Annotated in this window: 52 protein-coding genes, 1 pseudogene and 1 riboswitch (1 of these 54 running past the window's edge); of the genes and pseudogenes, 38 read left to right on the top strand and 15 right to left on the bottom strand. The window is 65.5% G+C overall.

Features of this window, described 5'->3' with window-relative positions:
- On the bottom strand, positions 1-448 hold the 5' portion of the coding sequence (locus tag AC1RQC_RS21165) for a zinc-binding alcohol dehydrogenase family protein (protein ID WP_492884474.1). The gene continues 566 nt to the left of window position 1, outside the view; only the first 448 of its 1014 coding nucleotides appear in the window; it begins with the start codon at positions 446-448; its stop codon lies beyond the left edge, outside the window.
- Positions 449-545: 97 nt separating this feature from the next.
- Between AC1RQC_RS21165 and AC1RQC_RS21160 the strand changes: the two genes are divergently transcribed.
- Positions 546-1484 carry a LysR family transcriptional regulator gene (locus tag AC1RQC_RS21160; RefSeq protein ID WP_492373754.1) on the top strand — a complete coding sequence of 313 codons (939 nt, stop codon included), beginning with the start codon at positions 546-548 and terminating at the stop codon, positions 1482-1484.
- Between the two features lie 147 nt (positions 1485-1631).
- On the opposite strand, the gene AC1RQC_RS21155 is transcribed toward AC1RQC_RS21160, so the two are convergent.
- The gene (locus AC1RQC_RS21155; protein ID WP_492373709.1) at positions 1632-2540 is read right to left on the bottom strand and encodes a LysR family transcriptional regulator; all 909 of its coding nucleotides are present in this window, start codon (positions 2538-2540) and stop codon (positions 1632-1634) included.
- 174 nt (positions 2541-2714) lie between these two features.
- On the opposite strand from AC1RQC_RS21155, the gene AC1RQC_RS21150 reads away from it, so the two are divergent.
- The 3 genes from AC1RQC_RS21150 (at position 2715) to AC1RQC_RS21140 (ending at position 5973) form a co-directional block, all read left to right on the top strand.
- Positions 2715-3704 carry an SLAC1 anion channel family protein gene (locus AC1RQC_RS21150; RefSeq protein WP_492810068.1) on the top strand — a complete coding sequence of 330 codons (990 nt, stop codon included), beginning with the start codon at positions 2715-2717 and terminating at the stop codon, positions 3702-3704.
- A 13-nt stretch (positions 3705-3717) separates the two neighbouring features.
- Positions 3718-4311 (top strand): G/U mismatch-specific DNA glycosylase, encoded by a 594-nt coding sequence (gene mug, locus AC1RQC_RS21145; RefSeq protein ID WP_492810066.1) that lies wholly within the window; start codon positions 3718-3720, stop codon positions 4309-4311.
- 240 nt (positions 4312-4551) lie between these two features.
- Positions 4552-5973 carry a carotenoid oxygenase family protein gene (locus AC1RQC_RS21140; RefSeq protein WP_492884472.1) on the top strand — a complete coding sequence of 474 codons (1422 nt, stop codon included), beginning with the start codon at positions 4552-4554 and terminating at the stop codon, positions 5971-5973.
- Positions 5974-6039: 66 nt separating this feature from the next.
- Here AC1RQC_RS21140 and AC1RQC_RS21135 read toward each other — a convergent pair whose 3' ends face one another.
- Positions 6040-6738: a TetR/AcrR family transcriptional regulator gene (locus tag AC1RQC_RS21135; protein WP_477132673.1), complete on the bottom strand. Its 699-nt coding sequence runs from the start codon at positions 6736-6738 to the stop codon at positions 6040-6042.
- Positions 6739-7169: 431 nt separating this feature from the next.
- Here AC1RQC_RS21135 and AC1RQC_RS21130 point away from each other — a divergent pair, with 431 nt between their 5' ends.
- The 19 genes and pseudogenes from AC1RQC_RS21130 (at position 7170) to AC1RQC_RS21040 (ending at position 28234) form a co-directional block, all read left to right on the top strand.
- Positions 7170-8441 carry an MFS transporter gene (locus AC1RQC_RS21130; RefSeq protein ID WP_492884470.1) on the top strand — a complete coding sequence of 424 codons (1272 nt, stop codon included), beginning with the start codon at positions 7170-7172 and terminating at the stop codon, positions 8439-8441.
- 53 nt (positions 8442-8494) lie between these two features.
- Entirely contained in the window at positions 8495-9343 is an 849-nt protein-coding gene (locus AC1RQC_RS21125; RefSeq protein WP_492827298.1) for a dihydroorotate dehydrogenase electron transfer subunit, read from the top strand.
- Complete coding sequence (locus AC1RQC_RS21120) at positions 9336-10286, top strand: dihydroorotate dehydrogenase (RefSeq protein ID WP_492884468.1); 951 nt, start codon at positions 9336-9338, stop codon at positions 10284-10286. The genes AC1RQC_RS21125 and AC1RQC_RS21120 overlap by 8 nt, the downstream gene beginning before the upstream one ends.
- Positions 10287-10359: 73 nt before the next feature.
- A complete protein-coding gene (locus tag AC1RQC_RS21115) occupies positions 10360-11613 on the top strand; it encodes a hydantoinase/carbamoylase family amidase (RefSeq protein ID WP_492884466.1) in 1254 nt (417 codons plus the stop codon).
- 56 nt (positions 11614-11669) lie between these two features.
- Entirely contained in the window at positions 11670-12383 is a 714-nt protein-coding gene (locus AC1RQC_RS21110; protein ID WP_492373718.1) for an orotate phosphoribosyltransferase, read from the top strand.
- Between the two features lie 263 nt (positions 12384-12646).
- Positions 12647-14680 carry a sigma-54-dependent Fis family transcriptional regulator gene (locus tag AC1RQC_RS21105; RefSeq protein ID WP_492373719.1) on the top strand — a complete coding sequence of 678 codons (2034 nt, stop codon included), beginning with the start codon at positions 12647-12649 and terminating at the stop codon, positions 14678-14680.
- A gap of 344 nt (positions 14681-15024) precedes the next feature.
- On the top strand, positions 15025-16098 hold the full coding sequence (locus AC1RQC_RS21100; protein WP_416050472.1) for a 2,3-butanediol dehydrogenase: 1074 nt from the start codon (positions 15025-15027) through the stop codon (positions 16096-16098).
- Positions 16099-16282: 184 nt separating this feature from the next.
- The gene (locus AC1RQC_RS21095) at positions 16283-17431 is read left to right on the top strand and encodes a hypothetical protein (RefSeq protein WP_492827308.1); all 1149 of its coding nucleotides are present in this window, start codon (positions 16283-16285) and stop codon (positions 17429-17431) included.
- A 308-nt stretch (positions 17432-17739) separates the two neighbouring features.
- Entirely contained in the window at positions 17740-18768 is a 1029-nt protein-coding gene (locus AC1RQC_RS21090) for a thiamine pyrophosphate-dependent dehydrogenase E1 component subunit alpha (protein ID WP_492373721.1), read from the top strand.
- Between the two features lie 13 nt (positions 18769-18781).
- On the top strand, positions 18782-19855 hold the full coding sequence (locus AC1RQC_RS21085; RefSeq protein WP_492810046.1) for an alpha-ketoacid dehydrogenase subunit beta: 1074 nt from the start codon (positions 18782-18784) through the stop codon (positions 19853-19855).
- A complete protein-coding gene (locus AC1RQC_RS21080) occupies positions 19852-20103 on the top strand; it encodes a lipoyl domain-containing protein (protein ID WP_276264419.1) in 252 nt (83 codons plus the stop codon). The genes AC1RQC_RS21085 and AC1RQC_RS21080 overlap by 4 nt, the downstream gene beginning before the upstream one ends.
- Complete coding sequence (locus tag AC1RQC_RS21075; RefSeq protein WP_492884463.1) at positions 20100-20837, top strand: 2-oxo acid dehydrogenase subunit E2; 738 nt, start codon at positions 20100-20102, stop codon at positions 20835-20837. Before AC1RQC_RS21080 ends, AC1RQC_RS21075 begins: the two co-directional genes overlap by 4 nt.
- Positions 20834-21616, top strand: a complete 783-nt coding sequence (locus tag AC1RQC_RS21070) for a lipoyl protein ligase domain-containing protein (protein WP_492884461.1) — start codon at positions 20834-20836, stop codon at positions 21614-21616. The genes AC1RQC_RS21075 and AC1RQC_RS21070 overlap by 4 nt, the downstream gene beginning before the upstream one ends.
- A 134-nt stretch (positions 21617-21750) precedes the next feature.
- Positions 21751-22335, top strand: coding sequence for a gluconate 2-dehydrogenase subunit 3 family protein (locus AC1RQC_RS21065; RefSeq protein ID WP_492884460.1), 585 nt, complete (start codon positions 21751-21753; stop codon positions 22333-22335).
- Between the two features lie 79 nt (positions 22336-22414).
- A complete protein-coding gene (locus AC1RQC_RS21060; protein WP_492884458.1) occupies positions 22415-23989 on the top strand; it encodes a GMC family oxidoreductase in 1575 nt (524 codons plus the stop codon).
- Positions 23990-24114: 125 nt separating this feature from the next.
- Complete coding sequence (locus AC1RQC_RS21055) at positions 24115-26079, top strand: sigma-54-dependent Fis family transcriptional regulator (protein WP_492884456.1); 1965 nt, start codon at positions 24115-24117, stop codon at positions 26077-26079.
- 150 nt (positions 26080-26229) lie between these two features.
- Positions 26230-27642, top strand: coding sequence for an MATE family efflux transporter (locus tag AC1RQC_RS21050; RefSeq protein ID WP_492884454.1), 1413 nt, complete (start codon positions 26230-26232; stop codon positions 27640-27642).
- A gap of 66 nt (positions 27643-27708) precedes the next feature.
- Positions 27709-28026 (top strand): annotated as a pseudogene (locus AC1RQC_RS21045) (aldo/keto reductase); the annotation flags it as partial.
- Entirely contained in the window at positions 28001-28234 is a 234-nt protein-coding gene (locus tag AC1RQC_RS21040; RefSeq protein ID WP_492810330.1) for an aldo/keto reductase, read from the top strand. The pseudogene AC1RQC_RS21045 and the gene AC1RQC_RS21040, both read left to right, overlap by 26 nt.
- A gap of 149 nt (positions 28235-28383) precedes the next feature.
- Here AC1RQC_RS21040 and AC1RQC_RS21035 read toward each other — a convergent pair whose 3' ends face one another.
- A complete protein-coding gene (locus tag AC1RQC_RS21035; protein WP_492373730.1) occupies positions 28384-29415 on the bottom strand; it encodes an NAD(P)H-quinone oxidoreductase in 1032 nt (343 codons plus the stop codon).
- A gap of 151 nt (positions 29416-29566) precedes the next feature.
- On the opposite strand from AC1RQC_RS21035, the gene AC1RQC_RS21030 reads away from it, so the two are divergent.
- Together AC1RQC_RS21030 and AC1RQC_RS21025 are read left to right on the top strand one after the other, a co-directional pair.
- Positions 29567-30451 (top strand): LysR family transcriptional regulator, encoded by an 885-nt coding sequence (locus AC1RQC_RS21030; protein WP_492810031.1) that lies wholly within the window; start codon positions 29567-29569, stop codon positions 30449-30451.
- Positions 30452-30515: 64 nt separating this feature from the next.
- A complete protein-coding gene (locus tag AC1RQC_RS21025) occupies positions 30516-31013 on the top strand; it encodes a VOC family protein (protein WP_492373732.1) in 498 nt (165 codons plus the stop codon).
- 45 nt (positions 31014-31058) lie between these two features.
- On the opposite strand, the gene AC1RQC_RS21020 is transcribed toward AC1RQC_RS21025, so the two are convergent.
- Positions 31059-31454, bottom strand: coding sequence for a nuclear transport factor 2 family protein (locus AC1RQC_RS21020; RefSeq protein ID WP_492373733.1), 396 nt, complete (start codon positions 31452-31454; stop codon positions 31059-31061).
- Positions 31455-31774: 320 nt separating this feature from the next.
- Here AC1RQC_RS21020 and AC1RQC_RS21015 point away from each other — a divergent pair, with 320 nt between their 5' ends.
- Positions 31775-32728: a LysR family transcriptional regulator gene (locus AC1RQC_RS21015; RefSeq protein ID WP_492884665.1), complete on the top strand. Its 954-nt coding sequence runs from the start codon at positions 31775-31777 to the stop codon at positions 32726-32728.
- A gap of 129 nt (positions 32729-32857) precedes the next feature.
- Positions 32858-32941: riboswitch (ZMP/ZTP riboswitch) on the top strand.
- 20 nt (positions 32942-32961) lie between these two features.
- On the top strand, positions 32962-33594 hold the full coding sequence (locus AC1RQC_RS21010) for a LysE family translocator (RefSeq protein WP_492373734.1): 633 nt from the start codon (positions 32962-32964) through the stop codon (positions 33592-33594).
- A 123-nt stretch (positions 33595-33717) separates the two neighbouring features.
- Here AC1RQC_RS21010 and AC1RQC_RS21005 read toward each other — a convergent pair whose 3' ends face one another.
- On the bottom strand, positions 33718-34737 hold the full coding sequence (locus AC1RQC_RS21005; protein ID WP_492373735.1) for a LacI family DNA-binding transcriptional regulator: 1020 nt from the start codon (positions 34735-34737) through the stop codon (positions 33718-33720).
- 291 nt (positions 34738-35028) lie between these two features.
- Here AC1RQC_RS21005 and AC1RQC_RS21000 point away from each other — a divergent pair, with 291 nt between their 5' ends.
- From AC1RQC_RS21000 to AC1RQC_RS20955, 10 genes are all read left to right on the top strand, one after another.
- On the top strand, positions 35029-36036 hold the full coding sequence (locus tag AC1RQC_RS21000; protein WP_492373736.1) for a Bug family tripartite tricarboxylate transporter substrate binding protein: 1008 nt from the start codon (positions 35029-35031) through the stop codon (positions 36034-36036).
- A gap of 49 nt (positions 36037-36085) precedes the next feature.
- Positions 36086-37642 carry an AMP-binding protein gene (locus tag AC1RQC_RS20995; protein WP_492373737.1) on the top strand — a complete coding sequence of 519 codons (1557 nt, stop codon included), beginning with the start codon at positions 36086-36088 and terminating at the stop codon, positions 37640-37642.
- Positions 37639-38358, top strand: coding sequence for an SDR family NAD(P)-dependent oxidoreductase (locus AC1RQC_RS20990; RefSeq protein ID WP_492373738.1), 720 nt, complete (start codon positions 37639-37641; stop codon positions 38356-38358). Before AC1RQC_RS20995 ends, AC1RQC_RS20990 begins: the two co-directional genes overlap by 4 nt.
- Positions 38355-39131 carry a citryl-CoA lyase gene (locus AC1RQC_RS20985; RefSeq protein WP_492373739.1) on the top strand — a complete coding sequence of 259 codons (777 nt, stop codon included), beginning with the start codon at positions 38355-38357 and terminating at the stop codon, positions 39129-39131. The genes AC1RQC_RS20990 and AC1RQC_RS20985 overlap by 4 nt, the downstream gene beginning before the upstream one ends.
- Before the next feature lie 74 nt (positions 39132-39205).
- Positions 39206-39748, top strand: coding sequence for a carboxymuconolactone decarboxylase family protein (locus AC1RQC_RS20980; RefSeq protein WP_492373740.1), 543 nt, complete (start codon positions 39206-39208; stop codon positions 39746-39748).
- On the top strand, positions 39741-40598 hold the full coding sequence (locus AC1RQC_RS20975; protein WP_492373741.1) for an SDR family NAD(P)-dependent oxidoreductase: 858 nt from the start codon (positions 39741-39743) through the stop codon (positions 40596-40598). The genes AC1RQC_RS20980 and AC1RQC_RS20975 overlap by 8 nt, the downstream gene beginning before the upstream one ends.
- 86 nt (positions 40599-40684) lie before the next feature.
- Positions 40685-41695, top strand: a complete 1011-nt coding sequence (locus AC1RQC_RS20970; protein WP_492884451.1) for a Bug family tripartite tricarboxylate transporter substrate binding protein — start codon at positions 40685-40687, stop codon at positions 41693-41695.
- A 164-nt stretch (positions 41696-41859) separates the two neighbouring features.
- Positions 41860-42468, top strand: coding sequence for a TetR/AcrR family transcriptional regulator (locus tag AC1RQC_RS20965; RefSeq protein ID WP_492373756.1), 609 nt, complete (start codon positions 41860-41862; stop codon positions 42466-42468).
- Positions 42469-42589: 121 nt separating this feature from the next.
- Positions 42590-43399, top strand: coding sequence for an oxidoreductase (locus tag AC1RQC_RS20960; protein ID WP_492884449.1), 810 nt, complete (start codon positions 42590-42592; stop codon positions 43397-43399).
- Between the two features lie 57 nt (positions 43400-43456).
- A complete protein-coding gene (locus tag AC1RQC_RS20955; RefSeq protein WP_492884663.1) occupies positions 43457-44458 on the top strand; it encodes an NADP-dependent oxidoreductase in 1002 nt (333 codons plus the stop codon).
- Positions 44459-44467: 9 nt separating this feature from the next.
- Here AC1RQC_RS20955 and AC1RQC_RS20950 read toward each other — a convergent pair whose 3' ends face one another.
- From AC1RQC_RS20950 to AC1RQC_RS20925, 6 genes are all read right to left on the bottom strand, one after another.
- Positions 44468-46843 carry a DNA polymerase II gene (locus AC1RQC_RS20950; protein ID WP_492884447.1) on the bottom strand — a complete coding sequence of 792 codons (2376 nt, stop codon included), beginning with the start codon at positions 46841-46843 and terminating at the stop codon, positions 44468-44470.
- A 75-nt stretch (positions 46844-46918) separates the two neighbouring features.
- On the bottom strand, positions 46919-48493 hold the full coding sequence (locus AC1RQC_RS20945) for a methyl-accepting chemotaxis protein (RefSeq protein WP_492884445.1): 1575 nt from the start codon (positions 48491-48493) through the stop codon (positions 46919-46921).
- Between the two features lie 485 nt (positions 48494-48978).
- On the bottom strand, positions 48979-49833 hold the full coding sequence (locus tag AC1RQC_RS20940; RefSeq protein ID WP_492373746.1) for an SDR family NAD(P)-dependent oxidoreductase: 855 nt from the start codon (positions 49831-49833) through the stop codon (positions 48979-48981).
- A 1-nt stretch (position 49834) separates the two neighbouring features.
- The gene (locus AC1RQC_RS20935; protein WP_492373747.1) at positions 49835-50632 is read right to left on the bottom strand and encodes a citryl-CoA lyase; all 798 of its coding nucleotides are present in this window, start codon (positions 50630-50632) and stop codon (positions 49835-49837) included.
- Positions 50629-52218, bottom strand: coding sequence for a class I adenylate-forming enzyme family protein (locus AC1RQC_RS20930; RefSeq protein WP_492884442.1), 1590 nt, complete (start codon positions 52216-52218; stop codon positions 50629-50631). The genes AC1RQC_RS20935 and AC1RQC_RS20930 overlap by 4 nt, the downstream gene beginning before the upstream one ends.
- A gap of 22 nt (positions 52219-52240) precedes the next feature.
- Positions 52241-53236, bottom strand: coding sequence for a tripartite tricarboxylate transporter substrate binding protein (locus tag AC1RQC_RS20925; RefSeq protein ID WP_492373749.1), 996 nt, complete (start codon positions 53234-53236; stop codon positions 52241-52243).
- A 102-nt stretch (positions 53237-53338) separates the two neighbouring features.
- On the opposite strand from AC1RQC_RS20925, the gene AC1RQC_RS20920 reads away from it, so the two are divergent.
- A complete protein-coding gene (locus AC1RQC_RS20920; RefSeq protein WP_492373750.1) occupies positions 53339-54196 on the top strand; it encodes an IclR family transcriptional regulator in 858 nt (285 codons plus the stop codon).
- A gap of 38 nt (positions 54197-54234) precedes the next feature.
- Here AC1RQC_RS20920 and AC1RQC_RS20915 read toward each other — a convergent pair whose 3' ends face one another.
- From AC1RQC_RS20915 to AC1RQC_RS20905, 3 genes are all read right to left on the bottom strand, one after another.
- Positions 54235-55290, bottom strand: coding sequence for a branched-chain amino acid ABC transporter permease (locus tag AC1RQC_RS20915; RefSeq protein WP_492373751.1), 1056 nt, complete (start codon positions 55288-55290; stop codon positions 54235-54237).
- Positions 55290-56174, bottom strand: coding sequence for a branched-chain amino acid ABC transporter permease (locus AC1RQC_RS20910; protein WP_492373752.1), 885 nt, complete (start codon positions 56172-56174; stop codon positions 55290-55292). Before AC1RQC_RS20910 ends, AC1RQC_RS20915 begins: the two co-directional genes overlap by 1 nt.
- 10 nt (positions 56175-56184) lie before the next feature.
- On the bottom strand, positions 56185-56678 hold a 494-nt coding region (locus tag AC1RQC_RS20905; RefSeq protein WP_492373753.1), incomplete at its 5' end, for an ATP-binding cassette domain-containing protein.

Raw genomic sequence — 56678 nt, 5'->3', positions numbered from 1 at the left:
TGTCGGTCGGGTCTGCTGCGTGAACACGCAGACGGTCGAACAGCAGCTCCCACGCAGTGATCGTCGTCAGCGGCAACGACGCGGCCGCGGCGAAGTCCAGCGAGGTCGGCATAGGTCCGACGATACGCTCGTCCACGGCGTGCAGTTCGCTGTTGCTGCCGGGCCGCTTGATGTCACCCGCGTACCAGACACGGTCGCCTGCCTTGAAGCGGGTTGCCAGCGGACCGGTCGCGCGGACGATTCCCGCCGCGTCCCAGCCGGCGATGCGCGCACAGCCTTCCGGAATATCTCCACCGCGCCGGATTTTGGTATCGACCGGGTTGACCGATACCGCTTTCACTTCCACCAGCAGATCGTGGTCGCACAGCTCCGGCGTCGGCAGCTCGATATCCTGCAGCGCCTGCGGGTGGCTGATGGGATGGTTCTGATAGAAGCCAATTGCTTTCATACACGTGGTCTCCAAGGGTGATTGAGACCATGTTATCTTTCGTCGATACGCGGATAAATACCCGCTGAACCCAAACAATTTCGGCATTTCAATGAAAATGATTCGACTCGATGACGTTCAGATCTTCGTACACACGGTGGACTACGGCAGCTTCTCGGAGGCGGCGCGCCAGTTGAATATCGCGCCCGCACATGCGAGTGCGTCAGTGCAGCGACTCGAAAAGGCGCTGGACACCCGCCTGTTCACCCGTTCGACGCGAAGCATGCAACTTTCGGACGCCGGGGAGCGATACCTGCCGCATGCGCGGGTCATGATTGGCGCGCTGGAGCAAGGCCAGCAGGCCCTGGCCGGCGGCCGGGGCGCGCTGTCCGGCCCGCTGCGGCTGTCCGCTCCGTCTGACTTTGGTCGAAACCTGCTGTTACCGTGGCTGGATGAATTTCAGCACCGGCACCCTGGTTTGTCGCTGCACGTGAAAATAAGCGACCGTGCGGCCGACCTCATCCGCCAGCCGCTCGATGCGGTCGTGCGCTACGGAGCGCTGCCAGATTCGTCTCTTCTGGCCATGAAACTGGTCGACAACAATCGACGCGCATTGTGTGCCGCGCCGTCATACCTCGAACGGCATGGCGCACCGGCCAAAGTTGAGGATCTGCGGCGACACAACTGCCTTCGGTACGTCTGGAGCGAGCAGATACATGAACGCTGGCACTTTACCCCGCCTGGCGGCGAGCGCACCGTGGCCGTCACAGGCAATCGCATCAGCGACGATGCCGATGCAGTTCGTCGCTGGGCGATAGCCGGGGAAGGCCTCGTCTACAAGTCGCGGCTGGACCTCATTGAGGATCTGAAGGCAGGTCGGCTGGTGGAGTTATTTCCCCCGGAGTATTGCGAGCTCGCGCCGCTGCACTTGATTTGTGCTCACCGTGCGCAACTGTCGCCGGCGATTAACGCGTTGCATGCTTTCTTGCGGGAGCGCTGCACTGCATTGCTTGCCAGCCATCCATCCGGAGGCACTCAGGCTGCACTCGCGATTTAATTGGCCGCCTACAGGGCGCAACGGACGTCTGAATGTCCGAACCCCGTTGCCCGCGAAAGGTCGCCTGTTGGCTGGAAAGGGACCTCTCCGCTGCTACCCAGCCGTCTCTTCCCCACTAGCGACGCTCGCACCCTCGGCCTGCAAACGTCAGACTTCGACCTCCACCACCCGAGCCTTCAAGCGCGGCGCGGCGAAATCAAGGAAAGCGCGCAGCTTCAGCGGCAGGATGCCCTGTCCGGTGTGAACAAGGCTGATGGGCCACGGCGCCGGCTCGAACGGTGCGAGCACGATCTTGAGCGCGCCGGCGCGCAACGCGCTCGCCATCTGATAAGACACCACGCGCGTGATCCCGACGCCGGCCACTGCCGCATCGACCGCGGCTTCGGCAGTGCTGACGGCAAGCCGCGAACGGACTGGCACCGCGATCTCCGACTTGCCCGACATGAAGGTCCAAACCTGCCGGGATGTCATCCGTTCGAACGTGATGCATGCATGCGCGGTGAGCTCGATGGGGTTCGTCGGCATGCCGTGTTCGGCGAAGTAGGCCGGGCTTGCGCACACCACCCGGCGCACCGTGCCAATCCGTGCCGCGACGAAACTGCTGTCGGGCAGTTCGGCAACCCGCAATGCGACATCGACGTGCTCTTCAAGAAGCGGCACCACGCGGTCGGTCAGCACCATCCGCACATCGATGTCCGGATAAGTCTTAAGGAAATCCGCGACCACGGGCAAAACGTGCAGGCGTCCGAAGACCAGGGGTGCGGTGATGACGATCTCGCCTTTGGGCGCCGCATACTCCCCCGAAGCTGCACGCTCCGCCTCCCCCACTTCCTCGAGAATGCGCCGGCATGCGGCAACATATGCTTGCCCGGCTTCGGTGAGGGAAAGCTGTCGGGTGGAGCGATGCAGGAGTCGCGTATTCAGGTGCGACTCCAGGTCTGCGACCTTGCGGCTCACCGTTGCGAGCGGCATCTTGAGTTGGCGCGCCGCAGCAGAAAAACTGCCTGCTTCGACCACGGCCACCAGGATCGACATGGATTCGAAGCGATCGGCCATGTTCTCAGTTTTTGGGAGGATGATTCTCAATAATGGCAGATTATCTTTATGCGTGGAAGAGCATAGTATCGGCCGCACCTCCCCGACAAACGAGGCGGCGAACGATTTGAGGCTTCTCGATTGGCTGCTCTGGGCCGCCACGTCTCAGGTCCCCAAGAATCTGGAGAATGTGCTGTGTCAACGCTTTCGAGTCCCCATCCGCAGTCCTTGCGGACAACCGCTTCGATCAGAAATTTGCCCGTCAACCTGTTTGCGTCGGTCATGGGCATTGCCGGACTGTCCATTGCGTGGCGCCAGGCCAGCCACGAGTTCGGGGTGAGTCCGCTGATCTCCGATGCAGCCGGCATCCTCGCCTTGGTGGTGTTCGTCGTGCTCGGCGCGGGCTATCTCGTCAAGGCGCTCAAACATCCTGAGGCGGTCGTCGCCGAGTACCGGCATCCCGTCGCCGGCAATTTCTTCGGCACGATCACGATCGCTATCCTGCTGCTTTCCTCGGTCGTTGCGCCACTGAGCCAGACGCTTGCCGAAGTCATGTGGACGGTGGGTACCATTTTCACGCTTGCGCTCTGCTTCGCGATTGCGGGCCGGCTGCTGCGGGGAAAGATCGACGCTGCGCACGCCGTTCCCGCCTGGTTCATCCCGGGTGTGGCCACATTGGATATCGCCGTTGCCGGCGGGACCATGCCAATGCCGTGGGCGCATGAAGTCAACTTGTTCGCGCTGGCCGTGGGAACGATGATTGCCCTCTTGTTCTTTACGATGATCATGTCGCGCATGATTCACCACGAGCCGCTGCCCGCCAGCATGGTCCCTTCCCTGCTGATCCTGATGGCGCCGTTCGAAGTGGGCTTTCTTGCCTACACGAACTTTACGCAGCAGGTCGACACCTTCTCCGGGTTGCTGTTCTACTTCGGTCTCTTTGTATTCCTCACGCTCGCACCCAAGGTGTTTCGCAGGGGAATGCCGTTCGCTTCGGGTTGGTGGGCAATCAGCTTTCCAATGGCAGCGCTGGCGATTGCCTCGCTGAAATACGCGATGTTCGTCCAGGCCTGGCCCGTGAAGGCGATTGCCATCATCCTGCTCGCCATGCTGACCCTCGCGATTGGGGTTCTCTTTGTCAAAACGCTGCACATCCTCCTGAACGGTAAGCTGCTCGGCGGTTGAAACGGCAACCGACATGACCGAAGTTCAGGACCCGCGCATATTCTCCGACCCGACAGGCGGTGCGCCGTCGCCACCGCCACCGCCACCGCTACCGGACGTGATATCGGAAGGTTTGGCAGTCGTTTTTTGTGGCATCAATCCCGGCATGAGAGCGGCGGCAAGCGGCCACCACTTTGAAGGCCATGGCAACCGCTTTTGGCGAGTCTTGCATCTGGCGGGTTTCACGCCAGTGCTGATACGCCCCGAAAACGACCGGGACCTGCTCGCCCATCGATGCGGATTGACAACGGCCGTTGCCCGGCCTACCGCGCGGGCCGATCAGCTTTCACCGCATGAATTTCATGCATCGACATCGGCGTTGCTGAAGAAAATCGAACTTCACCGCCCCACCTGTATCGCCTTCCTGGGGAAGGCCGCATACGCAGCCATTTCAGGTCAGCGGCAGGTCTTATGGGGACGCCAGAATGCGATGTTGGGTGGGTCGACTGTGTGGATCCTTCCAAATCCGAGCGGGTTGAACCGCTCGTTCAGCCTCGATGACCTCGTTGGGGCTTATAGCGCGTTGTACCTTGCGCATGCCTCGCCGAAAGCCTTGTTTGCGCGATAGACCGCAAAACACAGGACAGCGGAAAACCTCGGGGTCGCGGTGGCCGTCTCGCCCCCTTGCTCCCCACCACGCGGCCGCCGCGTGCCGCCAACTGCCGTCCCCCTCCACTCGCGTAAAACCTCCTTGCAGCGTCATGGTTCGCCTGCTAGAGTCCACAACTGATCACTGCATAGTTAAAAAAGGATCGATCGCGCCGCCTGGCAGGCGCGACGCAAAACCAACAGATCGGAGACAGCACCCATGGCCATCGCCTTCCCCACCAACGAGCCCTATTTGTCCGGCTACTTCGCGCCGCTGCACGCCGAGTGCGACGCGCCCAACCTGCCGGTCACCGGCGAAGTGCCCGCCGGGCTGCGCGGCAGCTATTACCGCAACGGGCCGAATCCGCAGTTCGCGCCGCGCGGCAAATATCATTGGTTCTCGGGCGATGGCATGCTGCACGCGTTTCATTTCGAGAAGGGCCGCGTGTCCTACCGCAACCGCTGGATCCGCACACCGAAATGGGTCATGGAAAACGAGAACGGCGAAGGCTTGTCGGGCTCGCTGGCAAGCCGGCACCTGACGGACCCCAGGCTGCTTGAGCTGAACTCCACCGTGGCCAATACCAACGTGGTCTGGCATGGCGGACGCCTGCTGGCGCTGGAAGAAGCGCATATGCCATTCGAAGTGGACCCGGTATCACTGGCGCCGCGCGGCTACCAGACCTTCGATGAGAAATTTTCCGGGCCGATGACCGCGCACCCCAAGATCGACCCGGTCAACGGCGAAATGGTCTTCTTCGGCTATGGGGCCCGCGGCCCGTTCACACCGGACCTGATGCTGCATGTGGCAGACAGCCAGGGCAAGCTGCTGCGCTCCGTGCATATCGTCGCGCCGTTCCCGAGCATGGTCCATGACTTCGTGGTGACGCGCACCCACATCCTGTTTCCCATCTTCCCGCTGACGGGGTCGATGGAGCGCGCCACCAACGGCCAGCCGGCCTATGCGTGGGAGCCGGACAAAGGCACGCACATCGGCATCCTGCCGCGCGACGGCACCGCGGCGGACGTGCGCTGGTTCACCGGCGATCCGTGCTACGTCTTCCATCCGATGAACGCCTTCGACGCGCCGCACGGCGGCATCGTCTGCGACATGATGAAGTACGACGTGCCGCCGCTGTTCCCCGGGCCGGACGGACGCCCACTCTCCAACGGCGCACCCGTGGCCAGCCTGGTGCGCTGGACCTTCGACCTGGCGGGGAAATCCGGCGCGTATCGCGAGCAGCCGCTATGCGATACGCCGGGCGAGTTTCCGCGCCTGGACGAGCGCTTTGCCATGCTGCCCTACCGGCACGGCTATTACTGCAGCGGCGATATCTCCGCCTCCACCAAAGGCGACAGCCTGCGCAGCGGCCTGGCGCATATCGACTTGGCCACCGGGCAGGTCGCGCAGTACCAGCCGCCGGCCGGCGACAAATGCGGCGAACCCGTGTTTGTCCCGCGCCATGCGGATGCCGACGAGGGCGACGGCTGGCTGCTGTCCGTGATCTGGCGCGCCGCGGAGAACCGCAGCGATATGGCCATCTTCAACGCGCAGGCGCTGGCGCAGGGGCCGGTGGCGCTGGTGCACCTGTCGCATCGCGTGCCCGCCGGCTTCCATGGCAACTGGCGTCCCGCCGACTGAGGCGGATGCATGCTGCGATGCACGCAGCGCAAGGTGCTGGTGGACTGACCGGGCAAGGCCCCCGGCCTAGCGCGGCGTTGCCGATCCCCGCAACGCCGCCAGGCAGAACTGCACGACAACATCGGCCATCTGCTCGGCCGTGGGCTTGTGCGTGGAGGCCACAGGCAGGCGGCGGCGGTCGATGGTCAGCGTGGCCAGGCCGTGGGTGGCGGCCCACACGGAGAAAGCCAGTTGTTCCTCGCTGAGCTCGCCGACGCCTGGCGCCTGCAGTACGGGCCCGATGGCGCTGCGCAGCACCTGGAACGAGGCAGCGCCCGCCTCCGCCAGCTCCGGATACTGCTCCCGGTCCGCGATCTCCGGCCCGAACATCAGGTGAAACCGCGCGGGATGCGCCTGGGCGAACGCCACGTAGGCGAGCATGATCGCCCGCAGCCGCCCTGCCGCATCGGCAGGGTCGATGTTCTCCACGCTCTGTCGGCGATACGCCACCAGGTCGCGAAACGCCTGGGCCGCGATGGCGGCCAGCAGCCCGTTCCTGTCCTTGAAGTGATAGGCCGGCGCGCCCGGCGAGACCCCAGCCAGCTTGGCTGCCGTGCGCATGCTCATGCCCGCGATCCCCTCGGTATCGAGCAGATGGGTGCCCCACGCGATCAGCGAAGCGCGCAGGTCGCCATGGTGCCATTGCCCTTCCGGCTTGGTGGTTCCACCTTGGGACTGGCCCTGCTTTACCGGGGCGTCGCCGCGTGCTGTTGCTGGTTTTTTCATGGAAGCGGAGTTTATCAAATGCCTGCACCGCGGCATGGATGCCCACGGTTTTCTCAATAATTAGACAATTGTGCCGCCACGGCTGCTGCGGACCAGCGCGGGGTGCCCACTGGCCACAAATCTGCGTGCCGCCAGGCCCCTAAAAACCCCTTGCAAACACGATTTCTCACGTGTAATCTAAAAAATAAGATAGATGCCGAATGGCAAAGGATATTTGCAGCGTAGTGCCTGCAGCCCGATCCATCCGGTTATTTTTTCTCCATGCAGTCTACAAATTGAGACATATTTTGGCTTGCCTGCGGTGTCCCGCAACCCGGGCCAGCCGGCAGCAGCGCTAACCCGCGCAACAAGTGAACCAGAAGGCGCTACCCGTCGACGACACAGCCCGCCGGCCGGCGCACATGCTCAACAAAGGCACAGAGGAACGCCCCATGGAAGCCAACGCTCGCGCATCGGTCCCCACGTCCGACGCCCCGCCCCTACGAACCGACCGGGCCTCGCCCTACGCCTGGAAGGCGCTGGCCGGCTCGGCCATCGGTTACGCGATGGATGGGTTCGACCTGCTCATCCTCGGTTTCATGCTGCCCGCCATCAGCGTGGCCTTGAGCCTGAGCACCGGACAGTCCGGTGCCCTGGTGACGTGGACGCTGATCGGCGCGGTTGCCGGCGGCATCCTCTTCGGCGCGCTGAGCGATCGTTACGGGCGCGTGCGCGTGCTCACCTGGACCATTGTGCTGTTTGCGGTCTTCACCGGCCTGTGTGCGTTCGCACAGGGCTTCTGGGATTTGCTGGCCTACCGCACCATCGCCGGCATCGGCCTGGGTGGCGAGTTCGGCATCGGCATGGCGCTGGCCGCGGAAGCCTGGCCCGCCAGCAAGCGCGCGCGGGTGTCGTCGTACGTGGCGCTGGGCTGGCAGAGCGGCGTGCTGCTGGCGTCCTTGCTGACGCCGCTGCTGCTGCCGCATATCGGCTGGCGCGGCATGTTCCTGCTGGGCGTGGTGCCAGCGCTGGTGGCCTGGTTCGTGCGCAACCGGCTGCATGAGCCGGAAGTGTTCGTGCGCCATGCCGAGGCCCAGGACAAGGCCCAGGACAAGAACAAGCCGAGCGCATTCAAGCTGCTGGTGGCCGATGGCCGCACCACGCGGACCAGCCTCGGCATCGTGATCCTGTGCTCGGTCCAGAACTTTGGCTACTACGGCATCATGATCTGGCTGCCGACCTATTTGTCCAAAGCCCTGGGCTTCTCGCTGACCAAGTCCGCCATGTGGACCTCGGTCACCATCGTGGGGATGATGGTCGGCGTCTACGTGTTTGGCCAACTGGCCGACCGCATCGGGCGCAAGCCCAGCTTCCTGATCTTCCAGGCTGGCGCGGTGGCGATGGTGATCGCGTATGCGCAGATGTCCGACCCCGTCACCATGCTCTGGGCCGGCGCGGTCATGGGCCTGTTCGTCAACGGCATGATCGGCGGCTACGGCGCGCTGATCTCGGAAGCCTATCCCACCGCGGCGCGCGCCACCGCGCAAAACGTCCTGTTCAACATCGGGCGTGGCGTGGGCGGCTTCGGGCCCATCGTGGTCGGGGCCCTTGCCGCAGCCTATTCCTTCCAGGTGGCCATTGCCCTGTTGGCCAGCATCTACGTGCTGGACATGATCGCCACGATCTTCCTCATCCCCGAGCTCAAGGGCGTCGAGCTGGAATAAGCGGCGCGCATTGCATCGCCCCGTACCGCATTAGTCAGGACTCAGGAGTCATCATGCCTGCAACCTTGTGCAGCCCGGACAGCACCGCCGCGGTAGCGTCCTATCGCTGCCGCGTGGTCGAACATTCGTGGGTCAACCAGCGCTACAAGCACATCCGCCTCGAAGCGGATGCGCCCATTGCCAGGATCACGAAGCCCGGGCAGTTCTACCAGCTGCGCTGCCCCACCACCGACACGGAACAGCCGTTCCTGCTGCGCCCCATGAGCGTCTATGGCGCGGGGCCGGAAGCCGGCCGCATCGAGTTCCTCTACAACGTGACCGGCGTGGGCACGCGCGCCATGGCCAGCCTGCCGGTGGATGGCCACATGGAGATCGTCGGCCCGCTCGGCAACACCTTCACCTTCAGGCCGGATTTCAAGCGGATCCTGGTGGTGGCGCGCGGCGTGGGCCTGGCCACCATGGCGCCGCTGATCCAGCAGGCTGCCGAAGCTGGCGCCGCCATTACCGCGGTGATGTCGGCCCGCACCCGCGACGATCTGATGGAGCACGAATTCCTGCGCGGGGCCAACGCCCAAGTGCATAGCGTGTTCGATGCCGATGGCTCCTCGTCGGTGGAGGCCACGGAGGTACTCATGCGCGGCCTGATCGGGCAGCAGCGCCCGGATGCGGTCTACACCTGCGGCTCGCACCGCCTGCTGATGCTGCTGCAGCGCGTGCTGGCCGACCATCCCGAGGTGGTGGGCGAAGTCGCCATGGAGCAGCGCATGGCCTGCGGCATGGGCGTGTGCCTGTCCTGCGTGCGGCTGTTCGATTGCGATGGCGACAAGCAATTCCTGCGGGTCTGCCGGGAAGGCCCGGTGTTTTCCATTCGTGAAGTGGTCGGGGAGGTGGAGTTTGGCTGATCTCACCGCTCGGGTTGGCGACTTGACGCTGCGCAACCCGGTCATGCCCGCCTCCGGCTGCTTCGCCATCGAGTACCGCGAAGCGCTGGACCTCAACCAGCTTGGCGCGCTGGTGATCAAGAGCGTCTCCCCCAGCTCCCGGGCCGGCAACCCCACGCCACGGGTAGCCGAGGCCTATGGCGGCATGCTGAACGCCATCGGCATCCCGAGCAAGGGGCTCGACTATTACCGCGAATGCGTGCTGCCGCCTTACACGCGCTACAACACGCCGGTGGTGGTGTCGATCTCCGCCGATACCGCCGAGGCGTTCGCCCTGGCGTGCGAGCAGATGTCCTTGCCCGAGGTTGCCGCCATCGAGGCCAATATCTCGTGCCCCAACCTGGAAGCCGACGGCATGGCCTTCGCCATGCTGCCCGAGACCACCTACAAGGCGGTCTGCGCCATCCGCCGGCGCACGCGCCACCCCGTCTGGGTCAAGCTCACGCCCAACGCCAGCCACATCGCGGCCGTGGCCCGGGCGGCGGAAGACGCCGGCGCCGACGCCATCGTCATGGGCAACACGGTGCTGGGCATGGCCATCGACGTGCGTACCCGCAAGCCCAAGCTGGGCAATGTCATGGGCGGCCTGTCCGGCCCGGCCATCAAGCCGATTGCCCTGCGGCTGGTGCACCAGTGCCATCGCGCCGTGCGCATCCCCATCATCGGCTGCGGCGGCATCCAGAACGCCGAGGATGCCGTCGAGTTCATGCTCGCCGGCGCCGCCGCCGTCCAGGTCGGCACGGCGTCCTTCCGGGACCCCGGCGTCATGCAAAAGATCATCGACGGGCTGCAGGACTATTGCCAGGAAACCGGCACCGGGGCGCTGCGCGACCTGGTGGGCCAGGTCCGGCTCGACCCGCACTTAAGCGACCGCTGGCTGCGCTTCGCGCAGCAATCCGGCTGAGCGCCATCCGCAAAAGACCGCTCGCGCCGGCGCATGCCGCCGGCGCGTCACTGCAACGATCAACAAACGTGCCATGGAAATTCTGGAACTCAAGCCGGTCGCCGAACAGCTCTTCAAGGACATACGCGAGCTGTCGTCCGATGGCGTTGGCGTGACCCGCGACAGCTACGGCGCGGGCGAGACCGCGGCGGCGGCCTACCTGCGGGACTTCGCGCTGCGCCACGGCCTGCAAGCGCAGGCCGACCGCGCCGCCAATCTCGTCTTCCGCCTGCCGCAAGCCGACGCGGGAGTGCCCGCTACGTGGGTCGGCTCCCACCTGGACTCCGTCCCGCAAGGCGGCAACTTCGACGGGCTGGCGGGAATCGTCGCTGGCCTGCTCTGCCAGCTCCGGCAAAAGCAGTCCGGCCAGCACTCGCGCGTGCCGCTGCAGGTGGTGGGCTTCCGGGGCGAGGAAAGTGCCTGGTTCGGCAAGGCGTACATGGGTTCGGGCGCGCTGCTGGGCAAGCTCAGCGACGACGACCTGGCGCTGGCGCACCGGCATTCCGGCGAGTCGCTGGCGGCCTGCATGACAGCCGCCGGCGCCGATGTCGAGGCGATCCGCGCGCAGGCGCCGCTGCTCGACAAAGCCAAGGTCCATGCCTACCTGGAACTGCATATCGAGCAAGGCCCGGTGATGGTCGCGCGCGGCTTGCCGGTGGCGGTGGTGCCCGGCATCCGCGGCAATGTGCGGCACAACCGGATCCAGTGCATCGGCGAGGCAGGCCACTCCGGCGCGGTGCCACGGTGGCTGCGCAAGGACGCCATGTTTGCCGTGGCCGACCTGATCACGCGGCTGGACGAGCACTGGCGCGTGCTGCTGGAGCGCGGCATCGACCTGGTCGTCACCACTGGCGTGGTCAGCACCAGCCCGGAGGCGCATTCGATCTCCCGCATCCCCGGCATGGTGAATTTCAGCTTCGAGGCGCGCAGCAAGAGCGTGGAAACGCTGGAAGGCTTCTATCAACTGCTGCGCACGGAATGCAAGGCCATCTCGCGCGACCGCGGCGTGCGGTTCGAGTTCGACCGCCGCATCGAATCGGCCCCGGCCACCATGGACGGCAGGGTCTCCGAACGGCTCACGCAGGCATGCCGGCAACGTGACCTCCCGGTTGAGCAGGTGCCGAGCGGCGCCGGGCACGATGCATCGCTGTTCGCCAACGCCGGCATCCCCACCGGCATGCTCTTCGTGCGCAACGAGCACGGCTCGCACAACCCGCACGAGGCCATGGACATCGATGATTTCCTGCTTGGCGTGCAGGTGCTGGACGACACCATCGCGAGCCTCTGAGCCGCGGCCGAGCACAAACACTGAAGCACTGAAGCACAAAAGCACTGAAGCCCTGCATGTCTCAACTACGCCCTCAACCCGACCTGTCCTTGTCGGTAGGCCAGGCCCTGCTGGATGCCGGCTGCGTGAAATTCCGCACGGACGAGCCGTTCCGGCTGCCCTCCGGCTGGGCCAGCCCGGTCTATATCGACTGCCGCCGGCTGATCTCGTTTCCGGCACTGCGCAAGGCGCTGATCCAGCGCGGCTTGACGCTGCTGCGGGAACGCAACCGGATCGACGGCATCGATGCCGTGGTCGGCGCCGAATCGAGCGGCATCGCATTTGGCGCCTGGATGGCCGATGCCCTGGCGCTCCCGCTGCTCTATGTGCGCAAGGAAGCCAAGGGGCTGGGGCCCGCCTCGCAGATCGAGGGGGCCGTCAACGCCGGCGACCGCGTGCTGCTGGTGGACGACATGATGGCCGCCGCGCGCTCCAAGCGGATCTTTTGCGAGGCGCTGGCAGCCGCCGGCGCCGTGGTGACAGACATCTTCGTGGTGTTCGACTACGGCACGTTCCCCACCGAGCGCATCCTCGCCCCGTGGCAGGCCAGGATCCATTCCCTCGCGAACTGGCAGGACATCCTGCAAGCCGCGCGTGACAGCGGCAACGTGGACAGCCGCGGCATTGACGAACTGCAGCGCTTTCTGGCCGACCCGGCCCGATGGTCGCGGGACCACGGCGGCATCGGGCCGGGCGAGACGGCAACGACGACATTGCCCTGCAAGGCGTAACGCGCAAGCGGGATCTGGTTGCCGGATTCGTCGGCGCCAAGGAAGGCGCTGGGAGAGATTCGGGTCCCGCCTTGCGCAAGGTACGAATCGCGTCTGGCGCGCCTCCCGTGCTGCACTGCAATGTGAGCGCCGGTTCGGGATGTGCTAAAAAGACGCGGCACGCTGACCGGTGCCGCGAGATAGTGGCATACAACGCAGCCACGTCGACCTATCGAACGCTGACGCACCTTGCCATTGGAGTGACGCATGTTGAGGAAGCTGGCATGACGCAATCATATGCACTGCAACACGCACGACGCGTTTCATCCGTGGTCGACAATGCGTCATTCCATGAAGCGGCGGCGCAGGCGCGCCTGTTTCGCTCCTGGACCCGCTCGCTCAATACCTTTCAGCTGGATCCGGGAAATACGTCCGGCCCGCGCGTCATCAGTGCGACGGAGCTGAAAGACAGGCGCAATCGCGCCGAGGCCCTGCTGCGCTTCTCGAGCCCGGTGGTGGAGCGCTTGCACGGCGTCGTCGGCAAGGCGGGCTATTGCGTGCTGGTGGCCGACGCCGACGGCGCCCTGATCGATTTTCGTGGGCAGGAAGACCGCCGCAAGGAATACCGGCAGCACGGCCTGTATCACGGCCGCTATTTCACGGAGGACGCCGAGGGAACCAGCGGGGTGGCCTGCGTGCTGGCCGACAAGGAACCCATCACCGTCCACACCGAGGATCACTTCAGGGCAGCGTTCACCTGCCTGACCTGTACCGCCGCACCCATTATCTCGCCAGCCGGCGAACTCACCGGCGTGCTGGACGTATCGGCCGTGCGAAACAGTGAAAACCGGGATTCGCAGGAACTGATCTACGCCTGGGTATGCCAGGCGGCGGAGATGATCGAGAACGCTTACCTGCTCCACGATACCGGCCACCTGTGGACCCTGTACCTGCACCGCAGCCAGGACTACCTGAGCCTGCACCCCGAACTGCTGATTGCGTTCGACGATGCCGGAAACATTGCATCGATGAACCGGCAGACAAGGAGCATGCTGAGCACGCTATACACCGCGATTCCGGCGAACGTCCAGCATCTGTTCGATCTCAATGCCGGACAGGTCATCGACCTGAACAGCGGCCTGGAGATGTTCCCGTTGCGCCTGACCCGTGGCGGGGACCGCTTTTTCGCGAGACTTCGCCCGCCACGCCAAGCCTTGCGCACGCTATCGCTGTCGCCGGGACACCCGGCCACCGGCCACGCCGAGCCCGCGGCCCGTGCCATCGCCAGCGATCGTCTGGTCACCGGCGACCCACAGGTCTCGTCGCATCTCGCCCGCGCGCTCCAGATCATCGACCGGCGTATTCCCGTGCTGCTGCAAGGCGAGACGGGAACAGGCAAGGAGGCGTTCGCGCTCGCCGTGCATCGTGGTTCGCTGCGCGCGTCGCAGCCGTTTGTCGCCGTCAACTGTGCGGCCATCCCGGATACGCTGATCGAAAGCGAGCTGTTCGGCTACGCGGAAGGCGCGTTCACCGGCGCAAAGCGCAAGGGGCTCAAGGGAAAGATACTCCAGGCGCACGCAGGCACTTTGTTCCTGGACGAGATCGGCGACATGGCTTTGCCGCTGCAGACTCGGCTACTCCGCGTGCTGGCTGAGAACGAGCTGGTGCCGCTGGGCTCCGAGCAATCGGTGCGGGTCGATATCAACCTGATCTGCGCCACCCACAGGGACCTTGCGCGCATGGTCTCCGAAGGCACCTTCCGGGAAGACCTCTACTATCGCCTGACTGGCGCCGTGTTCCGGCTGCCTCCCCTGCGCGATCGCACCGACCTTGGCGAGCTCGTCGACTTCTTCCTGGCGGATGAAGCCCAGGCGCACGGCACCCGGTCCGCGCTGTCCGAGGAGGCAATGGCATGCATCCGCCGCTATCGCTGGCCCGGCAACGTACGGCAACTGCGCATGGCATTACGGTACGCATGCGCGCTGGCCGCGGCCCAAGGCGTCATTGTTGCCGAAGATCTTCCCGACTATCTGCGCTGCCCGGCCGATGCCGCACCAGCGGCGCCGCAGCCCGCGAGCCCGCCAGTCACCGCGCAGGCATCCGATAGTGCCGGCCTGCGCCCCGGCGAGCTTCTCGAACGGGAGCACATCGCGCAGATGCTCGCCTGCCACCACTGGCGCGTCAAGGAAACCGCCAAGGCACTGGGCATGAGCCGCGCGACCATCTACCGCAAGATGGCCAGATACGGCATTGTCTACCCGGGTTCGGCGTCCTTGCCGGCGTCGGTGCCCTGGTCTCAGGCGGACGAGGCGGACTGAGGCACGGTGTCTCACCGGATCGAGCCGGGCCGTCTCACGCGGGCCGCGCCGTAGCTTGCCGGGCCCTCGCCGGCGTCGTGCTGTATCGCAGCAATAACCCCGCGCGGCCCACGCTTCACCCTGCCTGCGCCTGCGCCCTGCCCACGCTGCGCCGCAGCGCGCGCAGCACCTTCGGCATCCGCCCTCGTCCGCCGTCCTCTCTGGCATGGTTCATGCGATTTCCTTCCTGCACGAAGGCCACGCCACACACTGATCCGCGGCACCCGCATGGTCCTTCGTCGATTCCCCACAACTACGATGGAGACACAACCGTGAGCAACGAAGGTTCGGTGCATCAGCCCAGCATGAAGGCCGCCGTATGGCGGGGTCGCCACGATGTCCGCGTCGAGGAGGTACGCGTTCCGGACAAGCCCGCCGAAGGATGGGTAAAGATCCGCGTGCATTGGTGCGGCATCTGCGGGTCGGACCTGCATGAATATGTCGCGGGCCCGGTCTTTATCCCGGTGGACCATCCCCACCCGCTCACCGGACTGAAGGGGCAGTGCATTCTGGGCCACGAGTTCAGTGGCGAGATCGCGGAACTGGGCGCAGGCGTGACCGGTTTCAAGGTCGGCGAACGCGTCACCGCGGATGCCTGCCAGCATTGCGGAAAATGCTATTACTGCACCCATGGCCTGTACAACATCTGCGAGAGTCTCGCATTCACCGGCCTGATGAACAACGGCGCATTCGCGGAATACGTCAACGTGCCGGCGGAGCTGCTCTACAAGCTGCCGGAGAACTTCCCCACCGAGGCGGGGGCACTGATCGAACCGCTGGCGGTAGGGCTGCATGCCGTGAAGAAAGCCGGCAACATCGTCGGCCAGACGGTTGTGGTGGTCGGCGCCGGCACCATCGGCCTGTGCACGATCATGTGTGCGAAGGCGGCGGGCGCAGGCCGCATCATCGCGCTCGAAATGTCGTCGGCGCGCAAGAAGAAGGCGCTGGAGGTTGGCGCCAACGTCGTCATCGATCCCAAGGAATGCGACGCGATCGCGGAGGTCAAGGCGCTGACCGGCGGCTATGGCGCGGATGTGTCCTTCGAGTGCATCGGCAACAAGGCCACGGCGAAGCTTGCCATCGACGTGATCCGCAAGGCCGGGAAATGCGTGATGGTGGGCATCTTCGAAGAGCCCAGCGCGTTCAATTTCTTCGAGATCGTATCGACGGAGAAGGAAATCATCGGATCGCTCGCCTATAACGGCGAATTCGCCGACGTGATCCGCTTTATCGCCGATGGCCGCATCGACGTGCAGCCGCTCATCACCGGGCGGATCTCCCTCGCCGACATTGTGTCGCACGGCTTCGAAGAACTCGTCAACAACAAGGATGGCAACGTCAAGATCATCGTCCAGCCGGTTGCCAGCCTGGCGGCCTGAGCGCCGGACAGCTTGACGACTTAACGGCTTGACGGCTTGACGGCCGCTCATTCCAACGCGCCGCGTTGACCAACGCGGCCACCCTCCCATCCCACCGGCATGCGGGCCTCGCGCGATGCAGCGTCGCGCAGCGGCCAGCGCGCGCCTCGCGTGCCGGGCCTTCATCGTACTGGACATGCCGGTCATGGAACCCCTCAGCCCCCATATCGAAGCTCAAGACACACCAGCGCTCGCGCCTGCCGGATTAGCGCTGCGGCCATTGGCATTCTCCGTGGCCGTCTTCCTGATCGTGCACGGCATCAGCCTTGGCGTATGGCGCCTGTTCGCCGACCCCGCCCAGGCCGTCTGGAAATACGCCCCCCAGCCATTTGGCATGTACCTCTTCTGGGGCATCCTGGTGCTGGTCTTCATCGGCTTCAACTTCGGCATGGCGGGATTCTCGGCGCTGAAGCAGCCCGTGCGCGGCTGCGCCGCCACGGTCGTGACGCTGGCGCTCTCCTTCGCCGTGCCCGCCGCGCTGGTCCATGGCTACGGCGCACTGGATCCGGCATTCAGCGCCATCAACGGCGCCGGCTACGGCGCGGCCGGCCTGATCGTGCTGATCGGCTTCTACGGCTTCGGCATACTGGCGACAGGCATGGCCGGATGGCCATGGTCCGACAGCGGCCTGAGCCCCGCGGCTAGCGGCCTTGCTCAAATCGCCGCCGGCTGTTGCCTCACGGGCCTGGGCTATTTCCTGCTTATCTATCCCAGCGTATCGGCCACCACCGCGCCGCATGCGACCCTGCTGCCGTTGCCGGTGGCGATCGGCTGGTTCTATTCCGTCATCGTGGCGTGGCTGACGACATTCCTGATCTTCGACAACTGGCCGTGGAACAGGCTGGCCCGGAAAAGCCATATGGCGCTCGCCGCGCTGGCCGGCAACTTCTTGCTGGGCACTGCGCTCTATGCCGTGCATCTGGCGTTGCTCAGATGGGTCCTCATCCCGCCCGGCGCCGTTGAAAAAATCGGCGCGATGCTTCCAAGCTGGCCCGCGCAGCTAGGCGTATGGATTGCCTTCTGGCTGATCTTCTGGGCCAACGTTGCCGGCAACTGGCCGACCCGGTTCGGTGCCGGCACGAACCGGGCCATACGCGCGGCATCCTGCTGGGGCCTTGGACTGATCTCCTTTTTTGCCTATACGCGATGGTTTGCCGGCGCCGTGCTGCATGAAGCGGAGATCGTCCCCGGCTTTGGCGGCGATCCGCTTACCTGGGTCGACCTGCTCAACTACGTCATGCTGATCTACGCCGTCTATTTCGAGTTCTACGGTCTTTCGAAGAAGAACGGCTGATCTGCCTGCCGCAAGGCTTGGCCGGCACTCCGCCCCCCTCGCGCGCCTTGCCTGCGGAAAAGCCGCCTCCGACGGCGACAGATGTCCCGCCCGATGCGACATCTGTCTCGCCGCCCGGCGCGACAGATGCCTGCCGCGGGCCTGGCGCCAGGCCGGCCCTCCCCACGCGTATCCGGCCTCCGGCAAGGCCTGGCGGGAAGCCGCGGGCCGGGCGCGGAGCTTCCCGCCCGCGCTGGCACCACTCTTGCAATTCAGGCTGGTCCGGCACCGCAGCCGGCCGCTGAAACGAAAGCAAGAGGAGACCCCGAATGGAACCCACCCCAAGCCATCTTCTGTGGATGTACGAGAAGATGATCGAGATCCGGCAATACGAAGAGACCATGGCCAAGGTCTACCTCGAAGGCAAGCTGCCGCCGAAGATCCAGAAAGGCCTGGCCTTCGACATCGGCGCCGGCCCCGTGCCCGGCGAGATGCATCTCGCAGCCGGGCAGGAGCCGGTGGCGGTGGGCGTATGCGCGCACTTGCGGCCGGAGGACACCGTGGTCGGCGCGCACCGCTCGCACCACTTCGCCATCGCCAAGGGCGTGCCGCTCGATGCCATGACCGCCGAGATGTTCGGCAAGGCCACCGGGCTCGGGCGCGGCAAGGGCGGCCATATGCACCTGTTCCATCCCGAAACCAAGTTCTCCTGCAGCGGCATCGTCGGCGCGAGTTCGCCGCAGGCCTGCGGCGCCGCGCTGGCGGCGCGCAAGCTGGGCAAGGACTGGGTAGCCGTGTCCTTCTTCGGCGAAGGCGCGGCCAACCAGGGCTCGTTCCATGAATCGCTCAACCTGGCAGCGCTGTGGAAGCTGCCGGTGGTGTTCGTCTGCGAGGACAACAAGTACGGCATCTCGGTGGAGAAGTCCGCCTCCACCTCGGTGCCTTCCAATGACGTGCGCGCCGCCGGCTATGGCATGCCGGGCGTGCTGGTGGATCACAACGACGCCGTCGCGGTGTACCACGCCGCCGGCGAGGCCGTGGCGCGGGCGCGGCGCGGCGAAGGCCCCACGCTGATCGAAGTCAAGACCGACCGCTATCTCGGCCACTTCCAGGGCGACCCGGAAACCTACCGCCCGCGCGACGAAGCCAAGACCCTGCGCAGCGCCGATCCGATCCACGCCCTGGGCGCCACGCTGCGCGCCAGCGGCCTGCTCGACGACGCCGCCGAAGCCGCCTTGCGCCAGACCATCTCGGCCCGCATCGAGGCCGCTTATGAATTTGGCCGCAACAGCCCCTACCCCGCGCCCGCAGAAGCGCTGCAACACGTCTTCGTCCAGCAAGACCTCGCACCAGCATAAACAGGAGACCCGCATGCAAACCGCACAAAGCGCGCCCCAGGGCACGCGCACGCTCACCATGGCCCAGGCCATCGCCGAAGCCATCGGCCAGGAAATGGAGCGCGACTCGCGCGTCTTCGTGATGGGCGAGGATATCGGCAAGTACGGCGGCATCTTCAGCGCCACCACCGGCTTGCTGGACCGCTTCGGGCCCGATCGCATCATGGATACGCCGATCTCGGAAACCGCCTTCATGGGCGCGGCCATCGGCGCCGCCGCGCAAGGGCTGCGCCCGATCGCGGAACTGATGTTCGTGGATTTCTTCGGGGTGTGCTTCGACCAGATCTACAACCATCTCGCCAAGAACACCTATATGTCCGGCGGGCGCGTGGGCCTGCCGGCGGTGGTGATGACCGGCATCGGCGGCGGCTACAACGATGCCGCCCAGCATTCGCAATGCCTGTACGCCAGCTTTGCCCACATGCCGGGCATGAAGGTGGTGGTGCCGTCCAACGCCTACGACGCCAAGGGCCTGATGATCCAGGCCATCCGCGACGACAACCCGGTGGTGTTCTGCTACCACAAGGGCATCATGGGCTTGTCGTGGATGTCCTACTTCGAGGGCAGCACCAACGCCGTCCCCGAGGAGGCCTACGCCATTCCCTTCGGCCAGGCGCGGGTGGCGCGCAGCGGCCGCGACGCGACCATCGTCACGCTCTCGCAGATGGTGCAGAAATCGCTGCTGGCCGCCGAGCAACTGGCGGCCGAGGGCATCGACGTGGAAGTGATCGACCTGCGCACCATCGTCCCGCTCGACCGCGAGACGGTACTGCGCTCGGTCGCCAAGACCGGCCGCCTGCTGGTGGCGGACGAGGATTACCTGAGCTTCGGCCTGTCCGGCGAGATCGCCGCGATCGTGGCGGAGAACCTCGATAGCGTGGCGCTGCGCGCGCCGGTGCGGCGCCTGGCCGTGCCCGACGTGCCCATCCCCTTCTCGCGCCCGCTCGAGCAATACGTGATTCCGCAGGTCGACACCATTGCCGCGCAGGTGCGCGCCCTGGTGCAGGACCGTCCTCTTTCCTATCAATTGAAGCGAGAAGCAGCATGACCGACGTAACGATGGCCGACACCGTCTGGCAGGACGTGGAAGACGGCACCGAAGCCCTGTTGCAGGAGTGGCTGGTCAAGCCCGGTGACGCGGTCAGCGCGGGCCAGCCGCTGGGCGTGGCCGAGCTGGTCAAGACCACGCATGAGATCGTCGCGCCCGCCGACGGCATCGTCGCCGCACTGGCAGTGGCGGCGCAGGACACCTTCGGGCGCGGCGCCGTGCTGGCCCGGCTGGAGCCGAGATCATGAGTCACAGCCTTGCTTGCGTCCTGAGCGGCCCGCCGGCTACGGCGGCGGCCTGCGCCGCCGAGCGTGTCACTGTGCCGCTGACGGGCATGCGTGGCGCCATCGCGCGCAATATGAGCGCGGGCTGGGCCGTGCCGCGCGTGGCGCACTCGGTCGAGGTGGACGTGACCCTGCTGGAACTGGCGCGCCACACCATGCAGCAGAACCTGGGGCCCGAATGCAAGATCACGCTCACAGCCTTCGTGCTGCGCGCCGTGGCGCTGACCCTGCGCCAGCACCCGCGCCTGAACGCGCGCGTGCTGGAGAAGGAGATCGAGCTGATGCCGAACATCAACCTCGGCCTCGCGGTCAGCCTTGACGAAGGCCTGATGGTGCCGGTGCTGCGCGACGTGGACACCAGGTCGGTGGCGCAGATCGCTGCCGAGAGCCGCGCCCTGGCCGCCGGCGCGCGCGCCGGCACGCTGCCGGCCGGCGCCTACCAGCGCGGCACCTTCACCGTGACCAACCTGGGCTCGACCGGCATCGACAGCTTCACCCCCATCCTCAATGTGCCGCAGGCCGCCATCCTCGGCGTGACGCGGGTGGCCAAGCGGGCCGTGGTCAAGGACGACTGGATCGCGGTGGCGCCAATGATGGGCCTGCACCTGGTCTTCGACCACCGCGCGGTGGACGGCTATCCGGCAGCGCGCTTCCTGACCGACCTCAAGACGCGGCTGGAAACCGTGGAAGGCCTATGATGCTCGCCCCCGCCTTCCTCGCCAGCGGCGCGAGCTGCGCCGAAGAGCAAGCCTGGAACCGGGCCCGCCTGGCGGAGCCGGTGCTGCGCCCGGCCGTGCGCCTGTGGACCTACGCCGCGCCGGGCATCGTGCTGGGCTGCGCGCAGGCGTCCCTGCGCGAGCGCCTGGCAGGCTGCACCACCCCGTTTGCGCAGCGGGATTCGGGCGGCGGCGCCGTGCTGACCGGCCCGTGGATGCTGTCAGCCTCGATCGTGCTGCCGGCGGGCCACGCCCTGGTCGGCACCGGTACGGTGTCGAGCTACCGCTGGCTGGGCGTGCTGCACGCCGGGCTGCTGCGGGACCTCGGCATCGCGGCCTATGCGGTGCCGCCGGAGGAAGCGCGGCTGGCCCCGCCGGCGGATGCGCTGAAGTGGGCCTGCTTCGGCGGGCTCTCGCCCTGGGAAGTCGTGGTGGGCCAGCGCAAGATCGTCGGCCTGGCACAGGTGCGACGGCGTACCGGCGTGCTGCTGACCTCGGGCACTCTGATTGCGCCGCCCGAATGGCCGCTGCTGTGCGGCGCGCTCGGCGGCGATCCCGCCGATGCCGACCGCCTGCGCGCCTGCACCACGTCCTGTGCAGAGCAACTGGGCGCGCCGCTCATGGCCACGGTGCTGGCCGAACGGCTGCACCACATGCTGATCGACGTGCTTGGCGAGCGCGCCGAACCCGGCCAACCCCTCCCCAGGGCGCGCCCGGCACCGGCCTGCGGCGCGCTGCGCGCCGTGCCCAGCCCGTGCTGAACGGGGCGCCGCCCCGACAAGCCGCGACAAAGCAGCGGGAGGCGGCGGCGACCGGCGACAAGCAATGCCATGCACCGAGCCGGGGGGCGGACAACGTCCGCACCGCGCTCCCACAACAACTGGAGACAAAACCCATGAAATCCACGCAGCCTGCCGGCCTTGGCGCCGGCACCACCATGCGTACCCTGCCCAAGCAGCCCACCGTTTCACGCCGGGGCTTCCTGCGCGGCGGCGGCCTTGCCGCCATCGGCGTGGCGGTGGTACCGGCGGCGCTGGCCCAGCCGCCGCGCGAAGCCATGACGGCCTCCTTGCGCGCGCTCGGCCCGGCCACCGCGCGCACGCTGGTGGCCATGTCACGCGATATCTTTCCCCACGACAAACTGTCCGACCGCTACTACGTCGACGCCATCGTCCCGCTGGAGAAGTCCGCCGCCGGCAACAAGGCAACGCGCACTCTGCTGCAGCAGGGCGTTGCCGCGCTGGATGCCTCGGCGCGCGAGCGCTTCGGCCGCCCTTATGGCGAAATCGCCAAGGAGACCGATCGCGTGGCACTGCTGCAGGCCATCGAGGCCACGCCCTTCTTCGAGAAAGTGCGCGGCGAACTGGTCACGGGCCTCTACAACAACAAAGCGGTCTGGCCCCTCCTGGGCTACGAGGGTTCGTCCTGGGAGAAAGGCGGCTACCTGCACCGCGGCTTCGACGATATCGACTGGCTCTGAGCCGCCGGCACCGGCATTCCCCCGACAAGAGGCCGCCCGGGCTACGGCAATCCCCCCGGAGCGGCGCATGGAGACAAGCATGGCAACGAAGTTCGACCTCAAAGACGACAGCGTGGTCGTCATCATCGGTTCCGGCGCGGGCGGCGGCACGCTCGCCAACGAACTGGCCCAGCGCGGCGTACGCAGCGTGATCCTCGAAGCCGGCAAGCACTTTACGCAAGCCGATTTCGAGAATGACGAGTGGGAAATGTTCAACAAGATCTCGTGGCTGGACAAGCGCATCTCGGCCGGCGGCTGGCATCACACCAAGACCTACCCCAACCTGCCGGCCTGGATCGTCAAGGGTGTGGGCGGCTCCACGGTGCACTGGTCCGGGGTGGCGCTGCGCTTCATGCCGCACGACTTCCACAACCGCAGCACCTATGGCGCCGTGAAGGACGCCAACCTGATCGACTGGCCCATCACCTACGACGAGCTCGCGCCGTTCTATGACCTCGCCGAAAAGAAGATGGGCGTGACCACCACCGCCGCCTCCGGCCTGCCGGCCCTGCCCGAGAACAACCACTACAAGGTGCTGGCGGCGGGCGCGCGCAAGATCGGCTACAAGGAAATCGTGCGGCCCATGGCGGTCAACTCGCAGCCCTACGATGGGCGCCCGGGTTGCATGCAGATCGGCTTCTGCATGCAGGGATGCAAGATCGGCGCCAAATGGTCCACGCTCTACACCGAGGTGCCGCGCGCCGTGGCCACCGGCAAAGCAGAATTGCGGCCGCAATCCATGGTGCTGCAGATCGAGCACGACGCCGCCGGCAAGGTCACCGGCGTGCTCTACGTGGACGAGCGCGGCCGGCGCCAGTTCCAGCGCGCGCGCATCGTCTGCGTGGCCGGCAACTCGATCGAGTCGCCGCGCCTGCTGCTGAATTCGGCCAGCAGCAAGTTCCCGCAGGGTCTCGCCAATTCCTCCGGCCAGGTTGGCCGCAACTACCTCAACCACACCACCGCGGCGGCCGTGGCGATCCACCGCAAGCCGGTCTATATGTACCGCGGCACCGCGCTGGCGGCGGTGGTCTCGGACGAAGCCCGGCTCAACACCCAACGCGGCTTCTTCGGCGGCTATCACCTGGAAGGGCTGGCGCTTGGCCTGCCCTTCACCGCCGCGTTCATGAAGCCGGGCGGCTGGGGCCGCGACGTCGCCTCGGCGCTGGAAATGTACGACCACATGAGCTGCGTCTGGGTCTGCGGCGAAGATCTGGCGCAGGAACGCAACAGCATTACCCTGCATGCCACGCAGAAGGACCAGTACGGCCTGCCGGTGCCGATCGTGAGCAAGACCGACCACGCCAACGACGCCGCCATCCGCGCCCACGGGCTAGCCCAGTTCCGCAAGATGTCGGAAGCGGTCGGCGCCACGCGCGTGATCGACATGCCGCCCTATCCCGCCAGCCACAACATGGGCACCAACCGCATGAGCGCCAAGGCCAGCGACGGCGTGGTCAACCGCTGGGGCCGGAGCCACGATATCCCCAACCTGTTCGTCTCCGACGGCAGCCAGTTCGCCTCCAGCTCGGCGTCCAACCCCACCCTGACCATCGTGGCGCTGGCGATCCGCCAGGCCGGGTACATTGCCGGCGCGCTGCAACGGCGCGAACTCTGAGCCGGCCGGATGGCCGCCCGCCGCGTTGCGGGGGGCGGCCAAATCGATTAGCGTAGAGCCAGCGCTGCGCCGGGCATCCGATCGCCCCGGCCAGCCCACCACATGAACCGGCCAAGGAGACAACCGTGCTGCAACAAGCACACCGGGCACATATCGAGCGCCTGCTTGCCTTTTCGCGGCAGCCCGGCGCGGCCGACGGCACCATCGAGCGCTCCTGGCTGCGCTGCTTCAATGACTATGGCCTCGACCCGAGCCGGCCGGTGCCCGCCTATATCGTGGAAGCGCAGCGCCTGCGCGAACACAAGGACCAGATCGAGGACTTTCTCGGCGTGGCGCGTACCGGCATGGAGCAGCTCTACAAGCGTGTGTCCGCCCTGGACTGCGTGCTGCTGCTCACCGACGCCCATGGCGTGACCGTGGACTTCATCGGCAACGACCACTGGGAGCAGGAGCTCAAGCACGCCGGGCTCTACCTCGGCGCGGACTGGAGCGAGCCGCGCGCCGGCACCTGCGCGGTCGGCACCTGCATCGTCGAGCAGGCGCCGGTGACCTGCCACCAGACCGACCACTTCGACGTGTCCCACATCTCGCTCACGTGCAACAGCGCACCGCTGTTCGATCCCACCGGCGGCTTCCTGGGCGTGCTCGACGTCTCCGCGCTAAGCGCCCCGGCACCGCGCGAGGGACAGCACCTGGCGCTGCAGATGACCACCATGTACGCGCAGATGATCGAGGATGCCAATTTCCTGCGCTACTTCCGCGACCAATGGATCCTGCGGCTGGGCTCGACCTGGTCGCTGGTGGACGTGGACAGCGAGATCATGGTCGCCTTCGACGCCGACGGCGTCATCCGGGGCATCAACAGCGGCGGCCGGCGCAGGCTGCGGCTGGCCGACGCCGCCGAAGGGCACTGCGGCGGCAAGCCCCAGGATGTGCGCGGCCACCTGCTGACCGAAGTCTTGCGCGAGGACATGAGCGAGCTCTGGCGCATCGCGCGCGCCGGCATGTCGTCCGAGCGCACCGCCGTGCGCACCCATGACCACGGCCTGTACTACGCCACCGCGATCGCCCCGCGCGGCGCACCGGGCCGGCCCTGCTCTCCCGGCGCCCAGCCCGCGCTGCCGAGCGCGCAAGCCAGCGCCGCGCTGGACGCGCTCGGCGCGGGCGACCCGCAGATGCAGCGCCTGATCCTGCAGGCCAAGCGCCTTGCCAACAAGCCGCTCAATATCCTGGTGCATGGCGAGACCGGCACCGGCAAGGAAGTCCTGGCCAAGGCGCTGCACGCCGCCAGCGAGCGCCGCGGCAAAGCCTTCGTCGCGGTCAACTGCGCGGCCATTCCCGAATCGCTGATCGAGAGCGAGCTGTTCGGCTACACGGCCGGCACCTTCACCGGCGCACGCAGCAAAGGCATGCGTGGCCTGATCGCGCAATCGGACGGCGGCACCCTCTTCCTCGACGAGATCGGCGACATGCCGCTGCACCTGCAAAGCCGGCTGCTGCGCGTGCTGTCCGAGCGCGAGGTGATGCCGCTGGGCGCGGAGAAACCCGTCCCGGTGGACCTGCGCGTCATCGCCGCCTCGCACCGCGACCTGCGCCAGTTGATCGCCGAGCAGTGCTTCCGCGAAGACCTCTACTACCGCCTGTGTGGAGCCACCTTGCACCTGCCGGCGCTGCGCGAGCGGCGCGACAAGGACTACCTGATCGCGCGCATCGCCGAGGAAGAGGGCCGGCAGCTGGATATGCAGGCCGTGCTGGCGCCCGCCGCGCTGGCCCTGCTGCGGGCCTATTCCTGGCAGGGCAATGTCCGGCAGCTGCGCAATGTGCTGCGCTTTGCGCTGGCCATGAGCGACCACGGATTGATCGACACTGAGGCGCTGCCGCCGGAGATCCTCGATAGCACGCAGGAAAACCGGCCGGATGCGCGCCCGGAGGCGGCGCCGCTGCCCGGCAACGAACGCGAGGCCTTGCTGGCTGCCCTGCGGCGTAACAAGTGGCGTATTACGCAGGTTGCCGTTGACCTGGGTATCGCGCGCGCCACGGTCTACCGTCAAATGGAGCGCTACGGCATTGTCTCCCCCAACCAGCAATAAGGCTTCGGCCGTGGAAGCACCGTGAACGCCTGATCCCCGGCACGTACGGCGTGGGTGAGCGGCATCGTTCCTGTTCACCGGCGAGGCAGCAAGGCAGTGGATCGACCATAATGTCGGTCGACCCCAAACACCCAGCCCTTGCTGCACAACGTGCCAGACGCCGATAGTCCCCTCTCAGCCGCTTCATCCGCTTTATCCGCTTCAGTCGCGTCACCCGCCAGCGGCAGCGCTTCCAGCGCACCGCCGGCCCTCCCCGCTTCGCACTGGCACCGCCGCGTGCTGGCGCTGGCGTTCCCGATCATCCTGGCCAACCTGACCCAGCCGATCCTGGGTGCGGTCGATACCGCCGTTGCCGGCCACCTGCCGGACCCGGCCTACCTGGGCGGCGTAGCCGCCGGGGGCCTGTTCTTCAGCTTTGTGTTCTGGGGCTTCGGCTTCCTGCGCATGGGTACCACCGGCCTCGTCGCGCAAGCGTACGGCGCCCAGGACGGTGCGGCATTGCGCGCCACCCTGGCACGCGCCCTGATGCTGGCCACCGTCATCGGGCTCGGCGTGCTGGCCGTGCAGATGCCCTTGATCCACGGCGCGCTGGGCCTGATCGGCGGCAGCGACACACTCCAGCATCACGCGCGGGTCTACAGCCATGCGCGGATCTGGGCGGCGCCTTTTGCCTTGTGCAATTACGTGGTGCTGGGCTACCTGCTGGGCTGCCAGCGCGTGCGGCTGGGGCTGCTCATCCAGCTCTTCATCAATGCGGTGAACATTGCCGCGGTGCTGCTCTACGTTTATGTGTTCGACTGGGGCATCGCGGGGATCGGCGCCGCCACCTCCACCGCCGATGCGTGCGGCTTCGTGCTGGGCGCCGCGCTGCTCTGGCGGCTGCGCCCGCACGGCTTGCCGCCCCTGCGCTGGGCGGTGGTCGCCGACGCGCACGAACTGAAGCGGCTGGTCGCCCTCAACCGCGACATCTTCATCCGCACGCTCTGCCTGGTGGCCAGCTTCGGCTGGTTCGCCCATGCGGGCGCCCGGCAAGGCGACGTGATCCTGGCGGCCAACGCCCTGCTGCTCAACTTCCAGACCTTCATGGCGTACGCGCTCGATGGCTTCGCGCATGCGGCCGAGGCACTGGTGGGCGCCGCCATCGGCACCCGGGACCGGCACGCCTTGCGCCGCGCGGTCCGGGTCACGATGATCTGGGGCGCGGTGGGGGCGCTGTGCTTCTCCCTGGTGTATGCCAGCGCCGGAGAATGGATCATCGCCCGCCTGACCGACCAGCGGACAGTCCACGACGCGGCGGTACGCTACCTGCCGTGGGCGGTTGCCCTGCCGCTGGTTTCCGTGTGGGGCTTCTTGCTTGATGGCGTGTTTATCGGCGCCACCAGCACGCGCGACCTGATGCACTCGATGGCCTTGTCGTTCGCGGCGTTCATGGTGGCGGCGCTTGCGCTGGCCGGCCCGTTCGGCAACGATGGCTTATGGGCGGCGCTGCTGCTGTTCATGGCCGCGCGTGGCGTCACGCTGGCGCGGGTGTTCCCGCGCATCGAGGCCAGCCGCCTGGCGTGATGTCGAACATCACCGGACTTCGGTGCCTGGCATCCCGCCTCGGGGTGGCTGCCGGCAGTTTGATCTTTGATCTCGCAGGCGTTGTATCCCTATCCTTCGGACCTGGTCATTGCCACGAAAGGCGGCTTGGTGCGGCCAGATCGCCGCTCCTGGGTTCGGGATGGCCGCCCCGACCATTTGCGGGCCGCGGTCGAAGGCAGTTTGCAGCGCTTGCGGCTGGAGCGCATCGATTTGTATCAACTCCATGCGCCTGACCCGAACGTGCCATTTGCCGAGTCGGTCGGAGCCCTGGCTGACTTGCAGCGCGTAGGAAAGATCCGCCATATCGGCATCTCGAACGTGACGGTCGCGCAGCTCGATCTGGCACGCAGCATCACGCCCATCGTGTCGGTGCGGCCTGCGGGCGCTCAAGGGGAAGCAGGTCGCCACGCGTCACGGCCTCACGCATGCGGCCCTGTCTATTGCATGGCTGCTCGCGAAGTCGCCTGTCATGCTGCCCATCCCCGGCACTCGATCCATCGATCACCTCGAGGAAAACGTGCGCGCAGCAGCCCTCACGCTGGCGCCAGGAGACTTCGACGATTTGCGATGAACAGGCGCTAGCGCTTGCAAGTGGCGCGACCCACCTCCGTGCGTTCTCGAACAGGCTCCGGCCGATCGCCGAGCAGATCGTGAGACGTCCGTGACCTTTAGAAGTGCTGCTTTTTCTTCACGTCGATCACGAAACCGGCAAGCCAGGCTTCAGCCAATGAGATCGGCACCTGTCGTAAGGACAATCTTTCCAAAGTGTGTGCCGGAATCGATCAGCTCGTGAGCGCCGCGAGCGTCGACAAGCGCAAAGGTCTTGTAGACAACCGGCTTGATCCTGCCGCTCTCGATGTGCGGCCAGACCTGCCGCTCGAGTTCATCGATGATGGCCGCCTTGTCCGCGGATGTGCGCGATCGCAATGTCGAACCCATATGCGTCAGACGTTTCGTCAACATCGGCAAGACGTTGAGATCCTTCGCCGGCCCCTTGATCACGCCCACCTGGAGGATCCGTCCGTCCATGGCTGCGGCGTCATAGTTTCTAGCCACGTAGTCGCCGGCAATGATGTCGAGGATCACGTCGACACCTCTTCCATCGGTAAACCGCTGCGCCTCGGCGACGAAATCGTCCTCGCGGTAATCTATCGCGAGGTCTGCGCCTAGCGCCAAGCTGGCCTCGCGATGTGCCTGCGAGCCAACCGTCGTGATGATTTTCGCAGCGCCGAATGCCTTCGCCAGCATGGTCGCCGTGGTACCGATACCTGACGCGCCGCCATGGATCAACACCGATTCGCCGGCAACCAGCTTGCCGCGCTGGAACAGGTTCAGCCATACCGTCATCAACGTTTCGGGCATGGCCCCCGCCTCCACCAACGTCAGGCCTTTGGGGATATGCATCGTGTTGCAGGCGTGCGCGACCGCATATTCTGCGTAGCCACCACCAGGAATCAATGCACACACCAGTTCGCCGATCCGGAATTGGGACACGTCGGCGCCAACGGCAACCACTTGACCTGCCACTTCCAGCCCCGGAATGTCCGAAGCGCCGGGGGGCGGATCATAGAGCCCTTTGCGCTGGAAAACGTCTGGACCGTTCACGGCAGCCGCGTGGATGCGGATCAGGACCTGATCGGTGGCCGGCACCGGCACCGCGCGCGTAGTCGGCACCAGCACCTCAGGACCGCCGGGCTGTTTGATCTCAATGGCCGTCATGGACGACGGCACACGATAAGTTGAAGCAGGCATGGATGGCACTCCTTGTATAGATGAGCCTCGATTGATCCGGGCGGATCATGGAACGAGGAACTCTGGCGTTTAGTCTAGGCCTCGACGCTGATGAATATGTGCAGCATTATTCGTGTTGTCAGATGCAAATTTGCATCAGGAGGGCGGCACGATGAACTGGGATGACGCGCGAGTGTTTCTCGCGGTGGAGCGCGAAAAAACGCTCCGTGGCGCGGCCAGGACGCTCAACCTTGATCAGGCGACGGTCGGCAGACGGATTGCGGCACTAGAGCACGCCTTACGTGCAACGCTCTTCCTGCGCACCTCTGACGGTTACGCGTTGACCGCCGCAGGCGAGGCCGCGCTGAGATCGGCGGAAAAAATGGAACACGCCGCACACGAACTCGTCAGACGAACGCAAGGCACGGATACACGGCTTGCGGGGGACGTAAGAGTCACCAGCACCGACTTGATTGCGCTCGAATTCCTGCTTCCGGCCATCGAACGCCTGCATGCTGCGCATCCCGAAGTGCGCGTCCTGCTGGACACGTCGACGCGCATGCTAAGTCTGGCAAAGCGTGAAGCGGATATCGCGGTCCGCTCAGTCAGGCCGGATAATCCCGATCTTGTCGCGCGGCGCCTGGCTCGCTGGCCCATGGCGCTCTTTGCATCGAAGGCATATCTCGACCAGCACGGCAAGCCCGCCGCGGGCTCCGCCTTCGCGGGCCACGATCTCGTTGCCTATCAGGGAAACTGGACCGGGAATCGATCACCGACGCTTGCTGGCGAACCGATACACGCGGGGCGCATCGTATCGACCTTCAATTCCAGCCTCATGCTGCGTACCGCGGTAAAGGCTGGCCTCGGCATCGGTGAGCTTCCGATCCATCTGGCTGAACACGACGGCCTCGTGCAGATAGGGCCGGAACCCGCACGTGGGGCGGTCTACGAAATCTGGCTCGTCACGCATCAAGACCTTCGGCATACCGCGCGCATCACAGCAATGATTGACGGCATCGTCGCCGCGTTCGAAGATCACACAACCCCCACAAAATAGTCACGCACGACGTAGCTGCGACTGCTGCGCGGATGCAGGTGGCCAACTTGTCAGGAGATGCGAAATGACCAGCAAGAACACGATCTGTCTGTGGTACGAAGGTGGCGCCGTTGACGCCGCAAACTTCTATGCGCAGACGTTCCCCGACAGCGCTGTCGGCGCCGTCCACCGCGCACCGGGCGACTATCCTGGCGGCAAGCAGGGCGATGTCCTGACGGTTGAGTTCACCGTCGCCGGCATCCCCTGCCTTGGGCTGAACGGCGGCCCGTATTTCAAGCACAACGAGGCATTCTCTTTTCAGATCGCGACGGACGACCAGGCCGAAACCGACCGCTTGTGGAACGCGATCATCGGCAACGGCGGCCAGGAAAGCGCATGCGGCTGGTGCAAGGACCGATGGGGCCTGTCATGGCAGATCACCCCGCGCGCCCTCACCGCGGCAATATCCGACCCCGATCCCGCTGCGGCCAGGCGCGCGTTTGACGCGATGATGACCATGAGAAAGATCAATATCGCCGCGATAGAAGCGGCACGGCTGGGCCAAAACCTATCCGCAAGTTGACGGAGCGTGTCCCCGGCGTCGCCCTTGTGGGCGACGCGAAAGCGATCATGGCACGGTTACCTCCGGAAGTGCCGGCACGTTGGGAACGGAATCGAGGAAGACATAGAGCGCCGCGATTTTCTCGTCACGAACGAGGATCACATCCCAGCCCGTGTAGTCGGGGGCTTCGCCGCGCGGGCCAGAACCCCAAGCCAGACGACCGGCGTTGTGGAGAGCCTGAGGCTTACCGTGCGGTGTGTAAGCATAGTGCGGGTGCGTCGCGCGAAGATCCCCCGCGAATTTGTCGAGAGCGTCGTGCCCAACGAATACACCCGTAGGCACGTAGAGCACGCAGTCCTCGGTATAGAGCGCCTCGATCGCCGCGCGACGACGCGCTGCGTCGCCTTCGCCGAAGACCTCCTGGAGGTTGCGATCAAGCAGTTCATGGGTACGGTCATTCATAACACACTCCTTAATCGATGACTGTGGACCTTTGCGGTCGCATGGGGTGGAAATCTCTTAAGTCTCTTGCATGTCCATTTCCTGTAGCAGCTGCTTCAGGAAGATGCGGGATGTGGTGCCGCGCTACTGAGCGAGGGCCAAGGTCTTCGTGACGGCGGTGATGACGGCTAACTGTCCTTCGAGTCTGCGTACCATGATCTATCTCCTGGGTGGCGTGGTGCGACGAGTAAGTGCGACGAGTGGTGCGACGAGACAAATCTATGACGTCATGCTAATTTTCGAAATAGAAATGAATGAAAACCATCGTTGCAGGATTGTCGATGTCAAAACTACCGGATTTCGAAGGGCTCGCGATGTTCGCGAAAGTTGCCGAAGAAGGCTCGTTCGCTGCGGCGGCAACTGCCATGGGGGTCTCGGTCGCCACGGTCTCCAGGGCCGTTACCCGTCTTGAAGAACGGCTGGGAGGTCGACTGTTCAACCGCACCTCCCGACGACTTGCACTCACGGACTATGGCCACACGCTTGCCGAGCGAGCGGCGAGAATCTACGCGGAGGCTGAGGAAGCGGAGGATTTCGCACGTGAGACGTCAAGCCGGCCACGTGGTCTCGTAAAGCTCGCGGCGCCGCTCTCCTTTGGTGCTCGCTGGGTGGCTCCGCTGTTGCCCGAGTTCTTTCGGACCTATCCGGATATTTCCGTCGAACTTCATCTCACGGACGCACAGACTGATCTGATTGGCGATGGCTTTGACGCCGCCCTGCGCATCGCCATCATGGAAGACTCGTCACTCGTCGCACGTCTCATTGCACCTGTGCGGCGATTTGTCGTGGCATCTCCAGCCTATCTGTCTCACCATGACCATCCTCAGCACCCGCAAGACCTTGGCGCCCACCAGTGCCTTACCTACACCAACAGGAGTAAGCGCGACGTCTGGCGATTTACCCATGAAAGTGGCGAGGAATGCACCGTCACACCAACCGGAGCGTTGCGAGGAACGAGCGTGGAGGCATTGCTGCCCACGGTCCTCGCTGGACTTGCCATCACCGAGCTTCCTGAGTTTGTCGCGACGCAGTATTTCCGGGACAAACAGCTCGAGCCCGTTTTGACCGATTGGCGCTTGCCTGAAGGTGGTTTGTATTTCGTCACGCCCACTGCCCGCGCGCGGCCCGCGAAGGTGAGTGCGTTGGCCGATTTCTTCATCTCCAGACTCACCGCGGCGCAGTGGAGCGCAGAGACGTCTATGGATGGGGAATCATCCGGGCACCGCAGAAGGTAATTTCCTCTTTCTTCGATGGCCGATCTCAGTCCGACGGACGCCAGTGATCGTCCCAGGTTGGCTGGTTGTCTGTCAGCGCAAGACCACGGCGCCTCCGAGCCTAAAGTATTTTCTCCTGTGCTATGATTTCTGCACTCATGTGACTGGCGCATACAGATAGGGCACTATCGGGGAGCGTGAGGTTGCTAGCCGCCGCGCGCCTGGGCATTACCTACTATCCTTGGAGATGGGTTATGCCTGATTTTGCACAGTTGCTCATGTTTGCTCTTGTGGCGTTGGGAATGGTTTTAACGCCGGGGCCGAACATGATTTATCTAATTTCCCGCTCAATTTGCCAAGGTAGACGCGCAGGCCTCATTTCATTGGGCGGCGTTGCTCTGGGCTTTGTGTTCTACATGCTCTGCGCGGCATTCGGAATTACGGCCTTCGTATTTGCGGTACCTTACGCCTACGATACGCTTCGCTTTGGCGGCGCTTTGTACCTTCTATATCTTGCCTGGCAAGCGGTCAAACCGGGCGGACGGTCCGCATTTGCAGTGCGCGACCTGCCGGTCGATACCCCAAGGAAGCTCTTCAGCATGGGGTTTATCACCAACCTGGCGAATCCAAAAATCGCCGTCATGTATCTGTCTCTGCTTCCCCAATTTATTACGGAAGGACACGGCAGCGTTCTTACCCAGTCGCTGGCGCTCGGCGGCGTTCAGATTTCGATCAGCCTCGCTGTGAATGCACTGATCATCGTGACGGCCGGATCGATATCTACCTTCCTGTCAGGACGCCCGCAGTGGCTATTGGTGCAGCGCTGGCTGATGGGAAGCGTTCTGACAGGTCTGGCGGTGCGGATGGCATACGAATCCAAGAAATAGCAACACCTTGCCAATACGCCGGCGCATCAGCCGGCGGCCAACGTCCGTGGCCCTGAGCAGGCCATCGTGAACCTGCAGGAAGGTGCCCCGAGCGTCGAACTGGCGCATGTGCAGCCCACTGGCCTACCTGGGCGCTGCCGGGGCGCACGACTCACCCAGAACCAGGTCAAGCGGCACATTCACGCTACGCGGTTGCCTCCCCCCCTCCCCGGCCAAGCGGTCAAGCATCAGATGTGCGGCGGCCTGCGCGGCACGCTCGATGTCAAAGCGTAGCGTGGTTAGCGGGGGATACATCAACTCTAGCGTCTCCGGCGTACCGATGCCGATCACCGAAAGGTCTCTGGGAATATCCAGCCCCGCCTTGCGCGCAACATAAATGGCTCCGGAGAGCAGGCGCGTTCCTAGGCCGATGATTGCAGTGGGGGGTGCGGAAAGAGCGAGCATGGTCGCCATTTGGGTGCGTGACGAATCGATCGCCGAGCGTGACATACAGACTAGTGCCGGGTCGAACACCAAACCTGCCTCCGCAAGGGCATCCCGGTAGCCGAGCAGCTTTTCGCGCCCTGGACGAATGTGCTCGCCGGGCCCGAACAACGCGATACGGCGGTGACCCAATGAAATCAGATACGCCATTGCCTGCTTCACACCGCTACGATGGTCCAAATAGACCGCGTCCATTGGTAGCGGCGTTTCCCGATCCAGAATCACCACCGGTAAGCTGCAGCCGCTGAACAGGCTGTCGGCGGGGTCCGCGCTCTCCAGGCTCGGCGCGGCAATGATGCCCTCTAGCCGGCGGGTCTCGAACAGCGCAACCAGTTCGCGGTCGCGCCGTGGCTGGTCCAGTGTATTGCCGACCAACATGGAGTACCCGGCGGCCTGCATATGCTTCTCGACTTCGCTGAAATGCGCCGCCAGCAGCGGGTTGCCGATGTTCGAAACCAGGTAGCCGACCGTCTTGCTACGCCCGGTGCGCAGGTGGCGGGCGGCAAAGCTGGGTTCATAGTTCAGTGCCTCCACAGCCGCATGCACCCGGGCTCGCAGCGCCTGGCTGGCATAGCCGGTGCCGTTCAGCACCCGCGACACGCTGCCAATGGAAACCCCCGCCGCCTCAGCCACATCCCTGACGGAAATCCTTTGCGTCATGGTCTTCCCTAATGAAAACGTTCCACAGTTGGACGCCAAATTTGTTGCCTGCTAAGTTAGCACAAACGGAAATCGTTTTCACATTTCCGCTCACCTAACCCAGACAGCGCCAAACTATCCCATGCAGCAAGACCGTCCTTCGCGCCCTCTCGCCGCCCCCCCCTGGCGCCGACTTTACGGGCGAGGCCACGTGTGGATCCCTGAGCGGCAGGCCAGGCGAAGCGCAGTAAGCCTGGCGCGGCTCCGTCCGGAGCATGCCGCTGGCAATCACAACGACAACGGAGACATCCCATGCTTCACAGACTGATCTGTGCGGTCGCGGCCGCGCTCGCCCTGCACACGGCGGGGCCGGTACTGGCCGAAACCTATCCCTCACGGCCAATTCGCCTGGTAGTGCCGTTCCCGCCCGGTGGCACTGCGGACATTTTCGGACGGCTGCTCAGCCAGCAGCTCACGCAAAGCCTCGGGCAGCCGGTGCTGGTGGAGAACCGCGCCGGTGCGGGCGGAAACATCGGCGCGGCCGCCGTCGCCAATGCACCGGCGGACGGCTACACCTTGCTGCTGGGCACGATCGGCACCCACGGCATCAACCCGACGCTATACGCCAACCTTCCCTACGACCCAAAGAAGGACTTCCAGCCTGTGGCCCTGGTCTCCTCCGGTGCCAATGTATTGGTCGTCAACCCGACGTTGCCGGCACGCAATGTGAAGGAGTTGATCGCGCTGGCCAAGCGCAACCCGGGCCAGTTGATGATGGGCTCGTCCGGCAATGGCAGCAGCATTCATATGTCCGGCGAACTCTTTGAGCATATGACCGGTACGCAACTGACGCACGTGCCCTACCGCGGCGGCTCGCCTGCACAGACCGACCTGATGGGCGGGCGGGTGCAGTTGATGTTCGACAACCTGCCCACCTCGTTGCCGTTGATCGCCAAGGGCCTGGTACGCCCGCTTGCCGTGACCTCGGCGCATCGCTCGCCCGCGCTCCCGGAGGTGCCGACTGTTGCCGAAGCCGGCGTGCCGGGCTACTTCGTGGGCAACTGGAGCGGCATCTTCGCGCCGGCGCATACGCCACCCGACATTGTGAACCGGCTCAATGCCGCGGTTGGCCAGGCTGTGACAAGCGCCACGCTGCGCAAGCGTTACGCCGAAATGGGCGCCGACACCAGCACCGACCTCGGCACCAACGGGAATGCAGGCAGCCGGCCGATGAGCGCGGCGGAATTTACCAGATTCGTCGATGAGGAGATGAGCAAATGGGCAAGGATCGTAAAGGTATCGGGAGCGCGGGCGGAATGAACGGAATGAACGGAATCAACGGAATCCACGAGACGCAACGGAAGAAAGCATGCAACCAATCGACCACCTGCTGAGGACCGCCAGCGCCACGCCGGCACGCATCGCCTTGCAGGCAGCCGGTGAATCGCTGACCTACGGCGAACTGACGCAGAAGGTACTGGCGCTCGCAGCGGCGTTCCAGGCGCTGGACCCCGTGTCCGGATCGCGCGTAGGCATTTGCGCCGGCAATAGCGTGCAGCATGTGTTGGCGCTGCTGGCTACGCTGGCCGCCGGCAAGTGCTGGGTGCCACTGAATCCACGCGCCTCGGTCCACGAACGGGCCCGCATCGTCGACTTCACCGAGCCGTCCATCCTGGTGGTGGAAGACAGCAGCCACGGCCAATCCGGCACGACCACACTTGGCACCCGCGTGATCACCTGCGGGCCGCAGGCATCCGGCCCGGACAGCATCGCCGCGCTACTGTGTGCCTGGCGCGGCCGCGTCCCGCTACGCACGCAGCGCGAGCTTGGCGAAACGCAGGCCATCAAGTTCACCGGCGGCACTACCGGCGCGCCCAAGGGGGTGATGCAGTCGCTGCGGTCCTGGAACACCACGGTGGTTTCCATCCTCACCGCGATGCAGCTGCGCGATGACGAGCGCTATCTCGCCGTGGCCTCCATCACCCACGGCACATCCACGTTCCTGCTACCCGTGTTCGCACGTGGCGGCACCATCGTGCTGGCGGATTCGACCAGGCCGCGCGCCCTGCTCGATCAGTTGGAGCGCGAGCGCATCACCGCGGTGTTCATGCCGCCCACGCTGATCTACGATTTACTGGACGAGCCCGGCGTGCGCGAACGGGACTGGTCCGCGCTGCGGCACCTGATCTATGCGGCAGCGCCGATGCGCGCAGACCGGATTGCCCAGGCCATTGATGTTTTTGGCACCCTGGAGACCTCGTTCGGGCAAACCGAGGCCCCCGGCATCATTGCCTTCCTGCCCGCTGGCGAATTGCGCGATCCCGCCCGCCACGGCAGCGTCGGCCGCGCCACCTGCCTGACCGAACTCGCCATCATGGGGCGCGACGGCAAGCTGCTGCCGGCTGGCGAATCCGGCGAGATCGTGGTGCGCGGCGACCTCGTCATGTCCGGCTACTGGCGCCAGCCCGGCAAGACCGCCGAAGCACTGGCCGATGGCTGGCTGCATACGGGCGACGGTGGCTACCTGGACGCGCAAGGCTACCTGTACCTGAAAGACCGGTTGCGCGACGTCATCATCACGGGTGGCTTCAACGTGTACCCCAGCGACGTGGAGAACGCGCTCGGCGCCCATCCCGCAGTGTGCCGCTGCGCCGTGCTCGGCATGGACGACCCGCGCTGGGGCGAGGCCGTGCATGCGGCCGTGCAACTGCATCCCGGCGCCACACCCAACGCTGCCGAGTTGCAAGCATTCGTCAAGGAACGCCTGGGTTCGGTGCAGGCACCAAAGCGCATTCATTTTGTGGAAACCCTTCCGCTCACGGCCAACGGCAAGGTCTCGAAGCTCGAGGTCAAGACCCGGCTCGCCGCCAGTGCAAGCAACCATGCCAGCAACAACCCTCAAGGCAAGGAGCCTCTCTCATCATGACACCAACAGATATCCTGGTAACCGGCGGATCCGGCGGCATCGGCTGGGCCCTGTGCAAGACGCTGCGCGCGCGCGGCCACACGGTAGTGAACTTCGATCGGGTGGCACCTCCCGAGGCCGGTGTGACGCATTTCGTCAAAGTCGACATGGCCGAGCCGGCGCAACTCGCCGCCGCGCTCGGGGAGGCATCGGCCCGCTATGCCTTCACTGCCCTCGTCAACAATGTGGCGACCCTGCGGGCGGCGAGCGTGGAGGAAACCGGCCTTGACGACTTCGACAGGCAAATCGCCGTCAATGTCCGCGCCGCGCTGCAATGCACCCAGGCGTTGGTGCCTGCCATGCGAAAGGCGCGCCACGGCCGCATCGTCAATATCTCCAGCCGTGCCGCGCTGGGCAAGGAACTGCGCACGGCGTATTCGGCCAGCAAGGGCGCCCTGAACGCCATGACGCGTACCTGGGCGCTGGAACTGGCGGCGCACGGCATCACCGTCAACGCCGTCGCGCCGGGGCCCATCGCCACGGCGGCGTTCGGCTCCGTCAACCCGGCCCAGGATGCGCTGACGCAGCGCATCGTGAACGGCGTGCCGGTCGGGCGGCTCGGCAAGCCGGAGGATATTGTTCACGCCGTCGAGTTCTTTCTCGACGAACGCGCGTCCTTCGTCACCGGACAGGTGCTGCACGTCTGCGGCGGCATCACCGTGGGGCTGAGCGCATGAATGGCATCCGCACCGAGATCGGCTACACCACACCCGATCGCATCACGCTGCGCGGGCGGGACCTTGCCACCGAGGTGATCGGCAAGCTGGATTTCGTTCAGACGCTCTGCCTGGTTGCGCTCGGGCGCCTCCCCGACGCCGCGCAGGCGCGGATGATTGACACACTGCTGGTGACCGCGGTCGATCACGGGCTGACGCCAAGCGCGATCAGTGCCCGCATGACCTGGCTGGGCGCGCCGGAATCCTTGCAAGGCGCGGTCGCAGCGGGCTTGCTTGGCGCCGGCGAACGCTTCCTCGGCACCGTGCAGAACATGGCGGAATTACTGCTGCAAGAAGGTGCGTCGCTGGCGGCCGATGCCGACGCAGCCACCATTGCAGAGCATGCCCGGCGCATCGTCGCCGCCTGCCGGTCAGCCGGCAGGCCGATACCTGGCGTCGGCCATCCAATACACGCGCAAGGTGATCCGCGCGTGCCGGTCCTGATGGAGACCGCGAGCGCGAATGGCTTCCACGGCAAGTACTGTCGTCTTGCCCTGGCGCTCGGCGACGCCTGCGGCGACGGCAAGCGCGGCGCCCTGCCGCTCAACGCCGCTGGCGCCATCGGCGCCATCCTCGCCGAGATGGGGCTGGACCCGCTGTTCGGCCGGGGACTGGCACTGATCGGACGCTGCGCGGGACTGGTCGCCCACCTGATCGAGGAACGCGAGCGGCCGGTCGGCCAACAGGTATGGAACCTGGTCTTGCGACAAGACCCGCGCAACGTATTGCCGTGAGCGGCCAACCCCTATTTGCACTATTCCCACCACGACCTCACCTGCCGCGCGGCAGGAAACGGAGACAACACAACATGGCCAGACTACCTTACTTCGATGTGGACAACGTGCCCGGCCGCCTTGGCGAGCAACTGCGCGGGCGTCCCGCCCTCAACCTGTACAGGATCCTGCCGCATGCGCCGGAGATCGCGCTCGGCTTCCTCGGTCTTGGCCGCGCGATTCTCACGCAGGCCTCGCTGCCGCCCACGCTGCGCGAGCTGGTCATCCTGCGGGTGGGCGCGCTCAGCGGCGCCAGTTACGAAGTGCATCAGCACCGGCGTGTGGCGCGCGCCGCCGGTGTGCCGGAAGAAAAAATCGATGCCGTGCTCAAGCCGGATGCCAACGGCGACTTCAGCGAACTCGAGCGCCTTGCCATCGCATTCACCGATGCCGTGGTGCATGACGTCAAGGCACCGGCGCAGCTCTACGCCAAGGTTGCGGCGGCCCTGGACGAACAGATGATGGTCGAGCTGCTGGCGACCATCGGCTTCTACATGCTGGTGTCGCGCCTGCTGGAAAACCTCGAAGTCGATATCGAAAACCCGCCGCTGGAAAAGCTGGAGCTGCGTCATGACTGAATGCTTGGAAAGCCGTCCGGACCAACAACTGTTTGCACCCGCGCTTGGCGTGCCGCGCCGTGACGGCCGGCTCGCCGGGCGCCGCATCCTGGTGGTAGGCGCGGGCCAGCGCCATACCGTCGATCCGGTGCCATCGGTAGGCAATGGCCGTGCCATGTCGATCCTGTTCGCCCGCGAGGGCGCCGCCGTGGCATGCGCCGATATGGATGCCGGCGCCGCGCAGGACACGGTCGACCTGATCCGGCGCGAGAACGGCCGCGCGATACCCGTCCAGGCCGACGTTTCGGACCCCGCGCAAATCTCGCGCATGGTGGCCCAGGCCGTGGCCGCGCTGGGCGGGCTCGATGGCCTGGTGGTCAACGTCGGGATCGGCAACCAGAATCGCTTCGGCGCGGAGACGCCCGACGACTGGGACCGGGTCCAGGACATCAACCTGCGCGCCCCGATGTTCTGCGCCCAGGAGGCCGCCGCCGTCATGCCCGCTGGCAGCGCCATTGTGTTCGTGGCCTCCACGGCGGCGATCTCTCCGCTGAGCGGCCTGCCGGCCTACGAGACGTCCAAGGCGGCCTTGACCGCGCTGGGCCGCGCGGTGGCATTCGCCGGCCAGCCCAGCGGCTTGCGTGCGAATGTGCTGGCACCAGGACTGATCGACACGCCGATGGGCCGCGACGCCTCGCGCGCCCGGCCCTCGCGCGCAGCCCGCCCGCTGCCGTTCGGCCGGCAGGGCACAGGCTGGGAGGTTGCGCACGCCGCGCTCTACCTGGTCAGCACCGAGTCCTCCTATGTCAACGGGCAGATGCTCATCGTCGATGGCGGCCTGTCGATCGGCGCCGTGCGCGCCGCAGCCTGACGGCTGGCGCGGCGTTGTACAGGTCAAGCGGGCCTGGGCCGTACCATGGCCAGGCCCGCCATCACAACAATATGCAGGAGACAAACATGATGCGGATTAGCTGGAACACGTTGGGACTCGGACGATTCCTGGCCCTGGCACCCACCCTCGGCATGGCGCTGGGCCTTGCGCTCGGCGCGGCGCCGGCGAGCGCGCAGCCGTGGCCAGTGCGACCGGTTCGCCTGATCCTGCCCAGCGCCGGCGGCAGTGGGCCCGACACCATTGCGCGGATCTTTGCCGAGCGCTTGTCGCGCACGCTGGGCCAGCCCGTCGTGGTCGACAACCGGCCTGGCGCCAATGGCGTCATCGGCGTCGACGCGGTGGCCAAGGCACCCGCTGACGGCTACACCTTGCTATTTGCCAGTTCGTCTTCCACCGTCATCAGCCAGGCCCTGCTGCACAAGCTGCCATTCGATGTGACGCGTGACCTTGTGGCCGTGGCACAAATTTTCTCAGGGGGCATCCATCTGGTCGCCTCGCCGGATTTTCCCGCGCGCAACCTGAAGGAGTTCGTTGCCCTCGTCAAGGCGAATCCCGGCAAGTACGACTACGCCACCTGGGGCCCGGGCTCCACCGGGCAGCTCGTGATGGAGTACCTCAAGCGGAAAGAAGGACTCGACATCCGGCATGTGCCCTACAAGACGATCGGCCAGATCTACCAGGACATGCAGGGCGGGCTGGTGAAGGTGGCCTTCGTCGACGCCACCAGTTCGGTGCCGCTGATCAAGACCGGAAAGCTGCGTGGCATCGCCATCACCGGATCGCACAGGGGACCGGCGTTGCCGGACCTGCCGACCATGACCGAACAAGGCTATCGTTTCGATACAGATGCCTGGTATGGTGTGTTCGCCCCGCGCGGTACGCCAGCCGGCGTGGTAGCGGCCGTGCACCGGGAGATCCTGAACACGCTGTCCGCCCCGGAGTTGCCTGACCGGTTCGTCCAACTGAACCTGGTCGATCCGCCATTGAAAAGCGCGGAGCAGTTTGCACAGACGGTACGTACCGACCTGTCCCTCTGGCAAAGCATCGCCAAGATAAACGGCATCAGCTTGGACTGAGAGGCCTATCGTCAGCAGGGTCGTTGCTGCGTGCGCTTCATCAAGCCACGATAGCGCACCCTCATGTAGCCGAACTGACAGTTGCACTGCTCAGCGCTGCCTGGGGGGGGCGCCTTGATCTCCATCGACATGGCTCCGTGCAGCAAATGGCGGCGAAATGTTATATGATGGTCGTCATGAAGAAGCCGTCAATCAATCGCAAGACCGTGAGCCGCAAGGAACTCACGCACGAGCGCATCGTCGAGGTCGCCGCGCGCGCGATTCGGCGCAGTGGCTACGACGGCACAGGAGTGGCCGACATCATGAAGGAGGCCGGCCTGACGCATGGCGGCTTCTACGCCCATTTTCCATCGCGCGAGGTACTGCTTGCCGAAGCCGCTGACCGCGCCGGTGCTGAAGCCGTGGCCTTGTCGGAGCATATCGCCGCCTCCGTGCCGCCAGATCAAGCATTGCCGGCGATGGTGCGCGCCTATTTGTCGAAAGCGCATTGTGAAGACATGGAGACTGGTTGCCCTGTCTCCGCCCTCGGCTCGGAGATGCCGCGCCAGGCGCCGGTCGTGCGGCGCGCAGCCACCCGCCGCATCAAGGAGATGATCGATGTCGTTGCGCGCCAATTGCCCGATTGGGGCCAGCCGGGTGCGCACGAACAGGCACTGATGACAGTTGCCACCATGGTTGGCACCATGGTGCTGGCGCGTGCCGTGGACGACCCCAGGCTGTCGGAAAGTTTTCTTGAAGCCGCATTGAAGAAACTCGCGCCCACCGACGCGTAAATCTGCCGGCCCGGTGCCGGTGCCAGTTTTCGTTGGATCCAAAATATGATGAATATCATATTTCAGCGAGACGAATGCCCGACCAACCACGTAGAACATCCCTCAATATCGGAAGGACAGCATGGAAACCAAGATAGCGCTCGTTACGGGCGCCTCGTCGGGAATCGGCGAAGCCACGGCAAAGCGGCTTGCGAAGGCCGGATACAAGGTCTACGGCACCAGCCGGCGCGGTGCGCAAGCCGGACCGCGGACGTTCGAGATGCTGCCACTTGACGTGACCAGCGAAGCATCGGTCGAAGCCGCCGTCAAGGAAGTACTGCGCCTGCACGGCCGCATCGACCTGCTGGTCAACAACGCTGGCTTCGGTGTCGCCCCCGCTGCTGCGGAAGAGAGTTCGATTGACCAGGCCCGCGCGATCTTCGATACGAACTTCTTCGGGATCATCCGCATGACGCGTGCCGTGTTGCCCCATATGCGGCAACAAGGTAGCGGCCGCATCATCAACATCGGCTCTGTGCTGGGTTTCTTGCCCATGCCCTACATGGCGCTGTACTCCGCCACCAAGCACGCGGTCGCAGGCTACTCGGAATCGCTCGACCATGAGTTGCGCACGATGGGCATCCGGGTATCGGTCATTGAGCCGGCCTATATCAAGACGCCTTTTGACGCGAACTTCATGGCGCCCGACGCCCCTCTCGACACCTACCGCGAGGTGCGCTCGGCCATGGATAGGCGAGTGAAGGAGGTGGTCGAGGGCGCTGACGGTCCTGAGGTTGTGGCCGAGACCGTACTGCAGGCCGCCATCGCGGCGCGTCCGAAACTCCGCTATGCAGCTGGTGGACTCGCCGGCCGCCTGCGATTGCTACGCAGATTTGCGCCTGCGAACATGGTAGACGCCGGTATTCGCAAAGATCTGCGGCTCGCAACGTAGACGGCGTTACTGCCCGTGAAACAACTTGACGCAACGAGAAACTGACAAGGAACCATGATGAAGGCATTCGTCGTCGATCGATATGGACGCAAACATGGCGTACGCGCTGGCGATATGCCGGTCCCGGAGGTGCGCGAGGACGACGTATTGATCCAGATTCACGCCGCTGGCGTGAACCCTCTCGATGCCAAGATCAGGGACGGCGAGTTCAAATTGATTCTGCCCTATCGTCTGCCATTGATTTTGGGCAACGATCTGGCCGGGGTTGTTGTCCGCGTCGGATCGCGCGTACAACGATTCAAACCGGGCGATGAGGTCTATGCGCGACCACACAAGGACCGCATCGGCACTTTCGCGGAATGCATCGCGATCAAAGAGGATGGCGTGGCCCTCAAGCCCACGGCACTCACGATGGAGGAAGCGGCTTCAATTCCGTTGGTGGGATTGACTGCCTGGCAGGCGCTGATCGAAAAAGGGCAACTCAGGAAAGGGCAGAAAGTGCTCATACATGCTGGCTCGGGCGGCGTTGGCACCTTTGCCATTCAACTGGCGAAACATGTAGGCGCAACGGTCGCGACGACAACGAGCGCGCGCAATATCGCACTGGTGAAGCGCCTCGGTGCGGATATCGTCATCGATTACACGAAAGACGACTTTGCGGCCATCCTGAAGGACTATGACGTGGTACTGGATACGCAGGGCGGCAAAGGGCTCGAGAAGTCGCTGCGAGTGCTCAAGCCGGGTGGCAAACTCATCGGGATCGCCGGTCCGCCTGATCCCGATTTTGCGAAAGAGATGGGCGCCTCCTGGTTCCTGAAAGCAGCAATGCGCTTTCTGAGCCATCGCATCAGGAAAGCCGCGAAACGCCGTGGCGTCAGCTATTCATTTGTTTTCATGCGTGCTAGCGGAGACCAGCTAGGCCAGATCGCCAGGCTCATCGACGCAGGTGCGATAAAGCCCGTGATCGATCGGGTTTTTCCGTTCGCGTCGACCAAAGAGGCGTTGGCCTACGTCGAAACAGGACGTGCAAAGGGCAAGGTTGTCATCAAGATCCGATAGAAGGCGCCATCAAAACAACGCCTTCTGCCCCGTCACCAGCGTCTCGAACGCATCGCCCAGGAACGGCAGGATGGCGTCGGCCACCGGCTGCAGCTGGCGCGTCAGGTAGTGGTCGTAGTCGATGGGCGAGCGCCGGGTTTCCAGGGGCTCCGGGCCGGCCACCGTCATCACATAGCTGATCCAGCCGCCGTTCTGGTATTGCAGCGGACGGCCTTCCTTGCGGTTGAACTCGTCCGCGATGCGTGCCGCGCGCACGTGCGGCGGCACGTTGCGCTGATAGTCTTCGAGCGTGCGGCGCAAGCGCTTGCGGTAGACCAGTTGCGCGTCGAACTCGCCGCTCATGGTGCGACGGACGTAGTCCTGCACGTATTCCCGGTACGGCTGCTTCTTGAACACGCGCTGATAAAGCGCTTGCTGGAACTGCTGGGCCAGCGGTGTCCAGTCCGTGCGTACCGTTTCCAGGCCCTTGTAGACCATCTCCTCACTGCCGTCCGCCTTGGCGACCAGCCCCGCGTAGCGCTTCTTGCTGCCCTGCTCGGCGCCGCGCACGGTGGGCATCAGGAAGCGGCGGTAGTGGGTCTCGTACTGCAACTCCAGCGCGCTCTCCAGGCCGTACTGTTGTTGCAGATGCTGCTGCCACCACTGATTCACTTGCTGGACAAGCATGCGGCCAATCCTGTCGGCGTCTTCCTCGGCATGCGGCTGCTTCAGCCAGACAAAGGTCGAATCGGTATCGCCATAGATCACCTGGTAGCCCTGCGCCTCGATCAGCTCGCGCGTGCGGTGCATGATCTCGTGCCCGCGCATGGTGATCGACGACGCCAGGCGTGGGTCGAAAAAGCGGCAGACGCTGGACCCTAGCACCCCGTAGAACGCATTCATGATGATCTTCAGGGCCTGCGACAAGGGCTTGTTGCCTTCGCGCTTGGCCGCTTCCCGGCCTTGCCAGATCTGCTTGACGATGGCCGGCAGGCAATGCCGGGTGCGCGAAAAGCGCGCGCCGCGAAATCCCGGCACCGAGCTTTCGTCGGACGGATCCTGCAGCCCTTCCACCAGCCCGAGCGGATCGATCAGGAAGGTGCGGATGATGGACGGGTACAGGCTCTTGTAGTCCAGCACCAGCACCGAATCGTACAGCCCGGGCTGCGAATCCATGACAAAGCCGCCGGGGCTGGCCCCCTCCGGAACCTCGCCCAGGTTCGGGGCGACATAGCCCTGGCGATGCATCAGCGGCATGTACAGGTGCGTGAAGGCGGCCACGCTGCCGCCGCTGCGGTCCGCCGGCAATCCCGTGACGGCGGCCCGCTCCAGCAGGAAGGTCAGCAACTCGGTCTTGGCAAAGATCCGGGTCACCAGTTCGCAGTCCTTGAGGTTGTAGCGCGCCAGCGCGGGCTTGTCTTCGGCAAAGCGGCGGTCGATCTCCGCCATCCGCTGATACGGGTTGTCGATGGACTTGCCCTCGCCTAGCAGCGTCTGCGCCACGTTCTCCAGGCTGAAGGACGGGAAGTTCCAGGTGGCGGACCGCAGCGCTTCGATACCGTCGATGATCAGGCGGCCGGCGGCGGAGGCAAAGAAATGGTTCTCCTTGAAGCCGTGCTCGCGCCACTCCAGCACATTGCCGCCCCGGCCAAACAGCAGCGGGACCTGATAGCGATCCGCATGCTTCTGCAGCACGCGCAGGTCGAACTGCACCACGTTCCAGCCGATGATGGCATCGGGATCGTGCTGGGCAAGCCATTGGTTCAGCTTTTGCAGCATCAGCGGGTGGCTGGCGCAGTACTCCAGGTCAAAGTCGACCGCGCTGTCGTCGCCGTTGGGCGGGCCGAGCATATACACCTGGCGCTGGCCGCAGCCTTCCAGCGCGATCGAGTACAGGTCGCCGTGGGCGGTGGTCTCGATGTCCAGCGACACCAGATTCAGCGTGGGCCGATAGGCTGGCCCTGGCTTCATCTGGCTGTTGAGCAGGGTGCCTCCGCCGTGGGCCGCGTTGGCCTCGCCGGCAAACCAGACGGGCGCGGTGATGAAGCGCTCCATCAGGTAGCGCTCCGGGGGGCGGATGTCGGCCTCGTAGACGCTGACGCCAGCTTCCTTCAGCAGTTTTTCCAGCTTGGTGAGCTGGCGGTAGTGCTGGCAGTACAGGCCCAGCACCGGGCGGCGATGGAAATCCGCGAGCGGGAGTTCGCGCAACGCCACGTTGCGCTCGCCGCGCAAGACCGCCTCGGCGGTCTCGCGCTGCTCGGCCGGCACGAACGCCACCGAGAGCTGGTGCGCCAGGCGGATATGGCGAGGGCCACTGTCGGTTGCCAGCCAGAACTCGACTTCCGTCCCGGCGGCCGTATCCCGCCAGTGCCGAGTCAGAAGAAAACCCTGTTGTCGTTGAGCCACCTGCCGCCTTTGAAAACCCACCCTGGCCGGCTATTTTACTGGTCCTTGGCCAGTCGGGCCCCGCCCAGGCCCCATTCAAGCCCCGGTCAGGCCGGATGGCGCGCCATGCCCGCCACGCTCCTGATGGAGCTTGAACACGGCCACCGCCTGCACCAGTTGCCGTGCCCGCGCATGCAGGCTTTCCGCCGCCGCCGAGCTTTCCTCCACCAGCGCGGCGTTCTGCTGGGTGGCCTGGTCCATCTGGCTCATGGCGGTTTCGATCTGCGCCACGCCCGCGCTCTGCTCCGTGCTGGCTGCGCTGATCTCGCCCATGATGTCGGTCACGCGCTTGATCGCCGCGACAATCTCCGTCATGGTGGCGCCGGCATGATCCACCATCGCCGTGCCCTGCTCCACGCGCTCCACGCTGGCGGTGATCAGCGTCTTGATTTCCTTGGCCGCCTCGGCACTGCGCTGCGCAAGGTTGCGCACCTCGCCCGCCACCACGGCAAAGCCACGCCCCTGCTCACCGGCGCGCGCGGCCTCCACGGCGGCGTTCAGCGCCAGGATGTTGGTCTGGAACGCAATGCTGTCGATCACGCCGATGATGTCGGCGATCCTGCGCGAGCTGTCGTTGATGTCCTTCATGGTGCCCACCACCTGCCCGACCACGTCGCCGCCCTTGCGCGCCACCGTGGTGGCGCCAATGGCGAACTGATTGGCCTGCAGCGCGTTGGCGGCGTTCTGCCTGACCGTGGAGCTGAGCTCCTCCATCGAGGCCGCGGTCTGCTCAAGCGCGCTGGCCTGCTCCTCGGTACGGCCGGACAGGTCGCGGTTGCCATCGGCAATCTGCTGGCTCGCGCTGGCAACGCCTTCGGCGTTCTCGCGCACGTTGGCGATCACGCGCACCAGGTTAGCCTGCATGTCCTTCAGCGCGCGCATCAGCCTGGCGGTTTCATTGTTGCCGCTGGCATCGAACTGCAGGCTCAGGTCGCCCGCGGCCACGGCCGCCGACACGCGCACGGCCTGATTGATTGGCCGGGTGATGGCGCGGATGATCCATGTGGCCATGCAAACAGCGACCAGCAGCGCGACGGCACCCGAAGCCCAGATCGTGGCCTTCATGCGCTCGACGGCGTCGATGGCCTCGCTGGTGGACGTTTCCATGAGTTTGTCCTGATGCTGGATCAGGCCTTCCACCGCGGCGAAATAGGCCAGCTGGGCCGGGCGCAACTCGCCCAGCAGCATGTTCCTGGCCTCGTCGGCATTGCCTGCCGCCACCAGCCCGAGGAACTTGTCCTGCAGGGCACCGTACGCACCGCGCGCTTCTTTCACCTTGGCCAGCTCGGCCCGACCCTTGTCAGAGGTGATCTTGGTCTCTAGCCGGGCCCATTGGGCGGCAATGGTCTTTAGCGTGGCGGCGGTCAGTTCACGTTCCTTCTCGATATCCGTCGCCACCGTCATGATCACCATATTGCGCAGCGAGCGCGCGACCTGGTTCAGGTTTCCCTCAATGTCATTGAGATCCGCTATTTTTCTGTAGTGGTCACTTAATACCGTGTGCAATGCATCTTCCACGGTATGAATCTTGATGATCGATGTGCCGCCCATGAAGGCGATCAACAGAACCAGAATGCCGAATCCGGCAGTAAGGCGGGTTGATATTTTCATGTCACTGAAACGCATGTTTGTCCGTCGTCCTGGAAAAAGAAAGGAGGAATGCAAGAGGTCATCGGCCAGAGCCATCCCGGAAAGGCAAGCGAGAGACCGGCAGGCGGCTGCGTGGCAACGCCGCCTGCACGGATGCCTGATCTTCGCTTGTCGTGGCAACCGATCGAGCGTCGGCTTCGGGAGGAAGACATCGGCTCGTGCCGGCAAGAAATGCCGGCGTTCTTCATGCCGATGGGTACATATCGGCAAGGTTTAGTGACTCTTTAGGCCCTCGCGCAATGGCGCTGCGCGAATATCCGCGCTGCGGATATGGCTAGCCGGCCATCCTTTCTTTTAAGAGGCCATTTCAAAAAGATTCTGACGTCGTTGCGCGGCCTTGCCGTACCAGTTGTACTGTCTGCGGCCGCGCGCCTAGCCAGAACCGCTTCGCTTCATTTTGAAACGGCCTCCAAGCAACTACTGCACATGGGACGACGGATTGCGTGTCACACGAATTTCCCGGTGATGCCGCCATCCACCACGAGCTCCGTGCCGGTGATATAGGCCGCCGCATCGGAGGCGAGGAAGGCGCAGGCGTGGGCCACGTCCCATGCGCTGCCCATGCGGCCCATCGGCACTTGCGCGGCGCGCGCACGGCGCGCCTCGTCCAGGCTGGTGCCGGAGAACATCTTCGCCACCGTGGTAGCGATGCGCGGCGTGTCGATCAGCCCCGGCACCACGGTGTTGGCGCGCACGCCATGTGGCGCATATTGTTGCGCCAGCATGCGCGTGAACTGCGTCACGGCGGCCTTGGTCACGCTGTAGGCCAGGTGCGGATAGCCCACGTAGCGCATGCCGGCCACCGACGAGATGGCGATGATGGCGCCGCGCCCGCGCGCCATCATGTCGGGCAGCACCTGCTGACTGGCCAGCAGCAGGCTGCGCACGTTGACGGCGTGGATGCGGTCCAGGTCGTCCGCGGTGGTTTCCATCGGGCCACCGGTCTTGCCAATGCCCACGTTGTGATGCAGCACGTCCACCATGCCGAAGCGCCCGCGCGCCGCGGCAAAGAGCCGCACCACTTCGGCCTCCACGGACACATCGCCCGTTAAAGTCTCGGCGATGCCGCCTTCGGCCCGGATCAGCGCCGTGGTTTCCTCGGCCGAGGCCGCGTCACGGTCCACCACGCAGACCTGTGCGCCCAGGCGCGCGTAGGTCACGCTGGCCGCGCGGCCGATGCTCCAGCCCGGCCCCGCGGAGCCCGCGCCGGCGACAAAAACCGTGCGGCCCGAAAGATCGAGCGGCAACCCGGGCGGGCGTGCCGCCGCCGCGCTGTCGCCTGCGTTCGATAGATTCGTCATGTCACGCGCCCTCCCCTGGCCGGTGCCCGCCTTCGCCCACGTAAGGAATCGCGTGTTCGATGGTGTCCCAGATAAAGCGGCCCGAAGGGCTTTGCTGCTCCTCCACGATATGCGCTACCAGCCCGGCCGCGCGCGAGATCACGGCAAAGCCGCGCATCACGGCCGTGGGTACGCCCAGCTCACCCAGCAAGGCGGCCACGGCGCCGGTGGCGTTGATGGTGATGGGCCGGCCGGCCACGGCATCCACCGCGCTGGACAGGCGCTCCAGCGCCCGGATCTTGTCACCGGCCAGGTCGGGCTCGGCGCGGCCCATTTCCAGCAGCTTGTAGGCGCGCGGGTCCACCGGCTTGTGCAGGTGGTGGCCAAAGCCGGGCACATGGCTCTTGATGGACTTGTAGTGGCGCGCGATCTCCATGGCCTCGGCATCGGGATCGGCGGCCGCGCCGATGCGGTCGAGCAGTTGCGCGCAGTTCTCCATGGTGCCCACGAAGGAGCTGCCCACGGCCAGCAGGCCGGCGGATACTGCGCCCTGCAGGTTCTCGGGCGCGCTCATGTAGATCAGCCGTGTGGCGATGGCGCTGGGCGTGAGGCCGTGCTCCATCAGCACGATCAGCACCACGTCGGTGATGCGCAGGTCCACCGGGCGCGGCTCGCGGCCCAGGATCTGCATGAGCATGACCTCGGTGAAGGTCTTCTTGCCCATCAGGTCCTCGACCAGGTCCGCGTCGCGGTAATGCAGGCTGGTGAGGGTGTGGGTGCAAAGGCGGGTGACGGGCTTGGAGGAAGCGGAGGAAGTCATGATGGGTTCGCAGTGGATTCGTTGGAAGGGGTCGGGGCCGAAGGGACCGATGGGACCGATGGGACCGATGGGACCGAAGCGGCTTCGGGAGCGATGGCGCGTTCGCGCACGGCGGTCTTGAGCACCTTGCCCACGGCGGAGCGCGGCAGGCTCGCATGGAAGTGGACGCGCTTGGGCGTTTGCACGGGGCCCAGGCGCTCGCGCACAAAGGCAATCAGCTCGCCTTCGGTGGCATGCTGGCCGGGGCGCAGCTGCACGGCGGCCTGCACCGCCTCGCCCCATTTTTCGTCGGGCACGCCGAACACCGTGCATTCGTGCACCGCCGGGTGCTGGCCCAGCGCGTTCTCCACATCCACCGGATAGACGTTGAAGCCGCCGGTGATGACCATGTCCTTGAGCCGGTCCTTGAGGTACAGGTAGCCGCGTTCGTCGATCAGGCCGCGGTCGCCCGTGTGCAGCCAGCCGTCCACCAGCGTCTCGGCGGATTTCTCCGGCAGGCGCCAGTAGCCGCTCATCACCAGGTCGCCGCGCGCGACCACCTCGCCGACCTCGCCCGGGGGCAACAGGCGGCCGTCCGGGGCCATGATGGCCACGTCGCTGAACCAGGTGGGCAGGCCCACGGCGGCCCAGTTGCGCTCGTCCTCGAAATCCGCGGGGCGCATCACGGTCAGGCTCTGCGGCGCCTCGGTCTGCCCGTAGGTGGTGCCCAGCACGGGGCCGAAAAAGGCGCGCACCTCGCGGATCTTCTCGGGCGGCATCGGCGCGCCGCCGTAGATCAGGCGGCGCAGGCAGGGGAAGTCCGTGCGCGCGGCGCCGGGCAGCGCCATCAGCATGTAGACCAGCGTTGGCGGCATGAAGCACACGGTGCCGCCGCGCTCGCGAAACGCCGTGCGCACCGCCTCGGCGCCGGCCTCGGCCAGCACCACGTGGCAGCCGCCCTGCGCCAGGATGGGCAACAGGTAGGTCGACGTGCCATGCGTGATCGGCGCGGCCACGATGTAGCGCTCGTGCTCGTCAAAGCCCCAGGCGTGGATCTGGTTGGAGACGTTGGTCATCCAGGCGCGGTACGGCTGCATCACGCCCTTGGGCAAGCCGGTGGTGCCGCCGGTGAACTTGATCGCCTGCGTGGCATCCTCCGGCAGCGCAAAGGCCGGGCGCGATGCGCCGGCATGCTGCGCGATCAGCGCGGCCACCGACCTCTCCCCGGGCGGCGGCGAGCCGCTATAGATGCACGCGCCGGCCGCGCCCTCCAGCAGGCCGGCGCAGGCCGTATCGAGCACCAGGATGGAGGGCTCGGTGGCGTCGATGATGCGGCGGATCTCCGGCCGGGTGCTCTTGGGATTCAGCGGCACCCAGACCTTGCCGCAGGCCAGCACCGCCAGGAGCGCGACGATGTGCTCGGCGCTGTTCTTCGCGCAAATGCCCACGCGGCTCTGCAAGGTGTCATCGAGCGCATTGAGCGCCGTGGCCAGCGCGGCCACCTGGGCGGCCAGCGCGTCGTAGCGGATCGCGCCTTCGGGGGCGTCGATGGCAATGTTGCCGGGCCAGCGCGCCGCGGCGCGCCAGAAGAAATCGATCGGGTACATGGTAGGCAACGCTCCTTGTTTCTTATTCGGCCTTGGCGCCGGACTGTTTCACCACGTCGTGCCAGCGCTTGGTTTCCGCCGCGATCAGGCGGCGCAATTGCTCTGGCGAGCCGGGCTCGGGGGTGGCCGCCAGATCCTGCAAGCGCTGGCGCACGTCGGGCGCGGCCAGCACCTTGTTGAGGGCCGAGTTCAGGCGCTCGATCACCGGCCGCGGCGTGCCGGCGGGCGCGGCCAGGCTGAACCACGATTGCACGTCAAAGCCGGGAAAGCCCGACTCGGCAACGGTCGGCACCTCGGGCAGCAGCGGCGAGCGCTGGGCGCTGGTGATGGCAATGGCGCGCAGCCGCCCCGCCTTCACGTGCGGCAGCGCCGAAGGCGTGTTGTCGAACATCGATTGGACCTGCCCGCCCAGCAGGTCGGTCACCGCCGGCGCGCTGCCTCGATACGGGATGTGCAGCATGTTCAGCCGGGCCTGCATCTTGAACATCTCGCCCGACAGGTGGATGGACGAGCCGCTGCCCGACGAGGCAAAGGTGATGCCGTCCTGCGACGCCTTGGCAAAGCGGATGTAGTCGGCCAGGGTTTTCACCGGCAGCTTGGGGTTCACCACCAGGATGTTGGGAATCCTGGCGATCAGCCCGATGGGCTCGAAGTCCTTTTGTGGGTCGTAGCCAAGCTTGTCGTACAGCGACGCGTTGATGGTGTTGGCGATGGTGTAGACGTAGAGCGTGTAGCCATCGGGCGCCGACTTGGCCACCACTTCGGCGCCCACGTTACTGTTGGCGCCCGCCCGGTTGTCCACCACCATCGGCTGGCCCAGCTGCTCGCCCAGCTTGAGCGCGATGATGCGCGCGATCACGTCCGTGGCGCCGCCGGCGGCGTAGCCGACCACAAGCTTGATGGGCTTGGTGGGCCAGGCGGTGGGCTGGGCATGAAGCGGCAGCGCAAGGCCGCCCGCCAGGCTGAGGGCCGCCGCGAACGCCAGCAGGCGCCGGCGCGGTGCATGATGCAAGGTCATGGTTTGTCTCCTGTTTTGGCAGTGCAATGCCGTCGCTGGCCCCCTTCTGGCCGCGCTGCGGCATACTGCGGGTGGCTTCCATCGACCGAGAAATTCTTCCCCATGCCTGCCCGCTCCGCCAATCAAAACGTCCGCCTGCCGGACGTTTCCGCCAAAGGCAAGGCAGCCCTCAGCCCCCTTCCCGACGCTGCCGATGCTGCGCAGGCCACTGAAGACGGCGGCAGCCGCACGCTGCGGCGCGGCCTGCAATTGCTGGATGCGGTGCTGGCCAGCGGCCGCGAAGGCCTGCGCGTGGTCGACCTGTGCCGCATCGCGGCGCTGGAGCGCGCCACGGTCTACCGGCTGCTGGCTACCTTGATGGAAAGCGGCTATGTGGCACAGCGTGGGCGCTTTCGCTACGTGGCGGGGCCGCGCCTGTCGGCGCTTGCGCAGCCGCACGCCACCGATGGCCTGGCGGCGCGGCTACAGCCAGTGCTGGCGCGCGTGAGTGCCGCTTGCGGGGATGCCGCGTTCGCCGTCGTGCGCGAAGGCGCGATCTCGCACTGCATCGCGCGCCATGTCGGGACGCATCCGGTGCAGATCCTCGTGATCCAGGTCGGTACGCGCCAGCCGCTGGGCGTCGGCGCCGCCGGGCTGGCCCTGCTGGCGGCGCTGCCGCAAGACGACGTGGCGCAATGCATCGCCGCCAACGCCGCGGCGCTGGGCCACTACGGCGGCATGACGCCCGAGCGCATGAACATCCTGGTGCGCGCCACGCGCGAGCGCGGCTGGTCCGTGATCGGCAATCACGCCACCAGCGGCGTGCTGGCCGTGGGCATGGCGGTGCACAGCACGGACGGCGAACCGGTGGCGGGCATCAGCGTGGCCTCCACGCTGGCCCGCATGCCGCGCGAGCGGCAGCAACTGATTGCGCGGGCCATGCGGGAATCGCTGGCGGCGTTGCTGCCCAAGGGATTGTGAAGGGCTGTGAGGGGCTGTAAGCGAGGGGGGACGCGTTGCTAATCGGGCTTCAGGCTAGGCGCGGCGCGCGGCGCGCGCAGCCTTCGGCTGAACACCTGGCTACCGGCAAGCCGTTCAAGCTGGCCCACAAGGCCCCGGCGGAACAGCAGGACACAGGCGATAAAGATGACGCCCGTCACCATGGTGACCGACTCGCCCAGTGCGCCGAACCACGCGATGCCCGTGACGGAAGCCAAAAAATTGCCGATTGCGCCCAGCCTGGTTTCCAGCGCCACCACCACAAAGGCGCCGGCCAGCGGGCCGGATAGCGTGCCCAGCCCACCCACCAGCGTCATCAGGATCACCGCGCCGGACATCGACCAGTGCACGTCGGTGAGCGTGGCAAAGCCCAGCACCAGCGCCTTGATCGACCCGGCCAGCCCCGACAGCGCGGCGGACAGCACGAACGCCATCAGCTTGTAGCGGTCGGTGTCGTAGCCCAGCGAGATGGTGCGCGGCTCGTTCTCCTTGATTGCCCTCAAGATCTGGCCAAACGGGGAATGCACCGTGCGCACGATCAGCGCGAACGCCGCCACGATGACCACCAGCGCCACGTAGTACAGCGTCAGGTCGTCGGCCAGCGGCAGCACGCCGAACAGCTTTCCGCGCGGAATCGCCTGCAGGCCGTCTTCGCCGCCCGTGGCAGGCGCCTGCAGGCAGACAAAAAACAGCATCTGCGCCAGCGCCAGCGTGATCATCGAGAAATAGATGCCTTGCCGCCGGATCGCCAGCGACCCCACCACATAGCCGGTCAGGCCGCCGGCCAGCGTCCCCAGCACCATGCCCGCTTCCGGCGTGACGCCCCACACTTTCATGGCATGGCCCGCTGCATAGCCGGCGCCGCCGAAGAAGGCCGCATGGCCGAACGACAGCAACCCGGTATAGCCGACCAGCAGGTTGAAGGCGCACGCAAACAGCGCGAAGCACAGCACCTTGAGCACGAACACCGGATACGCCCCGGCCATCGGCGCCAGCACCAGCGCTGCCAGCAGCAATCCGTACCACGCATTCCTGGCTGACCGGCCCATCGTTCCCATCACTCCCATTGTTCCCATCATTGACTCCTTCCAAACAGCCCCGACGGGCGCAACATCAACACGATTGCCATGATGAGGAACACCACCGTGGCCGAGGCCTCTGGGTAGAACATCTTGGTCAGGCCCTCGATCACGCCCAGGCCGAGACCGGTCAGGATCGCGCCCATGATCGATCCCATCCCGCCGATCACCACCACCGCGAACACGATGATGATCAGGTTCTGCCCCATCAGCGGCGAGACCTGGATCACCGGCGCCGCCAGCACGCCGGCAAACGCCGCCAGCGCCACGCCAAAGCCATACGTCAGCGTCACCATCAGCGGCACGTTGACGCCGAATGCCTCGACCATCTTGGGGTTCTCGGTGCCGGCGCGCAGGTAGGCGCCCAGCTTGGTCTTCTCGATCAGGTACCAGGTGGAGAAGCACACCGTCAGCGACGCCACCACCACCCAGGCGCGGTAATTCGGCAACATCATGAAGCCCAGGTTGGTAGCGCCGCCCAGCGCCTGCGGCGCCGAGTAAGGCAGGCCCGACACGCCGTACACCGAGCGCAAGATGCCCTCGATCACCAGCGTGATGCCCAGCGTCAGCAGCAAGCCGTAGATATGATCGAGCTTGTAGATCCAGCGCAGCAGGGTGCGCTCGATCACGATGCCGATCAGCGCCACCGCCAGCGGCGAGAGCACGAGCATCGCCCAGTAGTTGAGCCCGGCGTACTCCATGCCCATCCAGGCCAGCACCGCGCCGAGCATGAACAGCGCCCCGTGGGCGAAGTTGATGACATTGAGCAGCCCGAAGATGACCGCAAGGCCAAGGCTCAACATCGCGTAAAAGGCACCGTTGACCAGCCCCAGTAGCAGTTGGGACAGCAAGGCGGAAAGGGGGAAATTCAGTATCGTCATAAAGCGGTCCTCATACCCCCAGCAACGCGTTCAGCACCGGCATCTTGGCCTGCAGCTCCGCAGCCGCGAAGCGCTCGACGAGCGTGCCGTGTTCCATCACATAAAAGCGATCCGCCAGCGGCGCGGCAAAGCGGAAGTTCTGCTCCACCATCACCACCGTGTAGCCCTTTTTCTTGAGCATCAGGATCATGCGCGCCAGCGCTTGCACGATCACGGGCGCAAGGCCCTCCGAGATCTCGTCGAGCAGCAACAGGTTGGCGCCGGTGCGCAGGATGCGCCCGACGGCCAGCATCTGCTGCTCGCCGCCCGACAGGCGCGTGCCCTGGCTCTGGCGGCGCTCCTTCAGGTTAGGGAACATCTCGTAGATCTCGTCCTCGCTCATGCCGGTGACCGCGCTGGCGCCCTGCCCTTTCAGCAGCGGCGGCAACAGCGGCGGCAACAGCAGGTTTTCCTCGCACGACAGGCTGGCGAAGATGCCCCGCTCTTCCGGGCAATAGCCGATGC

This window comes from Cupriavidus sp. GW822-FHT03E04, from assembly GCF_058801495.1.
This window is presented reverse-complemented; position numbering and strand designations above follow the sequence as displayed.

Excerpts from the sequence above, each read along its gene's own strand:
- AC1RQC_RS20930 (WP_492884442.1), bottom strand. The coding sequence starts at position 52,218 with ATGTACCCGATCGATTTCTTCTGGCGCGCCGCGGCGCGCTGGCCCGGC.
- AC1RQC_RS21025 (WP_492373732.1), top strand. The coding sequence starts at position 30,516 with ATGACCAGCAAGAACACGATCTGTCTGTGGTACGAAGGTGGCGCCGTT.
- AC1RQC_RS20965 (WP_492373756.1), top strand. The coding sequence starts at position 41,860 with ATGATGGTCGTCATGAAGAAGCCGTCAATCAATCGCAAGACCGTGAGC.
- AC1RQC_RS21100 (WP_416050472.1), top strand. The coding sequence starts at position 15,025 with ATGAAGGCCGCCGTATGGCGGGGTCGCCACGATGTCCGCGTCGAGGAG.
- AC1RQC_RS21140 (WP_492884472.1), top strand. The coding sequence starts at position 4,552 with ATGGCCATCGCCTTCCCCACCAACGAGCCCTATTTGTCCGGCTACTTC.
- AC1RQC_RS21010 (WP_492373734.1), top strand. The coding sequence starts at position 32,962 with ATGCCTGATTTTGCACAGTTGCTCATGTTTGCTCTTGTGGCGTTGGGA.
- AC1RQC_RS21090 (WP_492373721.1), top strand. The coding sequence starts at position 17,740 with ATGGAACCCACCCCAAGCCATCTTCTGTGGATGTACGAGAAGATGATC.
- AC1RQC_RS21110 (WP_492373718.1), top strand. The coding sequence starts at position 11,670 with ATGTCTCAACTACGCCCTCAACCCGACCTGTCCTTGTCGGTAGGCCAG.
- AC1RQC_RS20975 (WP_492373741.1), top strand. The coding sequence starts at position 39,741 with ATGACTGAATGCTTGGAAAGCCGTCCGGACCAACAACTGTTTGCACCC.
- mug (WP_492810066.1), top strand. The coding sequence starts at position 3,718 with ATGACCGAAGTTCAGGACCCGCGCATATTCTCCGACCCGACAGGCGGT.
- AC1RQC_RS21035 (WP_492373730.1), bottom strand. The coding sequence starts at position 29,415 with ATGCCTGCTTCAACTTATCGTGTGCCGTCGTCCATGACGGCCATTGAG.
- AC1RQC_RS20995 (WP_492373737.1), top strand. The coding sequence starts at position 36,086 with ATGCAACCAATCGACCACCTGCTGAGGACCGCCAGCGCCACGCCGGCA.
- AC1RQC_RS21030 (WP_492810031.1), top strand. The coding sequence starts at position 29,567 with ATGAACTGGGATGACGCGCGAGTGTTTCTCGCGGTGGAGCGCGAAAAA.
- AC1RQC_RS21080 (WP_276264419.1), top strand. The coding sequence starts at position 19,852 with ATGACCGACGTAACGATGGCCGACACCGTCTGGCAGGACGTGGAAGAC.
- AC1RQC_RS20955 (WP_492884663.1), top strand. The coding sequence starts at position 43,457 with ATGAAGGCATTCGTCGTCGATCGATATGGACGCAAACATGGCGTACGC.
- AC1RQC_RS20910 (WP_492373752.1), bottom strand. The coding sequence starts at position 56,174 with ATGACGATACTGAATTTCCCCCTTTCCGCCTTGCTGTCCCAACTGCTA.
- AC1RQC_RS21095 (WP_492827308.1), top strand. The coding sequence starts at position 16,283 with ATGGAACCCCTCAGCCCCCATATCGAAGCTCAAGACACACCAGCGCTC.
- AC1RQC_RS21020 (WP_492373733.1), bottom strand. The coding sequence starts at position 31,454 with ATGAATGACCGTACCCATGAACTGCTTGATCGCAACCTCCAGGAGGTC.
- AC1RQC_RS21160 (WP_492373754.1), top strand. The coding sequence starts at position 546 with ATGATTCGACTCGATGACGTTCAGATCTTCGTACACACGGTGGACTAC.
- AC1RQC_RS20980 (WP_492373740.1), top strand. The coding sequence starts at position 39,206 with ATGGCCAGACTACCTTACTTCGATGTGGACAACGTGCCCGGCCGCCTT.
- AC1RQC_RS20920 (WP_492373750.1), top strand. The coding sequence starts at position 53,339 with ATGCCTGCCCGCTCCGCCAATCAAAACGTCCGCCTGCCGGACGTTTCC.
- AC1RQC_RS21085 (WP_492810046.1), top strand. The coding sequence starts at position 18,782 with ATGCAAACCGCACAAAGCGCGCCCCAGGGCACGCGCACGCTCACCATG.
- AC1RQC_RS21130 (WP_492884470.1), top strand. The coding sequence starts at position 7,170 with ATGGAAGCCAACGCTCGCGCATCGGTCCCCACGTCCGACGCCCCGCCC.
- AC1RQC_RS21135 (WP_477132673.1), bottom strand. The coding sequence starts at position 6,738 with ATGAAAAAACCAGCAACAGCACGCGGCGACGCCCCGGTAAAGCAGGGC.
- AC1RQC_RS20985 (WP_492373739.1), top strand. The coding sequence starts at position 38,355 with ATGAATGGCATCCGCACCGAGATCGGCTACACCACACCCGATCGCATC.
- AC1RQC_RS20940 (WP_492373746.1), bottom strand. The coding sequence starts at position 49,833 with ATGACGAATCTATCGAACGCAGGCGACAGCGCGGCGGCGGCACGCCCG.
- AC1RQC_RS21115 (WP_492884466.1), top strand. The coding sequence starts at position 10,360 with ATGGAAATTCTGGAACTCAAGCCGGTCGCCGAACAGCTCTTCAAGGAC.
- AC1RQC_RS20960 (WP_492884449.1), top strand. The coding sequence starts at position 42,590 with ATGGAAACCAAGATAGCGCTCGTTACGGGCGCCTCGTCGGGAATCGGC.
- AC1RQC_RS21105 (WP_492373719.1), top strand. The coding sequence starts at position 12,647 with ATGACGCAATCATATGCACTGCAACACGCACGACGCGTTTCATCCGTG.
- AC1RQC_RS21005 (WP_492373735.1), bottom strand. The coding sequence starts at position 34,737 with ATGACGCAAAGGATTTCCGTCAGGGATGTGGCTGAGGCGGCGGGGGTT.
- AC1RQC_RS21065 (WP_492884460.1), top strand. The coding sequence starts at position 21,751 with ATGAAATCCACGCAGCCTGCCGGCCTTGGCGCCGGCACCACCATGCGT.
- AC1RQC_RS20945 (WP_492884445.1), bottom strand. The coding sequence starts at position 48,493 with ATGAAAATATCAACCCGCCTTACTGCCGGATTCGGCATTCTGGTTCTG.
- AC1RQC_RS21000 (WP_492373736.1), top strand. The coding sequence starts at position 35,029 with ATGCTTCACAGACTGATCTGTGCGGTCGCGGCCGCGCTCGCCCTGCAC.
- AC1RQC_RS20925 (WP_492373749.1), bottom strand. The coding sequence starts at position 53,236 with ATGACCTTGCATCATGCACCGCGCCGGCGCCTGCTGGCGTTCGCGGCG.
- AC1RQC_RS21075 (WP_492884463.1), top strand. The coding sequence starts at position 20,100 with ATGAGTCACAGCCTTGCTTGCGTCCTGAGCGGCCCGCCGGCTACGGCG.
- AC1RQC_RS21155 (WP_492373709.1), bottom strand. The coding sequence starts at position 2,540 with ATGGCCGATCGCTTCGAATCCATGTCGATCCTGGTGGCCGTGGTCGAA.
- AC1RQC_RS21060 (WP_492884458.1), top strand. The coding sequence starts at position 22,415 with ATGGCAACGAAGTTCGACCTCAAAGACGACAGCGTGGTCGTCATCATC.
- AC1RQC_RS21070 (WP_492884461.1), top strand. The coding sequence starts at position 20,834 with ATGATGCTCGCCCCCGCCTTCCTCGCCAGCGGCGCGAGCTGCGCCGAA.
- AC1RQC_RS21125 (WP_492827298.1), top strand. The coding sequence starts at position 8,495 with ATGCCTGCAACCTTGTGCAGCCCGGACAGCACCGCCGCGGTAGCGTCC.
- AC1RQC_RS20990 (WP_492373738.1), top strand. The coding sequence starts at position 37,639 with ATGACACCAACAGATATCCTGGTAACCGGCGGATCCGGCGGCATCGGC.
- AC1RQC_RS20935 (WP_492373747.1), bottom strand. The coding sequence starts at position 50,632 with ATGACTTCCTCCGCTTCCTCCAAGCCCGTCACCCGCCTTTGCACCCAC.
- AC1RQC_RS21015 (WP_492884665.1), top strand. The coding sequence starts at position 31,775 with ATGTCAAAACTACCGGATTTCGAAGGGCTCGCGATGTTCGCGAAAGTT.
- AC1RQC_RS20970 (WP_492884451.1), top strand. The coding sequence starts at position 40,685 with ATGATGCGGATTAGCTGGAACACGTTGGGACTCGGACGATTCCTGGCC.
- AC1RQC_RS20915 (WP_492373751.1), bottom strand. The coding sequence starts at position 55,290 with ATGGGAACAATGGGAGTGATGGGAACGATGGGCCGGTCAGCCAGGAAT.